The 57,671-nt window shown below is 66.7% G+C and carries 47 protein-coding genes (1 of these 47 running past the window's edge); 10 read left to right on the top strand and 37 right to left on the bottom strand.

Annotated elements, in window-relative coordinates; genetic code table 11:
- Nucleotides 1-622: 622 nt before the first annotated feature.
- Both V9K93_RS18610 and V9K93_RS18615 read left to right on the top strand, forming a co-directional pair.
- The gene (locus V9K93_RS18610) at nt 623-3,700 is read left to right on the top strand and encodes a TonB-dependent receptor (protein ID WP_337303000.1); all 3,078 of its coding nucleotides are present in this window, start codon (nt 623-625) and stop codon (nt 3,698-3,700) included.
- Nucleotides 3,701-3,897: 197 nt separating this feature from the next.
- Entirely contained in the window at nt 3,898-4,092 is a 195-nt protein-coding gene (locus V9K93_RS18615) for a heavy-metal-associated domain-containing protein (RefSeq protein WP_012510895.1), read from the top strand.
- Nucleotides 4,093-4,172: 80 nt separating this feature from the next.
- Here the strand turns inward: V9K93_RS18615 and cueR are convergent, their stop codons facing one another.
- The 19 genes from cueR to hisS form a co-directional block, all read right to left on the bottom strand.
- Complete coding sequence (cueR, locus tag V9K93_RS18620) at nt 4,173-4,628, bottom strand: Cu(I)-responsive transcriptional regulator (protein ID WP_197619559.1); 456 nt, start codon at nt 4,626-4,628, stop codon at nt 4,173-4,175.
- Nucleotides 4,629-4,639: 11 nt separating this feature from the next.
- Nucleotides 4,640-7,141 carry a heavy metal translocating P-type ATPase gene (locus tag V9K93_RS18625; protein WP_295379086.1) on the bottom strand — a complete coding sequence of 834 codons (2,502 nt, stop codon included), beginning with the start codon at nt 7,139-7,141 and terminating at the stop codon, nt 4,640-4,642.
- A 173-nt stretch (nt 7,142-7,314) separates the two neighbouring features.
- A complete protein-coding gene (locus V9K93_RS18630; RefSeq protein WP_295379083.1) occupies nt 7,315-10,272 on the bottom strand; it encodes a TonB-dependent receptor plug domain-containing protein in 2,958 nt (985 codons plus the stop codon).
- A gap of 395 nt (nt 10,273-10,667) precedes the next feature.
- Nucleotides 10,668-11,405, bottom strand: coding sequence for a copper homeostasis protein CutC (locus tag V9K93_RS18635; RefSeq protein ID WP_136639910.1), 738 nt, complete (start codon nt 11,403-11,405; stop codon nt 10,668-10,670).
- A complete protein-coding gene (locus V9K93_RS18640; protein ID WP_046985965.1) occupies nt 11,402-12,400 on the bottom strand; it encodes a glycosylasparaginase in 999 nt (332 codons plus the stop codon). The genes V9K93_RS18635 and V9K93_RS18640 overlap by 4 nt, the downstream gene beginning before the upstream one ends.
- Nucleotides 12,401-12,451: 51 nt before the next feature.
- Nucleotides 12,452-13,474: a glucokinase gene (locus tag V9K93_RS18645; protein WP_337303001.1), complete on the bottom strand. Its 1,023-nt coding sequence runs from the start codon at nt 13,472-13,474 to the stop codon at nt 12,452-12,454.
- An 84-nt stretch (nt 13,475-13,558) separates the two neighbouring features.
- Nucleotides 13,559-13,843 (bottom strand): hypothetical protein, encoded by a 285-nt coding sequence (locus tag V9K93_RS18650; RefSeq protein WP_005409434.1) that lies wholly within the window; start codon nt 13,841-13,843, stop codon nt 13,559-13,561.
- A gap of 36 nt (nt 13,844-13,879) precedes the next feature.
- Nucleotides 13,880-15,469, bottom strand: coding sequence for a calcineurin-like phosphoesterase C-terminal domain-containing protein (locus V9K93_RS18655; RefSeq protein ID WP_337303002.1), 1,590 nt, complete (start codon nt 15,467-15,469; stop codon nt 13,880-13,882).
- Between the two features lie 156 nt (nt 15,470-15,625).
- Nucleotides 15,626-16,246 (bottom strand): bifunctional phosphoribosyl-AMP cyclohydrolase/phosphoribosyl-ATP diphosphatase HisIE, encoded by a 621-nt coding sequence (hisIE, locus tag V9K93_RS18660; protein WP_295379073.1) that lies wholly within the window; start codon nt 16,244-16,246, stop codon nt 15,626-15,628.
- Nucleotides 16,236-17,012, bottom strand: coding sequence for an imidazole glycerol phosphate synthase subunit HisF (gene hisF / locus V9K93_RS18665; protein WP_140226584.1), 777 nt, complete (start codon nt 17,010-17,012; stop codon nt 16,236-16,238). Before hisF ends, hisIE begins: the two co-directional genes overlap by 11 nt.
- The gene (gene hisA, locus V9K93_RS18670) at nt 17,006-17,740 is read right to left on the bottom strand and encodes a 1-(5-phosphoribosyl)-5-[(5-phosphoribosylamino)methylideneamino]imidazole-4-carboxamide isomerase (RefSeq protein WP_295379064.1); all 735 of its coding nucleotides are present in this window, start codon (nt 17,738-17,740) and stop codon (nt 17,006-17,008) included. The genes hisF and hisA overlap by 7 nt, the downstream gene beginning before the upstream one ends.
- Nucleotides 17,737-18,339, bottom strand: a complete 603-nt coding sequence (hisH, locus tag V9K93_RS18675; RefSeq protein ID WP_313283540.1) for an imidazole glycerol phosphate synthase subunit HisH — start codon at nt 18,337-18,339, stop codon at nt 17,737-17,739. The genes hisA and hisH overlap by 4 nt, the downstream gene beginning before the upstream one ends.
- The gene (hisB, locus tag V9K93_RS18680) at nt 18,336-19,409 is read right to left on the bottom strand and encodes a bifunctional histidinol-phosphatase/imidazoleglycerol-phosphate dehydratase HisB (protein ID WP_025874831.1); all 1,074 of its coding nucleotides are present in this window, start codon (nt 19,407-19,409) and stop codon (nt 18,336-18,338) included. The genes hisH and hisB overlap by 4 nt, the downstream gene beginning before the upstream one ends.
- A complete protein-coding gene (hisC, locus tag V9K93_RS18685; protein ID WP_337303003.1) occupies nt 19,406-20,500 on the bottom strand; it encodes a histidinol-phosphate transaminase in 1,095 nt (364 codons plus the stop codon). Before hisC ends, hisB begins: the two co-directional genes overlap by 4 nt.
- The gene (gene hisD / locus V9K93_RS18690) at nt 20,497-21,792 is read right to left on the bottom strand and encodes a histidinol dehydrogenase (RefSeq protein WP_337303004.1); all 1,296 of its coding nucleotides are present in this window, start codon (nt 21,790-21,792) and stop codon (nt 20,497-20,499) included. Before hisD ends, hisC begins: the two co-directional genes overlap by 4 nt.
- Nucleotides 21,789-22,700 carry an ATP phosphoribosyltransferase gene (hisG, locus tag V9K93_RS18695; RefSeq protein ID WP_033830971.1) on the bottom strand — a complete coding sequence of 304 codons (912 nt, stop codon included), beginning with the start codon at nt 22,698-22,700 and terminating at the stop codon, nt 21,789-21,791. Before hisG ends, hisD begins: the two co-directional genes overlap by 4 nt.
- Nucleotides 22,701-22,734: 34 nt before the next feature.
- Nucleotides 22,735-23,043: a YerC/YecD family TrpR-related protein gene (locus tag V9K93_RS18700; RefSeq protein ID WP_025874839.1), complete on the bottom strand. Its 309-nt coding sequence runs from the start codon at nt 23,041-23,043 to the stop codon at nt 22,735-22,737.
- A gap of 163 nt (nt 23,044-23,206) precedes the next feature.
- A complete protein-coding gene (locus tag V9K93_RS18705; protein ID WP_059064072.1) occupies nt 23,207-23,476 on the bottom strand; it encodes a hypothetical protein in 270 nt (89 codons plus the stop codon).
- A 23-nt stretch (nt 23,477-23,499) separates the two neighbouring features.
- Nucleotides 23,500-24,897 carry a histidine--tRNA ligase gene (gene hisS / locus V9K93_RS18710; RefSeq protein ID WP_337303005.1) on the bottom strand — a complete coding sequence of 466 codons (1,398 nt, stop codon included), beginning with the start codon at nt 24,895-24,897 and terminating at the stop codon, nt 23,500-23,502.
- A 126-nt stretch (nt 24,898-25,023) separates the two neighbouring features.
- Here hisS and V9K93_RS18715 point away from each other — a divergent pair, with 126 nt between their 5' ends.
- Nucleotides 25,024-25,776: a Crp/Fnr family transcriptional regulator gene (locus V9K93_RS18715; RefSeq protein ID WP_337303006.1), complete on the top strand. Its 753-nt coding sequence runs from the start codon at nt 25,024-25,026 to the stop codon at nt 25,774-25,776.
- Nucleotides 25,777-25,864: 88 nt separating this feature from the next.
- Here V9K93_RS18715 and thrC read toward each other — a convergent pair whose 3' ends face one another.
- The 3 genes from thrC to thrA are packed head-to-tail and all read right to left on the bottom strand — an operon-like array spanning nt 25,865 to nt 30,596.
- Nucleotides 25,865-27,151, bottom strand: coding sequence for a threonine synthase (thrC, locus tag V9K93_RS18720; protein ID WP_136638741.1), 1,287 nt, complete (start codon nt 27,149-27,151; stop codon nt 25,865-25,867).
- Nucleotides 27,152-27,180: 29 nt separating this feature from the next.
- Nucleotides 27,181-28,095: a homoserine kinase gene (locus tag V9K93_RS18725; protein ID WP_136638740.1), complete on the bottom strand. Its 915-nt coding sequence runs from the start codon at nt 28,093-28,095 to the stop codon at nt 27,181-27,183.
- Nucleotides 28,092-30,596, bottom strand: a complete 2,505-nt coding sequence (thrA, locus tag V9K93_RS18730; protein WP_136638739.1) for a bifunctional aspartate kinase/homoserine dehydrogenase I — start codon at nt 30,594-30,596, stop codon at nt 28,092-28,094. Before thrA ends, V9K93_RS18725 begins: the two co-directional genes overlap by 4 nt.
- A gap of 27 nt (nt 30,597-30,623) precedes the next feature.
- Between thrA and V9K93_RS18735 the strand changes: the two genes are divergently transcribed.
- Nucleotides 30,624-30,914 (top strand): hypothetical protein, encoded by a 291-nt coding sequence (locus V9K93_RS18735; RefSeq protein ID WP_337303007.1) that lies wholly within the window; start codon nt 30,624-30,626, stop codon nt 30,912-30,914.
- Between the two features lie 33 nt (nt 30,915-30,947).
- Here the strand turns inward: V9K93_RS18735 and V9K93_RS18740 are convergent, their stop codons facing one another.
- A complete protein-coding gene (locus tag V9K93_RS18740) occupies nt 30,948-31,898 on the bottom strand; it encodes a DMT family transporter (protein ID WP_295378754.1) in 951 nt (316 codons plus the stop codon).
- Nucleotides 31,899-32,055: 157 nt separating this feature from the next.
- Complete coding sequence (locus tag V9K93_RS18745) at nt 32,056-32,754, bottom strand: helix-turn-helix domain-containing protein (RefSeq protein WP_295378757.1); 699 nt, start codon at nt 32,752-32,754, stop codon at nt 32,056-32,058.
- 82 nt (nt 32,755-32,836) lie between these two features.
- Between V9K93_RS18745 and V9K93_RS18750 the strand changes: the two genes are divergently transcribed.
- Nucleotides 32,837-33,616 carry a DUF6491 family protein gene (locus tag V9K93_RS18750; protein WP_295378760.1) on the top strand — a complete coding sequence of 260 codons (780 nt, stop codon included), beginning with the start codon at nt 32,837-32,839 and terminating at the stop codon, nt 33,614-33,616.
- Here V9K93_RS18750 and V9K93_RS18755 read toward each other — a convergent pair.
- The 3 genes from V9K93_RS18755 to V9K93_RS18765 all read right to left on the bottom strand — a co-directional run bounded on the left by V9K93_RS18755 (nt 33,613) and on the right by V9K93_RS18765 (nt 35,580).
- Entirely contained in the window at nt 33,613-34,665 is a 1,053-nt protein-coding gene (locus V9K93_RS18755) for a linear amide C-N hydrolase (RefSeq protein ID WP_337303008.1), read from the bottom strand. The two genes, V9K93_RS18750 and V9K93_RS18755, sit on opposite strands and share 4 nt — an antisense overlap.
- Before the next feature lie 67 nt (nt 34,666-34,732).
- Nucleotides 34,733-35,146, bottom strand: coding sequence for a DUF6691 family protein (locus V9K93_RS18760; RefSeq protein ID WP_046984723.1), 414 nt, complete (start codon nt 35,144-35,146; stop codon nt 34,733-34,735).
- Nucleotides 35,143-35,580, bottom strand: a complete 438-nt coding sequence (locus V9K93_RS18765; protein WP_337303009.1) for a YeeE/YedE family protein — start codon at nt 35,578-35,580, stop codon at nt 35,143-35,145. Before V9K93_RS18765 ends, V9K93_RS18760 begins: the two co-directional genes overlap by 4 nt.
- Before the next feature lie 86 nt (nt 35,581-35,666).
- Between V9K93_RS18765 and V9K93_RS18770 the strand changes: the two genes are divergently transcribed.
- Nucleotides 35,667-35,987: an ArsR/SmtB family transcription factor gene (locus V9K93_RS18770; RefSeq protein ID WP_046984721.1), complete on the top strand. Its 321-nt coding sequence runs from the start codon at nt 35,667-35,669 to the stop codon at nt 35,985-35,987.
- Between the two features lie 14 nt (nt 35,988-36,001).
- Here the strand turns inward: V9K93_RS18770 and V9K93_RS18775 are convergent, their stop codons facing one another.
- From V9K93_RS18775 to V9K93_RS18795, 5 genes are all read right to left on the bottom strand, one after another.
- Nucleotides 36,002-36,430: a BLUF domain-containing protein gene (locus tag V9K93_RS18775; RefSeq protein ID WP_046984720.1), complete on the bottom strand. Its 429-nt coding sequence runs from the start codon at nt 36,428-36,430 to the stop codon at nt 36,002-36,004.
- An 83-nt stretch (nt 36,431-36,513) separates the two neighbouring features.
- Nucleotides 36,514-37,647: a hybrid sensor histidine kinase/response regulator gene (locus V9K93_RS18780; RefSeq protein ID WP_337303010.1), complete on the bottom strand. Its 1,134-nt coding sequence runs from the start codon at nt 37,645-37,647 to the stop codon at nt 36,514-36,516.
- The gene (locus V9K93_RS18785; protein WP_046984718.1) at nt 37,644-38,219 is read right to left on the bottom strand and encodes a chemotaxis protein CheB; all 576 of its coding nucleotides are present in this window, start codon (nt 38,217-38,219) and stop codon (nt 37,644-37,646) included. The genes V9K93_RS18780 and V9K93_RS18785 overlap by 4 nt, the downstream gene beginning before the upstream one ends.
- Nucleotides 38,219-39,043 (bottom strand): CheR family methyltransferase, encoded by an 825-nt coding sequence (locus V9K93_RS18790; protein ID WP_046984717.1) that lies wholly within the window; start codon nt 39,041-39,043, stop codon nt 38,219-38,221. Before V9K93_RS18790 ends, V9K93_RS18785 begins: the two co-directional genes overlap by 1 nt.
- Nucleotides 39,040-42,171 carry a response regulator gene (locus V9K93_RS18795; RefSeq protein WP_337303011.1) on the bottom strand — a complete coding sequence of 1,044 codons (3,132 nt, stop codon included), beginning with the start codon at nt 42,169-42,171 and terminating at the stop codon, nt 39,040-39,042. The genes V9K93_RS18790 and V9K93_RS18795 overlap by 4 nt, the downstream gene beginning before the upstream one ends.
- Before the next feature lie 152 nt (nt 42,172-42,323).
- Here V9K93_RS18795 and V9K93_RS18800 point away from each other — a divergent pair, with 152 nt between their 5' ends.
- Nucleotides 42,324-43,487, top strand: coding sequence for a two-component system sensor histidine kinase NtrB (locus V9K93_RS18800; RefSeq protein WP_430543756.1), 1,164 nt, complete (start codon nt 42,324-42,326; stop codon nt 43,485-43,487).
- Entirely contained in the window at nt 43,477-43,836 is a 360-nt protein-coding gene (locus V9K93_RS18805) for a response regulator (protein ID WP_006362973.1), read from the top strand. The genes V9K93_RS18800 and V9K93_RS18805 overlap by 11 nt, the downstream gene beginning before the upstream one ends.
- Nucleotides 43,837-43,901: 65 nt before the next feature.
- Here V9K93_RS18805 and V9K93_RS18810 read toward each other — a convergent pair whose 3' ends face one another.
- The 3 genes from V9K93_RS18810 to V9K93_RS18820 form a co-directional block, all read right to left on the bottom strand.
- A complete protein-coding gene (locus tag V9K93_RS18810) occupies nt 43,902-47,591 on the bottom strand; it encodes a TonB-dependent receptor (RefSeq protein ID WP_337303012.1) in 3,690 nt (1,229 codons plus the stop codon).
- A complete protein-coding gene (locus tag V9K93_RS18815) occupies nt 47,588-53,761 on the bottom strand; it encodes a CshA/CshB family fibrillar adhesin-related protein (RefSeq protein ID WP_337303013.1) in 6,174 nt (2,057 codons plus the stop codon). Before V9K93_RS18815 ends, V9K93_RS18810 begins: the two co-directional genes overlap by 4 nt.
- 373 nt (nt 53,762-54,134) lie before the next feature.
- Nucleotides 54,135-54,701, bottom strand: coding sequence for a TetR/AcrR family transcriptional regulator (locus V9K93_RS18820; RefSeq protein WP_046984713.1), 567 nt, complete (start codon nt 54,699-54,701; stop codon nt 54,135-54,137).
- Between the two features lie 170 nt (nt 54,702-54,871).
- Here V9K93_RS18820 and V9K93_RS18825 point away from each other — a divergent pair, with 170 nt between their 5' ends.
- Nucleotides 54,872-55,702 (top strand): universal stress protein, encoded by an 831-nt coding sequence (locus V9K93_RS18825; protein ID WP_253079299.1) that lies wholly within the window; start codon nt 54,872-54,874, stop codon nt 55,700-55,702.
- Here V9K93_RS18825 and V9K93_RS18830 read toward each other — a convergent pair.
- Entirely contained in the window at nt 55,650-56,543 is an 894-nt protein-coding gene (locus tag V9K93_RS18830; protein WP_337303014.1) for an AraC family transcriptional regulator, read from the bottom strand. The two genes, V9K93_RS18825 and V9K93_RS18830, sit on opposite strands and share 53 nt — an antisense overlap.
- 146 nt (nt 56,544-56,689) lie before the next feature.
- On the opposite strand from V9K93_RS18830, the gene V9K93_RS18835 reads away from it, so the two are divergent.
- Nucleotides 56,690-57,247 (top strand): GNAT family N-acetyltransferase, encoded by a 558-nt coding sequence (locus tag V9K93_RS18835; RefSeq protein WP_295378266.1) that lies wholly within the window; start codon nt 56,690-56,692, stop codon nt 57,245-57,247.
- A gap of 7 nt (nt 57,248-57,254) precedes the next feature.
- Here V9K93_RS18835 and V9K93_RS18840 read toward each other — a convergent pair whose 3' ends face one another.
- Nucleotides 57,255-57,671, bottom strand: partial view of a GNAT family N-acetyltransferase gene (locus tag V9K93_RS18840; protein ID WP_337303015.1) — the 3' portion only. The gene runs 48 nt beyond the window's last position; the window shows 417 of its 465 coding nt (coding positions 49-465); its start codon lies beyond the right edge, outside the window — the gene reads right to left on this strand; it ends in the stop codon at nt 57,255-57,257.

The following is a 57,671-nucleotide window of genomic DNA, read 5'->3' on the forward strand; positions in this document are numbered from 1 at the left end:
TCCAACCACACCACAAACCAACACCCCCCCTGGCGCCCCCCCCCCCCCCCCCACCCCCCCCCCCCCCCCCCCCCCACGACCCCATGTCGTTCCAGGATCAATCCAACCGTCACCGGGAAACTGTCCAAGGCGGGCGGTGTCGGATTGCGGGGTGTCCGCGGCATGGATGCCGCGGCCAAGCCCCCATGGACGGGTTTACGGCGTCCCCGCAATCCGACACCGCCCCGCCCAACACACAGACAACCCAGAGCCGCTTTGGCTTTGGCTGTTGCCCTGGCTCACAGCAGGTGCAGGGCGCAGCCCTGCCGACCCACCCTCTCCTGCGCACGAAAACGATTTCACTGTTTTCAGCAAACCGTCATCCCTTCGCCACGCCAGTACCATATTGCGGAGCAGCATGCGCCCGCGGGCGACCCATGCTAAAAATCGCCCGCCCATCGCTTAGATCGATCCAAGAACGACACTGCGATGGCCGGGAGTTGGGGGAGCAGCAACAGGACGTACCAGGCCACGCGCACGGTGCTACTGCCACTGCATGGCAATAGCGACAATGTCACTTCAAATTAGATCGATTCAAGTTGTCCGTGCCACGTCACCGGATCAATCCAGGAGAGAGGGAGAGATGGGAATGAAGCATTCAACACGTACGCATGGTCAGGACGCACTGGCGTTGGCCATCGCGCTGGCCTTGGCCGCCGCCGTCATTCCGGCTGGCGCCGCCGCGCAGCAGGCCACTTCCACCGGCTCGCAGGAGGCCACCAACCTGGACAGCGTCCAGGTCACCGGCTACCGCTACGCCATCGAGAAGAGCCTGTCACAGAAGCGCGACGCCAACGCCGTGGTCGAAGTGATCACCGCAGAAGATGTCGGCAAGTTCCCCGACAAGAACGTCGCCGACGCGTTGCAGCGCGTGCCCGGCGTAGTCATCACCCGCAGCGGTGGCGAAGGCAAGAGCGTCAGCGTGCGCGGCCTTGCGCCGGACCTGACCCTGACCCAGTTGAACGGCAACTACGTGGCCACGTCGGAAACCAACGACGAAGCCACCCGTTCGTTCAACTACACCCTGCTGCCGTCGAACATGCTGTCCAGTGCAGAACTGTTCAAGTCGCCGGAAGCCCGCATCGACGAAGGCGGCATCGGCGGCACAGTCATCCTGCACACGCGGCGTCCGCTGGACATGGAATCCAACTCGGGCTTCGTCACGCTCGAGGGCACCTCCTCCGATACCCACCACGATATCGACCCGCAGGCCTCAGCCCTGTATTCGTGGCACAGCAAGGACGAGCGTTTCGGCGTGCTGATCGGCGTGACGCAGCAGAAGCGCACCACCCGCACCATGGAAGCCAGCACCGAGGACTACCAGTGGTATGGCGCCGGCAAGGCGCGCGATGCCTATGGCAACGTGCAGGCGCAGGATGGCATCCACTACTGGTGGGGCAAGTCCGGTTTCAACAACCAGACCGGCGGCAACTACAGCGACTTCTTCATGCCGACCTCGGTCAACTTCGCCGTGAAGGAAGAAAAGCGCGAGCGCAAGGGCGGCCAGCTGACCTTCCAGTTCAAGCCGGTGGACAACGTCACGATGACGGCCAACTACTTCCGCTTCGAGCTGCAGGGTGATTACACCCAGAACATGCTGAAGATCCCGGAATGGAGCATGGCCCGCTTCAACGGTGATGGAAACTGGGCCGGCGGCCGCCTGCTCAACGGCCTGGATTTCGATCCCAGCGGAAACACCGTCACCGGCGCCCAGTTCGAAAAGCTGGCTGGAAAGACCTACTACTGCAGCGAAGACCAGGCCAAGGCCGCTGGCCTGAAGCCCGGCGGCTGGGGCCCGGACGACTGCACGGTTCCGACGCCGCAGCTGACCGGTGGCTACAGCAAGGAAAAGGCGCTGTCGCAGACCGCTGACCTGACCATCGACTGGGATATCAGCCCGCTGTGGAAGGCCTCGTTCACCGGCGGCCGTACCTGGTCCGAAGGTGGTCCGTCGATGAACTTCCGCATGTCGGCCAAGCCGCGGCGCAAGGTCGGCAACGATTACCTGTCGGGCAACCTGTACAGCGCATGGGACCTGACCGGCACGCCGTCGGCCACCTTCTCGCCCGACCTGCAGCAGCAGCTGATGAACGGCATCGCCGAAGTCGACACCGGCTCGACCGATTCGTCGTGGAAGCGCACCGAGGTCAAGCAGAACTACTTCCAGGCTGACGTGACCAAGCTGTTCGAGTCGGGCTGGCTGGACTCGATCCAGTTCGGTGCCAAATACCGTGACGGCAAGGTCCATCGCAATACCGGCAACACCTACTGGGTGTGCCCCGGCCGCGACCCGGCCGACTATGACAACAGCCGCTACCAGAGTGGCTGCGATCCGACTGCCGGCGACGCGCAGCCCGGCTTCTTCCTGTCCAATCCGATCAGCAACATTGCCGGCGGCTTCAATGCCAACGTGTTCCCGGGCATCAACTACCCGGCCTACATCGACTACCTGAACAAGACCTACGGCGGTTCGCACAACCGTACCGAGGAAGACTTCGTCTACAACGTCAACGAGAAGATCTACTCGGGCTACTTCCAGGCCAACTTCCGTACCGAACGCCTGCGCGGCAATGTCGGCGTGCGCGTGGTGCGCACCAAGCAGTTCGCGCAGTCCTCCGACTCGATCGAGAAGTTCAACGACTACTTCCTGGACAACGCATCCGGCGCACCGATGGCGTGCACCGATCCGGCCGCTGCGGCCTACCCGACCTACAGCTGCGAGAGCGGCTTCGTGCGCCTGCCGCACGACCTCGCGCAGAGCAAGACGTACGACCTGATCGGCGTGGACCGTACCTACACCGACGTACTGCCGAGCTTCAATATCGCCTGGGACATCACCGACACGCTGGTGCTGCGTGGTGCCGCGTCGAAGGTGATCGCCCGCCCCGGCTACACCGACATCGCAGCTCCGGGCGCACTGAGCTATTACAGCGAAGAGTATGTCAATGATCGCCGCGTTGCCGGTGGCGCATCGACCGCAGGCTGGGTCGGCAAGGGCAGCAACAAGCAGCTGGAACCGTTCAAGGCCACCCAGTTCGACCTGGGCCTGGAGTGGTACTTCCAGCCGGGCGCGGTCGCCGGCGTCGGCCTGTTCCGCAAGAACGTGGACAACTTCACCCTGCCGGTGGTGCGCGACACGCCGATGGTCATCGGCGGTGAAGCGGTGAACGTGCAGCGCTATGAAACCCAGGCCAATGGCCGCGATGGTGTCTCGCAGGGCGTCGAGCTGTATGGCCAGTACACCTTCGATTTCGGCTTCGGCGTGCAGGCCAACTACACCTACAACGACACCAACCTGGCTTCCATTGTGTTGGACGGGCAGGAAATCGGCTCCTCGCCGCTGGTCGGCAGCGCCAAGAACCAGGCCAACGTGACGGTCTTCTACGAGAACGAGAAGTTCCTCGCGCGCGCCTCGTTCAACCGTCGCGGTCAGGTGGTCGGTGGGCTCAACAACGGCCTCACCATTTACACCGAGCCGTATGACCAGCTGGACCTGAACGTTGCCTACAACCTGACCCCGGACTGGACGCTGACCGCCTCGGTGATCAATGCCACCAAGTCCGAGCAGCGCGTGCACCTGGGCAATGACACCAAGGCACGTCTCTTCTCCAACACCTACGCAGGCCGCCAGCTGTACTTCGGCGCCACCTGGAAGTTCTGAGGCACCACCGGTTGCCCGGGCCCACCCGGCGCAACCCACGCCCCGCCCTGGCGGGGACGTTCCTCCACGGCAGCCGCGCTGGTACAGGTGGCTGCCGTTTTTGCTGGCGCTTTTCTTCGGTTCAGCCCTGCGCTTGACCCTGCCAATGTTGGAAGGTGCACACTGACTCCACCCCAAGAGCACCGAAGGAGCTACAGATGGAATTCCACGTTGAAGGCATGACCTGCGGCGGCTGCGCACGCAGCGTGACCAAGGCGATCGAGCTGGTCGATCCGCAGGCCAGCGTGCAGGCAGATCCGGCCAGCCGTCGCGTGCAGGTGCAGACCTCGGCCAGCGAATCACAGATCGTGGCGGCACTGACCGATGCCGGCTTCCCGCCGCGCACGGCCTGATTCCCTACCCTGCGCCTGCAACGAAAAACCCGCCCGGTGCAGCTGCACCGGGCGGGTTTTTTCATGCATGCAACGCCAGGTCAGTGCTTGTGCGTGCGGCGCCGTACCGCACCGGTCTTCGCGGTCTCCGGCGGTGTCAGGGTCTCTTCGTCCTCGCCCAGCCGCTGCAGGATCGGGCATTCCGGGCGCTCATCGCCCGCACAGCAGCTGATCAACGACTTCAGCGTGTCGGCCATCTGCCGCATGCTTTCGATACGCTGTTCCAGGTCGGCGATGTGCTGTTCGGCAAGATGCTTGACGTCGGCACTGTGCCGCGAGGTGTCGTTCCACAGGCCCAGCAGGTCGGTGATCTCGGCGACCTGGAAGCCGAGATCGCGCGCGCGGCGAATGAAACGCAGGCGGTGGATGTCCGCCTGCGAATACGCCCGGTAGCCGGACTCGGTGCGATCTGCCGCGGGAATCAGGCCGATCTGTTCGTAGTAGCGGATCATCTTCGCCGAAACGCTGGAGGCCTTGGCGGCTTCACCGATGTTCATGCGGTTCTCCTTCAATGACTCGCGGCAGGTACATCCGCCATCGGCGGCTGGAAGCGGCGCAGGCGCAGCGCATTGCCCAGCACGAACACGCTGGACAACGCCATCGCACCGGCGGCGAACACCGGCGACAGCAGCACACCCCAGACCGGGTACAGCACGCCGGCCGCCACCGGAATCAATGCGGTGTTGTAGGCAAAGGCCCAGAACAGGTTCTGTCGGATGTTGCCCAGCGTTGCCTTCGAAAGCGCGATGGCATTCGGCACGCCCTGCAGGTTGCCCGACATCAGCACCACATCGGCCGACTCCACCGCGATATCGGTGCCGGTCCCGATGGCCAGGCCGACATCGGCCTCGGCCAGCGCCGGCGCATCGTTGATGCCGTCACCAACAAAGGCAACATGGCCATGAGTGGCCTTCAGGCGGCGCACCGCCTCGACCTTGCCTTCCGGCAGCACTTCGGCCACCACTTCATCGATACCCAGCTGGCGCGCGATCGCCTGCGCGGTACCGGCATTGTCACCGGTGATCATCGCCACCTTCAGGCCAAGCTGATGCAGCGCCGCGATCGCGGCCGGCGTGCTCGGCTTGATCGGATCGGATACTGCGATGATCGCTGCCAGGCGTCCATCGATGGCCGCGTACAACGGCGACTTGCCCTGCGCGCCGAGTTCGGCCGCCAGCGCCGCAAACGCAGTGATATCCACGCCAAGATCGCGCATGAAGCGATCGGCGCCGACCTCTACCCGTGCGCCCTCTACGCTGGCGCGCACGCCCATGCCGGTGACCGAATCGAAATCGACCATCGATGGCAGCGCGAGGCCCTGCTCGGTGGCTGCATCGACAATGGCGCGGGCGATCGGATGCTCCGAACGTGATTCCACGGTGGCGACCGCGGCCAGCACTGTGGCGCGATCAAAGCCGTCGGCGATCTCCAGATCGGTCAGGCGCGGCCGGCCTTCGGTCAGCGTGCCGGTCTTGTCCACCGCCACTACCTGCGCGTCCTTCAGCAACTGCAGTGCTTCACCCTTGCGGAACAGCACGCCCATCTCGGCGCCGCGGCCGGTACCGACCATGATCGACGTCGGCGTGGCCAGGCCCATTGCACACGGGCAGGCAATGATCAATACCGCCACCGCATTGACCAGCGCGAAGCTCAGCGCCGGCGATGGGCCGAAGATCAACCAGACCGCGAAGGTCGCCAGTGCGGCCAGCATCACCGCCGGCACGAACCACAGGGTGACCTTGTCGACCACCGCCTGGATCGGCAGCTTCGAGCCCTGTGCCTGTTCGACCATGCGGATGATCTGCGCCAGCATGGTCTGCGCGCCCACCGCCGTGGCACGCACGGTCAGTGCACCTTTCTGGTTGACCGTGCCGCCCACCACGCTGCTGCCCGGCTGCTTCTCGACCGGAATCGGTTCGCCACTGATCATCGACTCGTCGATGTAGCTACGGCCCTCGATCACCTCGCCATCGACCGGCACGCGCTCGCCCGGGCGCACTTCCACCACATCGCCGCTCAGAACCTCGTTGACCGGAATCTCGATCGTGCGGCCGTCACGGATCACATGCGCGACCTTGGCCTGCAGGTTGACCAGGCGCTTGATCGCCTCGGAGGTACGGCCCTTCGCGCGCGCCTCAAGGAAGCGGCCGAGCAGGATCAGCGCGACGATCACCGCCGCTGCTTCGTAGTAGACGTTCACCGTGCCCGGCGGCAACAACCGCGGTGCAAAGGTCGCCACCACCGAGTAACCGAACGCTGCGGTGGTACCCACCGCCACCAGCGAGTTCATGTCGGGTGCCAGCCGCAGCAGTGCCGGGAAACCCTTCTGGTAGAAGCGGCGGCCGGGAATGGCCAGCACCAGCAGGGTCAGTACGAACTGCAGGTACCAGCTGGTCTGCATGCCGATGGTGGCCATCACCCATTCGTGCATGCCGGGAATCAGGTGCGAGCCCATTTCCAGCACGAACACCGGCAACGCAAGCGCGCTCGCCACGATCAGGTCGCGCTTCAGTTCGGCGCGCTCGGCATCCTTCTTTTCGGCGGCCTCATCATCGGACTGCACGCCGGCCTCGATCAGGCGTGCGGCGTAGCCGACCTTGTCGATGGCCGCCACCAGCGCGTCCGCGGCTGCCACGCCGCGCACCGTGGCGCGTTCAGTGGCCAGGTTGACGCTGGCCTGGCTGACGCCCGGTACCGCCAGCAGCGCGCGCTCGACGCGACCGACGCAGGAGGCACATGTCATGCCCTCCACCGCCAGCTCGACGGTGGCGGCCGGCACGTCGTAGCCCACCCGCTCCACCGCCTGGATCAGCGCGGCACGATCGACCGGTCCGGACGCGCGGATATCCGCCCGCTCGGTGGCCAGGTTCACCGAGACACTGCCCACGCCTTCAACCTTGGACAGTGCCGCTTCGACACGGCCGACGCAGCTGGCGCAGGTCATGCCCTCGATGGGCAGGCTGATGGTGGCCGAGCTGGCGGGGACTGCAGTGGCGCGGGGCGTGGTCATGATCGGATTCCCGGGGTTCCTTCTGGATGCGGACAGGCTAAACCTTGCCATCGTGGGAAGGTCAAATCCAGCCACCCCGGGGTTCATGAAGGGGTCCATCCACGCATGGCGTGGATCTACCGAGCGGACGGGGACGCCTTGCGGATCAAGGCCCGACGCCCCCGCTGTCCACCTCAGAAGGTGAACACGTACTCCAGCGCGAACTCGCGGCCAACCGCGCCGAGCAGGCGGGTCGGGGCGAAGTCATAGTCCAGCTTGTACGGATCCTTATGGTTCCAGCTGGCCGAATTGAACACGTTGTTGACGTAGACATTGACCTTGGCGCGTTCGGTCACCTGGTAGCCCATGTTGAAGTTCCAGGTGATGAACGGCCCGACCCGCCCGTAGTAGCGCGTGGTCTGCTGGCCGGCGTTCGGGTTCGGATTGGGCGAGCCATCCGGACGCGTCGCCGGCTCCAGGCAGTTCAACGACGGGCTGTCGCTGGGCACGTAACCGTCGGCGAACGGCAGGCAACCACCAGGATTGTTCAGGCGATCGGTGCCCCAGTGATAGCGAACGCCCGGCACCGAACCGATGCGATCGGCATAGACGTTGGCATTCCAGTTGCCACGCTGCCAGGCCAGGCTCGCGCGCAGCTTGCTGCGCAGGTCACGGTCACGACGCTCCGGGTTCGGATCGTTGGCGTAACGCTGTTCCTTGGTTGAGATCTGGTTGGTGTAGTTCAGGCCGAGCTGGAAGCTGCCCCACTGCGCGGTTTCCAAGCGATAGCGCGCGGTCAGGTCGATGCCGCGCACTTCGCGGCTGGCCAGGTTGAACGGGCCACGTTCAATCGATACCAGGCGACCATTGCTGTCACGGTTCACCCGGGCCAGGATGCCGGCGCAGTATTCACCACCGGCCGGATTGGCCCACGGCGTACCGTCCATGTTCTTGCCGGTCAGGCAGCCCGCCTCGCTGGCCAGCACCTCGTCGGCGCCCACGTCGACGATCATGTCTTCCAGCTTGATTGCCCAGTAATCGGCACTGACCGACAGATTCGGCAGCACATCCCAGACGAAACCGACCGTCCACGAATCACCGGTCTCCGAACGCAGCAGCGGCGTGCCACGCCGGTTCACGTCGAACGTGTACCAGACATCGGTATTGCCCACGCCACAGTTGTTGACCAGGTACGCGCCACTCTGGATGCAGCGCAGGCGGTCATAGGTCTGCACCTCGGAGCTGCTCGGCTGGCCGAGCAGGTAGTGCATGTCCGGCGCATGGAAGCTGGTGGCGTAGGAGCCACGCACCAGCAACGACTCCACCGGGCGCCATTCCAGGCCGACATTCCAGGTGGTCTCCTTCTGGCTGCCGATGTCCAGCGCTTCACCGCTGTTGTCAGCCTTGTAGCTGCCATAGCGGTCATAGCGCGCGGCCGCAGTGGCGGTCACGCTTTCCAGCAGCGGAATCTTGAACTCGACGCCGGCCGAATAGCGGGTGCGCTCGCCGCCACCGCGATCGACGTTCTGCAGGTCGAAGTCGATGCCGGCGCGCGGGTCCGGACTGAGGTGGTAGCCCTGCTGCGCGACTTCGGCCACCGCCGCGAACGAGATCGGGCCGGCCCAGCCCTGGAACAGTTCGCCGGTGATATCCGCCGAAGCCTGGTTGACCCATGAGGACGCACGATTCTTCGCGACCGTGCCCATCTGCCAGTACTGGTCCGGCGTCAGCGGGTTCCACCAGCGCGATTCGTTCAGTGCGTAGATCGCCTCGCCGTCGGCGGTGGTGCCCAGCTTCGGGCCGAGGAAATAGTCGTACGACTTCTGCTTGTCGACCACGTTCTGCCGCTCTTCAACGCGGTAGTAGGAACGGCCCACCGTGGCGCTCCAGTCGAAGCGATCGGCCAGGCGACCACGCAGGCCCGCACTCCAGTCCCAGGACAGTTCGCGGTTGGTGTTACGCAGCGTATCCAGGCCGCCCACCTCGTTCGGAGTGAACTGGCGCACGCCGAGGATCGGGCGGTTGCGGTTGGCATCCCAGTAGTAGCCGTTGTCATCGTCGATCAGCGACACGCTGGGCGGATTGGTGCCCCATATCGCTTCGGAGCGGTATACCGCCAGGTTGGTCCAGACCTGCAGGTCGTTGCTGAAATCGAAGGTGGCATACAGGTTGCCGGACACGTTCTCGGCACCACCGGTGAGCAGCCAGTTGGCGTAGTCGGCGCTCATGCCGCACAGGCGGCCGGTGTTGGTGATGGTGTTGGCGGCGTAGTTGTAGACCAATCGATCGGCGGTGTAGTACTCGCCGTCGAATTTCTCGCAGGTGCCGGCGGGCGGCGCCAGGCGTTGGCCGGTGGTGGGATCGATCAGCGCCAGCCCTGCGGTGGGACGGAAGCCGACCTTGCGCTGTTCCATGTTCCAGGACGGATACGGCGCATCGTCGGCATCGTCCATCTGCGGGCGGTCACGCCCGAACAGCGGATCGCGCTTGGTGTACTGCAGTGCGTAGGTCACGCTCCAGTTGTCGCCGGTCCTGCCACCGGCCCAGGACAGGTCCCAGGTATCGCGGCCGCCTTCGGTGGAGGTACCACCGCGCACGCGCACTTCGTCGCCGTCGTAGTTGGTCTTCAGGATGACGTTGACCACACCGGCGATCGCATCCGAACCGTAGATGGCCGAGGCACCACCGGTCAGCACTTCAATGCGCTCCACCGCAGCAGCGGGAATGTTGCCGTAGTTGGAGAAGTTGGTTTCGCCACCGTAGGGCAACGGGTAGTCGGCCACGCGGCGACCGTTGACCAGCAGCAGCGAGCGGTTCGGGCCCATCCCGCGCAGGTTCAGGCCGCTGGCATTGGGCGTATGCGATCCCCACTGCGAGGCGGCTTCAACGGTGCCGGTGGCTTCAGTGAGCGTCTTCAGCGCGTCGTACACGCTGACGAAGCCTTCCTTCTGGATCTGTGCGGCGGTGATCACGTTGACCGGTGCCGGGCCCTCAACGCTGGCGCGCTTGATGCGCGAACCGGTGACGGTGACCGCGTCGAGATCCTTGGTGGACGAACTGGCGGCCTCCTGCGCGCTGGCCGCCAGGGGCAACAGGGCCAGGATCAACGCCTGGGACAGCAGGTGACGACGCTTGCGAACGGACTGAGCCATGGGTGGTTGCTCTTCGAAAGTGTGGACGCACGGACGGTTGGTGGCGCGGCTCTACGGCTGATCCGGGCGCCTGGATCGGTTCAAGACCGATACGGCGCCCTCCCCTGTGGATCGATCCAAACTAAAGCACAGCTGAACCACGCCGGGCATGCGGCGACGCAGCAAGACGCGGCGCAATGCCGTTATCGGCTGCAGGTATCCAAGACAATCAAAGGGTTGCGAAACATCGCTGAGAAAACGGCGCACACGTCAATGACACGATCGCGACAATCGTGCGCGGAACGGATTTGTCCGCGTACGGCAGCGGGTCGTTGTAGAGCCGAGCCTGCGCTCGGCTGCTGTTGTTCGTCGCGAAGAGCAGCCGAGCGTAGGCTCGGCTCTACACAAGAAGCGGGTTACTGCGCGCCGTCCAGCGCCTGCCGCAGCGCGGCCACAGTGGCAGTGGCGGTCTGGCTCCAGTCCGGATCCAACCCTCGCAAAGCCGGGTTCTGGAACTGCATGGCCGAGCGCCGCAGGCCCTTGGCCGAGGCGTGCAGTTCGGTACAACCGGTCTGCCGTGCAACGGCTGCGATGTTGCCCGGGGCCAGTCCGGCGCCGGCCATCACCGTGATGCGGCCCGCTGCCTGGGTAACGAGGCCTGCCAGCACATCGGCACCGGCCTCGGCACTGACCTGACCGCCCGAGGTCAGCACGCGCTGGCAACCCAACCCGATCACCTGCTCCAGCGCGGCGGGCAGGTCCCGGGCAGCATCAAAGGCGCGGTGGAAGGTCACCTGCAGCGGCCCGGCAGCCTGCACCAGTTCACGGCACAACGGCACGTCGATGCCGCCCTGCGCATCCAGCGCACCGATCACCACGCCATCGCAGCCCAGCGCGCGGCACTGCGCGATGTCACGCAGCATCAGCTCGGTTTCCAACCCGTCGTAGTGGAAGTCGCCCGGGCGTGGCCGCACCAGCACGAAGAACGGAATCGACAGGCGTTCGCGGGCGATCGCGATACTGGCGAACGACGGCGTGGTACCGCCCTCGGCCAGGTTATCGAACAGCTCGATGCGGTCGGCGCCGCCGGCCTGCGCGGCCAGCGCCGATGCCAGCGAATTGCTGGCGATCTCCAGGGTCAGCCGCGTGCTCACGCCTGGGTGCTCGTGTAGATCGACGGCGAATCACGCAGATCGTCCTGGCGCTGCGCATCGCACACCGCATAGACGAAACCACGATGCAGCGCGTAAGCGCCCACCTCACCCTGCTTGTTCATGGCCAGGAAGCACACCTGCAGTGTCTTGCTCGCTTCCGGGCGCTTGCGCACCACGCGGTCGATCGCTTCGCGGCAGGCCTGCGCGGGAGAACGTCCCTGGCGCATCAGCTCGACCACCAGGAACGAAGCGGCATTGCGGATCATCTCCTCACCCACGCCCGAGGCGGTGGCCGCACCCACGTCGTTGTCGACGTACAGGCCGGCACCGATGATCGGGCTGTCGCCGACGCGGCCGTGCAGTTTCCAGGCCATGCCGCTGGTGGTGCACGCACCGGCCAGGTGGCCCTTGGCATCCAGTGCCAGCATGCCGATGGTGTCGTGGTTGTCGCTGTTGCCGGGAATGCCGCGGCGCTCGGCGTTGATCTGCGGCTGGTACTTCTCGGTTTTCAACCACTCGCGCCAGGCGGCTTCGGCCTGCGGCGTCAGCAGGTGCTTGCGTTCGAAGCCCTGCTGCATCGCGAACTGCTGCGCGCCCTCGCCCACCAGCAACACATGTGGGCTGTTTTCCATCACTTTGCGGGCGACCGACACCGGATGCAGGATGTCGACCAGCGCCGCCACCGCACCACAGCGACCATCGCCGTCCATGATGCTCGCGTCCAGGCTCAGCACGCCATCGCGATCCGGATTGCCGCAATGGCCAACGGTGGGGTTGCACAGCTCGCTCTCGGCCCAGCGTGCGCCTGCTTCCACCGCATCCAGCGCGCTGCCACCCTGCGCCAGCACCTTCCATGCGGCCTGGTTGGCCGGTACGCCGAAGTCCCAGGTGGAGACCACCCGGGCCCCACCCTGCGTGCGCGCCTGCACGCCCGGCAATGCCGCCATGCCTGCGGCCAGTGCACCGGCCTGCAGGAACTGCCTGCGATCCACCATCGTCCCCTCCCAGTCTGCAATGCACGGCCGGCCCGATGCCGGCCCTGCTGATCAGTCGTGAATGGGCTGCCGCGCGGCGTGCCAGACCGCTGCACCGAGCACACCCAGCTGGCCGTGCTCCACCCGCCAAACCGGTACCTGGCGCAGCACCTCGGTCAGCACGCCCTTGTTGAGGAAGCGCTCACGGAAGCGGCCATCGGCCAGGAAATCCTGCACATGCGCGGAAATGCCCCCGGCCAGGTACACCGAGCGCGCGCCGACGGCGATCGCCGCGTCGCCCGCCAGGCTGCCCAGCCAGGCACAGAACACCTGCAGCGTTTCCACCGCCAGTGCATCCTCGCCGCTGCGCGCGGCACCGATCAGCGCCTCGGTACTGGTCCACACAGGGGTGACGCCGCGCAGTTCGCACAGGCACGGATACAGGTTCATCAGGCCGCTGCCGGACAGCACGCGTTCGTTGTCCACGTGCGGCCAGCGCTGCAGCAGCTTGCCCAGCACCTGCAGCTCCAGTGTGTTGCCGGCACCGAGCGCGGCATGGCCGATCTCGCTGGCCAGCACCGGGCGCTCGCCATCGGCAAAACGCAGTGCCGCGCCCAGGCCGGTACCCGCGCCCAGCACCAGCGCCGGGAAGGCCTGCGCCGGATCGGCGTCGCCGTTCAGAGGCACCAGGGTTTCCGGCTGCAGGTACGGGATCGCCAGCGCCACCGCTTCGAAATCATTGATGAGCTGCAGTTCGCGCAGGCCAGACTGTTCGCGCGTGGTCGACAGCGAGACCGTCCACGGCAGGTTGGCATTGATCAGCACATCGCCATCGAGCAGACCGGCGATGGCCACCACTGCGGTCTGCACCGGCTGGCCGAGACCAGCGGTGAAATCGGCCAGGATCGCAGCCAGGCTGGGGTGCTCGGCGCAGGCATAGGTGCGATGGCTGCCCAGCAGCGGCGCCTGGCCGGGTTGGGTCGCAGCCAAGGCCAGACGGGCGAAGGTGCCGCCGACATCGGCGACGACGAGACTGCGCGGAAGACCGCCGCGGGCGGAGTCGGTGGAAACCGGGGACGCTGCTGCGATGGTCACGCTGGCCTGCTTGGATCGATTGAATCGCCCCGATTCTCAGGCATCGGGGCGGCTTTGCCTAGCACGCCGATGGTTCAGGTTGGCCTACATGCCTTCCTGTTCGGCCACCTGCACGCCGTCCACCAGCACGCGCAGGCGCTGCGGGCGGAAGCCGGCAAACAACAGTGGCCGGGTGCGCTCGACCAGCACTTCGTGGCCGGCGATGTGGCGCAACCACGACTGTACCAGCGAGAACGAGAAGTGGGTGCCCGGGTGCAGCGGATGCTGCACCCAGACCTTCTCGGTAGCGCTCTGCAGCAGCATCGCACCGGTGAACCAGTGGCGGCTCAGCGTCACCGGCGTGGTGCCGGCCATGAAGCGGATATCCATGCGGGGTCCTTTCGCGTTGGGCAGCGGCGCCCTGGATCAGGGCTGGGCAGTCTGCAGGCTGTAGCTGGTGGTGGCGGTGAAAACCGCGCCATCGGGCTGGGTCGAACGCACTTCAACCTTGTGGCTGCCCACCGCCAGATCGGTCGGCAACGCGCCGCGCCACAGGTGCGGCGATGCGGTGGCCTCCGGCGAGCGATCGTAGCCACGCAGGTTGTTTGCAAGATCGTCGGCCACGTTCTCCACCATCAGGCGCGGATCGGGCTGGCTGACCTGCTTCATCGGCTGCCAGGCGCCGCCATCCACGCGGTACTCGACCACGCTGGCATCCTCACCCATGTAGACATTGGCGTAGACACCCCACGCCGGGTAGGCGCCCTGGCGCAGCACCTTGGGGGCATGCAGGCCGATCTGCTCGCTGGCCGGTTGGCCGGCCACGCGATACTGCAGCTTGTAGCTGCCATTGCCAGCCACGTCGAGCAGCGCATAACCCTTCGGCGTGCCATCGCTCATGGTGCTGTCCGGCACGCCGGCGGCGTCCTTCACCCCCGACCAGAACGCACCGCAGTTGGCACCGACGTTGTACTCGTGCAGCGGCTTGTCGCCGTTCCAGCCCTCGGCCTTGCCGTGGTAGACGTGCTGCTGGGTGTGGCTGTGGCCGCTGAGCACCAGCACGTTGCGGAAATCCTTCAGCAGGTCGAACAGGCGCTGGCGGTCGGCGTGGCGGAAGGTCTCGCGCCCCGGCGCGGCGTCGAACAACGGGATGTGCATGCCCAGCACCAGCAGGCGGTCCTTGTGCAGGCCCTTCAGGTAACTGGCAAGGAAGGCGAACTGGTCTTCGCGCAGGCCGCCGACGTACTTCGGCTTGGCCTTGGGGTCGTAGACCACGTCGTCCAGGAACACGAAGCTGGCGCCGCCCTCTTCCACCGCGTAGGTGTCCGGGCCATAGATGTTGCGCCAGCTGTCCAGCGAATGTTCGTCGCTGCCCGCATCGAAGTCGAGGTCGTGGTTGCCCGGCACATGGAACCACGGCACGCCAAGTTCGGTGGTGACCTTGTTGATCGCCGGATACAGAGTCAGGTCATCGTTGACGATGTCACCCAGGGTGGTGCCCATGCGCGCCCTGGTCTGGCCGACCAGCGGTGCCACGATCGACTGCTGGTAGTAGCCGATGTCCTTCAGGCTGGCGGTCTGCGAATCGGTGAACACCAGCATCTGGAAACCACGGCGGCTGTCGTGGCGGTCCGACTGCAGCGCGAAATCCCAGTTGCGGGTGACATCGCTGGTGGCGGCGATACCACCGTACTTCAGTGCCGGTGAACCGTTCGGGCGGTAGTGGCGCCAGAACGACGGCAGGCCGTCGGTGGCCTTCGGGAAAGCGTAGGCATCGGGCTTGATCACGAACACGGTCTGGCCGTCGCGCACCGGCAGGCTGTAGCTGCCATCGGCGGCAGTCTTGACGATGGCTTCGCCGTTGGAGACCTGCACCCCGGCCAGGCCCGGATCGGTCGCACCGCGACCCGGCCGGCCATCGCGCTCCAGATAGACCTTGCCGCTGACCACGGTGTCCGCGGCCCAGGCCGGCGAGGTCAGCAACAGGCAGCACAGCCAGGTGGCAGGCAGTTTCATGGGCGGTCCGGGGAAAAAGAAGACCGCCTATTGTAGATTCCGTTGATGACATCGCGCACGCGGTGGCGCATTGCCGGTAGTGCCGGCAGCTGGCCGGCAACCTCATGATCGTCGGGCATCTGGTGGTTGCCGGCCAGCGGCCGGCACTACCGCAGCTCAACGATGGCGTTTTTCCAGTACTGCCCGCGCATCATCCAGCGACAAGCCGCGCGCGCGCAGCAGCACAAGCAGGTGATACAGCAGGTCCGAGGCCTCGCCCAGCAGCGCCTCGTCGTCCTGTGCCACCGCCGCCAGAGCCGTCTCCACGCCCTCCTCGCCCACCTTCTGTGCGATGCGGCGGATGCCGCCCTCGAACAGGCTGGTGGTGTAGCTGCCTGGCGGCCGCTGCGCCTCGCGCATCGCCACCAGCTGGCCCAGCCCACCCAGGAAGTCCTTCGGTGCCCCGTCGAAACAACTCTCGGCGCCGGTGTGGCAGGTCGGCCCGGCCGGGCGCGCCAGCACCAGCAGCGTATCGGCATCGCAATCGACGCTGATCGACTGCACCGCCAGCACATTGCCGGACTGCTCGCCCTTGGTCCAAAGACGCTGCTTGCTGCGGCTGAAGAAGGTCATGTGGCCGATGGCCAGCGTCGCTGCCAGCGACTCGGCGCTGACGTAACCCAGCATCAGCACCTGCAGGGTGTCGGCGTCCTGCACAACGGCCGGCAGCAGCCCATCGCCCTTGTCCCAGTCCAGCGTTTCCAGCGCCTGCGGCGACGGCCGCACATCAATAGACATCCCGCACCTCGATCTGCTGCTCGCGCAGGTAGCGCTTCAAGTCGGCAATGGCGATGGCGCCACTGTGGAATACGCTGGCCGCCAGCGCACCGTCAACGTCGGCCTGGTCAAAGGCCTGGGCGAAGTGCTCCATCGTACCCGCACCGCCCGATGCGATGAGGGGCACCTGGCACAGCGCACGTGCCTGGCGCAGCTGCTCGACGTCATAGCCACGGCGCACGCCATCGCTGTCCATGCAGTTCAGCACGATCTCGCCGGCACCCCGGCGCTGCGCCTCGACGATCCAGTCCAGCGTGCGCAGCGGCACTGCCTGGGTTTTGTCCGGGTCGCCGCTGAAACGGCGCACGCGCCACTGGCCGTCGTCCTCGCGTACCGAGTCGACACCGACCACCACGCACTGCACGCCGAATTCTTCGGCCAGTTCGGTGATCAGTTCCGGGCGGCCCAGCGCGGGTGAGTTGATCGAGATCTTGTCCGCACCGGCGAACAGCACGCGACGCGCGGTCTCTACGCTGTCGATGCCGCCGGCCACGCAGAACGGGATATCGATCAGGCGCGCGATGCGCTCGATCCAGTCCACGTCCACCGACCGTGCCTCCGGGCTGGCGCCGATGTCATAGAACACCAGCTCGTCGGCGCCCTGGTCGCGATAGCGCTGCGCCAGTTCGGCGATGTCCCCCATGTCGACGTGATCGCGGAAACGCACGCCCTTGACCACGCGGCCATCGCGCACGTCCAGGCACGGAATGATGCGGCGGCTCAGCATGCCAGCGCCTCCGCCAGGTCCATGCGCTGTTCCAGCAACGCCTTGCCGAGGATCGCGCCACCACAACCGGCGGCCTGTGCCGCAGCCACGTCGGCCACATCGCGGATACCGCCTGACGCCTGTACCGCCACGCCCGGCAGCAACGCTGCGAGGTGCCGGTACAGGCTGATGTTGGGCCCGGCCAGCATGCCATCGCGGGCGATGTCGGTGCACAACAGGTGACGCATGCCGGCCTGTGCATAGCGTTCGGCCAGCGCATCCAGGGTCACCCCCGCGTTCTCGGTCCAGCCATGCACCGGCAGCTGCCATTGCCCCTGCGCGTCCTGCCGTGCATCGAGGGCGATGGTCAGCCGCTCCGGGCCGAACTCGCCCAGCCAGCCGATCACCTGCGCCGGCTCGCGCACCGCCAGTGACCCGATCACCACGCGGCTGGCACCCGCATCGAGGATGCGTGCCACGTCGTCACGGCCACGCACGCCGCCACCGGTCTGCACCTGCAGCGGGGTCTGCGCACGGATCACGGTCAACAGCGGCGCCAACGTGTAGCCACCGGCACGTGCGGCATCCAGATCGACCAGGTGCATCCACTGTGCGCCCTGCGTGGCGAACGCCTGCGCACGCGGCAGCGGGTCGTCGCCATAGTGGGTTTCCTGCGCGTAGTCGCCCTGGCGCAGCCGCACGACGCGGCCATCGCGGATATCCAGTGCGGGGTAGACGATGAAACTCATGCAGCGGTGCCCTCGAGGAAATTGCGCAGCATCAGCGAACCGGTATCGCCGGACCGCTCGGGATGGAACTGGGCGCCGAAGTAGCGGCCCTGCTCGACCACGGCGGTGAACAGGCCGCCGTGATCACAGGCGGCGACGGTATGGTTGTTCAGCGGTGCAGCGTAGCTGTGCACGAAGTACGCGCTGGCGCGCTCGGGCACCCCCTGCAGCAGCAGCGACGGGCGCAGCGGCAGCAGCCGGTTCCAGCCCATGTGCGGCACGCGGATGCCACAGGCCGGCACCAGCTTGCGCACCACGCCGGGGATCAATCCCAGCGTATCCACGCCGGCCTCTTCGGAGCGATCAAACAACAGCTGCATGCCCAGGCAGATGCCCATCAAGGGCACCTGCAGCTGGCGCAGCGGCTCGACCAGGCCCTGCGCATGCAGGCGCTGCATGCCGGGGCCGGCCGCGCCGACGCCGGGCAGGATCACCCGTTGCGCGCCGGCCAGGCCTTCAGCATCGCGGACCAGCTTCACCGTCGCACCGAGCCGTTCCAATGCGTAGCGCACCGAACCCAGGTTGGCACCGCCGGCATCGATCAGCACGACCTCGCTCACAGCGCCCCCTTGGTGGTCGGCAAGGCGGTGCCCTGCCGCGCCAGTGCCGGCCGCAGTGCACGTGCCAGGGCCTTGAAGCAGGCTTCAACCTTGTGGTGGTCGTTGTCGCCACGCACCTGCAGGTTGAGGTTCAGCCCGCTGGCGTCGCACAGCGAACGGAAGAAGTGCGGGACCAGCTCGGTCGGCATGTCGCCCACGCGCTCGCGCTTGAACTCGCCTTCAAACACGAAATACGGGCGGCCACTGAAATCCAGCGCAGCGCTGGCCAGGGTTTCATCCATCGGCAGAGTGAAGCCGTAACGGCCGATGCCGCGCTTGTCGCCCAGTGCCTCGCGCAGGGCCTGGCCCAGCGCAAGGCCGGTGTCTTCGATGGTGTGGTGTTCGTCGATGTGCAGGTCGCCCTCGGCGCGGATGTCCAGGGCGAAACCGCCGTGCTTGCCGATCTGCTCCAGCATGTGGTCGAAGAACGGCAGGCCGGTGTGGATGTGCGCATCGCCGGCACGATCCAGATCCAGCTCGACGCGGATCTTCGTCTCCTTGGTATTGCGCTGGACCACTGCCGTGCGTGGTGCATCGGCCAGTGCGTGGGCGATGCCGGGCCAGTCCCACTCGCCGCCGAACTGTTCGGTGCGCAGCTGGAAACCACGGATGTTGAGGTTGTCGGCGAACTGCAGGTCGGTGATGCGGTCGCCCACCATGCCCGAGCGCGCCCAGTCGATGCTGCGGTCCTGCAGGTAGGCCGTCATCAGGCCGATGCCCGGCTTGCGCGTCGGCGCGTTGTCGTGCGGCCAGCTGCAGTCGACCAGCACGTCACGGAAAACGATGCCCTGGCTTTCGAAGATCTGCAGCATCAGGTCATTCGGGCCATCGAAGCTGGCGCGCGGGTAGCTCTCGCTGCCGAGGCCATCCTGGTTAGTGACGATCACGAACTGGTAGCCGGCATCGCGCAGCTTCAGTAGCGCCGGGATCACCTGCGGCACGAAGCGCAGCTTCTCGTAGGCGTCGATCTGGAAATCCGCTGGCTCCTCGATGAGGGTGCCGTCGCGGTCGATGAACAGGATCGGCGTCATGCCTCGGCCCTCCGTGCCGACAGGGCCGCAAGCACGCGGTCGTTCTCTTCGGGGCTGCCGATGCTGATACGCAGTGCATCGCCCAGCTGCGGTGCGGCGCGCTGGTCGCGCACCACCACGCCGGCAGCGAGCAGCGCGTCGAACGCCGCCTGCGCATCGGCAAAGCGGACCAGCAGGTAGTTGCCGGCCGAGGCGTATACCCGGCCGATGCCAGGCAGGCCCTGCAGGCCGTGGTGCAGGCGCTCGCGCTCGGTGATGACCGTGGCTACCCGCTCAGCGGTGCGCGCAAGCGCGGCCGGCTGCAGCGCCTGCACGGCCAGCTCGGCGCACGGCGTCGGCACCGGGTACGGCGCCTGGCAGCGGCGCAGCACGGCAATCAGTTCCGGCGCGGCGATCAAGGTGCCGATACGTGCGGCGGCAAGTGCGTGCGCCTTGGACAACGTACGCAGCACCGCCAGGTTGGCGTGCGCGGCAAGCAGCGTGGTCGCCGAAGCGCGCTGCGCGTACTCGACATAGGCCTCGTCCACCACCACCAGCGCCTGCCCGCGCAGGGCAAGGGCCACGCGCTCGATCTCCGCCAGCGGGATATCGCTGCCGGCAGGATTGGACGGCGCGCACAGGAAAACGAGCTTGGCGCCCTGCCCCTTCGCAGTGGCAATAACCGCATCCAGGTCCGTGCGCAGGCCCTCACCATCGTCAATCAGCGGCACCTCGATCAACGGCGCACCCTGCAACCGCGCACAGACTGCGTACATGCCGAATACCGGCGGCGTCACCAGCACGCCATCGCGGCCCGGCACGCACAGGGCGCGCACCAGCAGATCGATCGCCTCGTCGCTGCCACGGCCTACCAGCAGCTGTTGCGGCTGCACGCCGTACAGCGACGCCAGCGCATCACACAGCGCAGCCGGCTGCGGCTCCGGGTAGCGGCGGCTGCCCCCGGCGGCGTCTGCCGGATTGGCCCACGCCGATTCGTTCGCGTTCAACCACACCTCGCCCTGCACAGCGCTGCTGCGCGCCGAACTGTAGCCGGCAAAGGCCTGCAGGTCCGGCCGTACAAGTGCCAGCACGCCGTCGATGTCCGCGCTCATGCGGCCACCTCCATGCGCAGTGCCACCGCACGTTCGTGCGCATCCAGCCCTTCGGCGCTGGCGATGATGCGCGCGCAGCCACCGATCGCGGCCAGGCCAGCGGCGGTCGCGCTCTGTACGCTGATCAGGTTCTGGAAGCTGGCCACGCTGACGCCACTGTAGGCGCGCGCGGCACCGGCGGTGGGCAGCACGTGGTTGGTGCCGCTGCAGTAGTCACCCAGTGCTTCCGGCGTGTAGTCGCCGAGGAACACCGAACCGGCTGCCTGCACCTGGTCCAGCCACACGCGCGGTTCGCGCAGGGCCAGGATCAGGTGTTCGGGGGCGTAGCGGTTGCTGATCGCAAACGCATCGGCCAGCGATTCCACCTGGATCAACTGCGATGCCGACAGCGCCTGGCGGGCGATGTCCTGCCGCGGCAGCAGGGCCACCTGGCGCTCAACTTCGGCCTCGACGGCGGCCAGCATCGCCGCGTCATCGGTCAGCAGCAGCACCTGTGAATCCGGGCCGTGCTCGGCCTGCGACAGCAGGTCGGCGGCAACGAATGCAGGGTTGGCACCGGCATCGGCGATCACCAGCACTTCCGAGGGACCGGCCGGCATGTCGATGGCGGCGGCACCGTCCTGTGCCACCTGCTGCTTGGCTTCGGTGACGAAACTGTTGCCCGGCCCGAACAGCTTGTCGCTGGCCGGGATGCTTTCGGTGCCATAGGCCATCGCCGCGATCGCCTGCGCACCACCCAGCTTGAACACGCGTTGCACACCGGTCAGGCGCGCGGCCACCAGCACCGCAGGATCGGCCGTACCGTCGGCACGCGGCGGGGTGCACAGCACCACCTGTGGGCAAGCGGCCAACTGCGCCGGCACGCCCAGCATCAGCGCGGTGGACGGCAGTGGCGCACTACCGGCCGGCACGTACAGCCCAACCCGGCCGATCGGCCGCAGCATGCGCTCGCAGACCACACCCGGCGCGGTTTCCACCGTATAGCCCTGGCCCATGCCGGCCGCGTGGAAGCGGGTGATGCGTTCGGCCGCTTCCACCATGGCCTGGCGCAGCTCGGCCGGCACCACGGCATCGGCAGCTGCGAACTCGGCTGCGGAAACTTCGAAATCCTGCAGATCCACGCCATCGAAGCGCGCGGTGATCGCGCGCAGCGCGGCGTCGCCCTGCGTGCGCACCTGCGCGATCAGCGCGGCCACCGCATCACGGGTCTGCTGCGCCACGGTCTGCACCGGGCGGGTCAGCGCCGCGCTGCGTGCGGCCTCGTCAAGTTGCGACCAGATCAGACGATTCATGCCAGCGACCGCTCCACGCTCAGTACCATCAGGCCCTGGGCGCCGGCGCGCTCCAGTTCTTCCATGCGCTGCCAGGTCAATGGACCGGGGCACATGGTCTGCAGGCGCAATGCACCGCCATCGGCAGGCAAACGCACCAACGGTTCGGCATCGGCCAGCAGCTGCGACAACGCGTCGACGCGGTCCTCGCTGGCGCGGAACATCAGCAGCTTGCGGTCCTGCCGCTGCACCACACCGTCCAGGCGGCGCAGCAGCATGCTGCGCAGCGCGCCGCGCGCATCATCGGGAACGCGTACCGCACCGGCCAGCACGGCTTCGCTGTCGAGCAGGTTGTGCACCGGGGTAAGCTGGTTGGCACGCAGCGTGGCGCCGCTGGAGACCAGGTCGCAGATCAGGTCGGCGGTGCCCAGGCGCGGCGCGATCTCCACCGAGCCGGACAGTTCCACCACCTGTGCATCCACGCCCTGTGCGGCCAGCCACTGCTTGAGGATGGCCGGGTAGCTGGTGGCGATGCGGGTACCGGCCAGTTGTGCCGGCCCCTGCCATTGCCAGTCTTCCGGCACCGCCAGCATCAAGCGGCACTGGCCAAAGCCCAGCCCCCGCAATGCCTGGTAGGCATCGGCCAGCCCGATCTGGCGACGCGCGGCCGCCTGTTCGTCCAGTTCATTGCGGCCGACGATGCCCAGGTCGCAGACGCCATCGGCGATCAGGCCGGGAATGTCGTCGTCGCGCACCAGCAGCAGGTCCACCGGCAGCGATTCGCCGTAGCAGAACAACTTGTCGCGGCTCTCGCGCCAGCTCAGGCCACAGGCACTGAGCAGGTTGCGGGCGGGCTCGGCCAGCCGGCCACTCTTCTGGATGGCGATACGCAGCCGGTCTCGCGCCGGCGCTGCCTGGGTTGCACTCATGGGGGAGGTCTCGAAGTCTGGAACGGGGCGCGGATCAGCGCGAAGCAAGGCGGTCGACAGCGGCGGCATAGCCTCGATGGCCATGCTCGAGCGTGCGTGCCACCCGTCCGGTGGTGGTCACGCTGACGCCGGTGCGCTCGTGGATCTCGCGGTAGGGCACGCCCTGCTGCAGCAGCGGCACCACCTTCCAGCGGTCGGCCATGGCTTCCAGCTCGGCTGGCGTGCACAGGTCACGCAGGAAGGCGACCACCTGCTCCGGCTCGCGCAGCGCGGCAAAGGCCTGGGCCAGGGCGTCCAGATCGGCTTGCGGGTCTTTGGCGGCGATGTCGGGGCGGGCTTTCACGGGCGGGGCTCTTGCATCAATGTAATAGCGTGTTAGTACATTAACGCATTCTTGCACGCCACGTCAAAGCCCGGCCAGGTTCCGCCAGGCCCGTTCAGGCAGCGGAAACGAAAACGCCCACCGGGCGGTGGGCGTTCGGATGCGGCAATGGACAGGGCTTCGATCAGGGCAGGCAGCGGACCTCTGCCTGCAGCGCGCCGCGCCGCAGGCATTCACCGAACAGGCTGCCCTGCCGGCTTGGACGGGACTGCAGGTTCTGCAGCGTTCCTGCCCGGCCCGGGCACGCCCGCTCGGCAAGGGCCTGCAGATCCTGCTCAAGCTGCGCTCGATCCATCACATGGCAGCGATCAGCCACCAGCTGGTAATTCGCAGGGCCGATCCGGGTGCTGCGCAACGCCGGATCGCTCTGGCATGCCGCCAGCAGGAACAGCATCAGTGTTCCTGCAGCGGCACGCGTCACGGCATGACCCGCGACTGCTCCAGTTCCACCTGCAGGGTGCTGGCCAGTTCATCACGGGAGACTTCGAACTGCTGCTCGCGCAGCAGGTCCTTCACCGCCACCACGCCGCGCGCCAGCTCGTCTTCGCCAGCCAGCACCACGAAACGGATACCGGCCTTGGCCGCGTACTGGAACTGCTTGCCGATCTTCTTCGGCTCCATCTGCACTTCGGTGTTGATGCCACCGGCGCGCAGGCGGCGGGCGATGTCCAGCGACTGCGGCATGCCCTGCTCGTCCATCAGCGCCACCAGCGCCTGCACGCTGCTGGCCTCGATGCCCTCGATCAGGCCAGCTTCGCGCAGCTGCCAGAACAGGCGCGACAGGCCGATGGAAATGCCCACGCCCGGCAGCTTGGACTTGCTGTAGTGGCTGGCCAGGTCTTCATAACGGCCACCGGAACAGATCGACCCGATCTGCGGGTGGTCGGTCAGCGTGGTCTCGTACACCGTGCCGGTGTAGTAATCCAGGCCACGTGCAATGGAGAAGTTCAGGCAGTAGGCGCTTTCCGGCACGCCCAGTGCCTGCACCAGCTGCAGTACTTCGCGCAGCTCGGCCACGCCGGCACGCAGGATCTCCGAGGAACCCGCGCCGTCTTCCAGCGCTGCCAGCTGTGCCAGCGCATCGGCATGACCCTGCGAACGCACGGCGACGAAGGCCAGGATCTTCTCGACCTGTTCGGCCGGAATGGCAAAGCCCTCGCCCACCAGCGTCTCGCGCACGTAGTCGGGGCCACGCTTGTCCAGCTTGTCCACTTCGCGCAGCACTGCCAGCTGGCGTTCACCCTCGGCCACGCCCAGGCTTTCGAAGAAGCCGCGCAGCAGCTTGCGGTTGTTCAACTGGATGCTGAAGTCGCCGATGCGCAGTTCCGAGAACACTGCGTGGATGACCGCCAGCACTTCGGCGTCATAGCGAACGCTCAGGCTGTCCTTGCCGATCACGTCGATGTCGCACTGGTAGAACTCGCGGAAACGGCCGCGCTGCGCACGCTCGCCGCGGTAGACGCGCTGCATCTGGTAGCGGCGGAACGGGAAGGTCAGTTCATGCTCGTGCTCGGCCACGTAGCGCGCCAGCGGCACGGTCAGGTCGAAGCGCAGCGCCATTTCCGGCAGTGAACGGTCGCCCGATTCGGCGGCATTGGCCAGCGCGCCGGTGGACTGCACGAAATACACCTGGCGCTCGGTCTCGCCGCCGGACTTGGTCAGCAGCACATCGGACAGCTCGAACACCGGCGTCTCCACCGGCAGGAACCCGAAGCGCTCGTAATTGCGGCGGATCACGTCCAGCATGCGCTGGAATGCGATCTGCTCGCGCGGCAGCAGTTCAAGGGTGCCGGGCGGGGTACGGGGCTTGATCACGGGCGGAACTCCTGCTGGAACGGGACGTGGGAGGGGGCGACATTCTAGCGCCCCCGCCTCGGGCAGGGTCGAACGGCCGCTTGAAGTATCATAAGGCCCTCCCCGCCCGCGATACGCCCCCGCAACATGTCACGGCCTTCCGGCGCTCCGCCCGCCACCAATGACTCCGCCTCGCCGTCCTGCGGCACGCAGGACTGCCTGCACTGCTCGGTTCGCCACCTTGCGGTGTGCTCGGCGCTGTCGCCCGATGAAGTGCAGGCACTGGAACAGGTCACCGTTTCCCAGCAGGTCAGCATGGGCAGTACCCTGGCCCGCACCGGCGAAGAGCGCGACCATGTCTATACATTGACCGGCGGCGCGCTGCGCCTGGTACGCACCCTGGCCGATGGCCGCCGCCAGATCAACGGTTTCGTGCTGCCCGGCGATTACCTGGGCCTGAGCGGCAGCGACCACCACCGCTACGATATCGAAGCCATCGCCGACAGCCGCGTGTGCCGCGTCGCGCTGCCGCAGATGAAGGCGCTGCGCAGCCGCTTCCCGCACCTGGAACGCAAGCTGCTGCAACGCGCCTGCCAGGAGCTGGACGCCGCGCAGGACGCCGCGTTGGCACTGGCGCGGCTGCAGCCGGCCGAGAAGCTGGCCGATTTCCTGCTGCGCCTGGCCGCACGCGAGGCCAAGCTGGGTGGCGATGGCCTGCGCGTGTCGCTGCCGATGGGCCGCGGCGACATCGCCGACCATCTGGGCCTGACCATGGAAACAGTCAGCCGCACCTTCACCAAGCTGCGCCAGCAGGAGATGATCGCCCTGCCCCACCTGAACGTGGTGGAGATCCTCGACGAGGATGGGCTGCGCACGCTGGCCGGTGAAGGGTTGATCTGACCGCATCGCGGTTCATGGGGTTGCCGGCCAGCGTGTTGCATCCACCCGGTAGTGCCGGCCGCTGGCCGGCAACCGCGTCCATCTCCGATCAGCGCAGCAACACCTCGCGCAACGCCGCATAGTCGGCGGCCAACGGGTCGGCATGCGCCGGTCGCTGCAGCAATGCCTCCAGCGCCGGCGGCACCGCTACTGCTTCGCCGATGAGCGGCTCGACCACGGCTTCGAACTTGGCCGGATGCGCGGTGGCCACCACCGCCCAGTCCCCCTTGGCACCGCCACTGCGCAGATCCTGCAGCACCTTCACTGCGGTGGCCGTATGTGGGCAGAACAGCTCGCCACGGCTGGCATGCTCAGCCGCAATCGTGGCGCGGATGGTCACGTCATCCACCGCGAACGCACGGAACGCTGCACGCAGTTCCGCGTCATCGCCGTGGTAGAGCCAGCGCAGGCGCTCGAAGTTGCTGGGCGCCCCCACGTCCATCGCGTTGGCAACGGTGGCAACACTGGCCTGCGGCTGATAGTCGTCGCCATTGAAGTAGGCCGGCAGTACGGCATTGGCATTGGTGGCCAGCACAATCTGCCCGATCGGCACACCCAGCGCGCGCGCCAGCACTGCCGCCATTGCGTTGCCGAGGTTGCCGGTGGGCACCACCAGGTTGAGCCGGCGTCGATGTGCGGCATGATGGCTCAACGCCGCATGCGCGTAGTAGCTCATCTGCGGCAGCAGGCGGCCCAGGCTGATGCTGTTGGCCGAACTCAACGGCACCTGTGCCTGCAGCTCGCGGTCGGCCAGCGCCTGCTTGACCATGGTCTGGCAGTCATCGAACGAACCGGCCACGCGCAGCGCCCGGATGTTGTCACCGAAGCAACCGAGCTGATGCGCCTGTCGCGGCGACACGCGGCCGTCGGGATACAGCACCACCACACGCACGCCGGGCTGGCGATGGAAGGCTGCGGCCACTGCTGCGCCGGTATCGCCGGAGGTGGCGACGACAATCGTCAGATCGCGGTCCTTGCCGGCCTGCAACTGCGACAGCGTACCGGCCAGGAATCGCGCGCCGATGTCCTTGAACGCCGCGGTCGGCCCATGGAACAGTTCCAGCACGTGGTCACCATCGCCGAGAGAGCGCAGCGGGACCGGGAAGTCGAATGCCTCATGGCAGATCGACGGCAGCGCGCCTTCCAGCGCATCGCCGGCAAAGAACGGTGCCAGCAGATCAGCGGCGGTATCGGCCAGGGTTGCACCGGCCTGCAATTCACGAGGTGCAGGCAGAACCTCGGGAACATACAGTCCGCCATCGGGCGCCAATCCTGCGGCGATTGCCGCACTGAGGCCGACAGCAGGTGACTGGCCACGGGTCGAAACGAAATGCATGGGCAAGGTATCCAGTAGAGGGGAAGGATTCAGCACAGCCGCGCTCCCGGCGCGTCCAGCGGCGACACCCAGGCATCGCTGTCAAAGCCGGCCGCTGCAAATGCTGCGCGCACCGGTGCCGCTGCGGCATGGGCCTGGTCGGCATCCTCGAACCAGGCGAACACGCTGGGTCCTGCGCCTGAGATGCCCGCGCCCATCGCATGGGCCGACAGCGCTGCGTCGCGTGCTGCTTCGAAACCGACAATCAGTCCGGCGCGACGCGGCTCCACCAGCACGTCGCGCAGGCCAGCGCGCACCAGCGAGGCATCGCTGCGATGGCAGCCACTCAGGACCAGCGCAAGATTGGCACTCTGTGCGACGAATTCACCCAGCGCATAGCTGCCCTGCAGCGCCTGGCGTGCACGGCGCGTTTCCAGCACCGCATGCGGATGCACCAACAGGCTGTGCCAGCTGGCCGGAACCGGAATCGGCAGCAGGCGATCAGCGGTGCACAACGCCAAGCCGCCCAGCAGCAGCGGGCCGACGTTGTCACCGTGGCGGCCGCCACTGGCCACCGCCTCGCCATCCAGCGCAAACGGGTACAACGCCTCGCGCGGCAGCGGTGCGCCCAGCAGTGCATTGGCAGCGACCAGTGCTGCAACGCTCGACGCCGCCGAACCGCCCATGCCGGAGCCGAACGGAATGCCCTTGTCGATCTCGACCGCGAAGCCGAAGTCCAGACCCAGCCCTTCACGCAACGACATGAGTGCGGCCCCTGCGGTATTGCCAGCAGCGTCCAGCGGCAGCTCGACCGCACTGCCACGGATTGCCTCGATCCGCACCACCGGTTCATCGATGCGACGCACGCTCACGGTATCGCCGACACCGGCAATGGCATGGCCGAGAATATCGAAGCCCACCGCCACGTTGGCCACCGAGGCCGGTGCGAACGCACGTGCGATCACAGCCGCGCTCCTTCGCCGGCGGCCACCCGCAGCAGGTCGGCGAACACGCCTGCGGCCGTGACTTCCGGGCCGGCGCCTGGTCCCTGCACCACCAGCGGGTTGTCGCAGTAACGGCGGGTACGGAACTGGACCACGTTGTCGGTCAGCCGCAGATTGGCGAACGCATGCTCGATGGGTAGTTCCTGCAGTCCGACCGAGGCACCGTCGGCACCCAGCCGCGCCACGTAGCGCAACACCGCACCGCGCTGCCGTGCGTCCTGCAGGCGCTGCAACAGGCTGGCATCGCTCTCGCCCAGGCGCGCCATGAAATCGTCCACGCCACCCTCGCGCAGCAACGCTGGCACCAGGCTTTCCACCTGGACCTGTTCCAGGCTGAGCGGATGACCGGCTTCGCGGGCCAGGATCACCAGCTTGCGCGCGACATCGATGCCGGACAGATCGTCACGCGGATCCGGCTCGGTGTAACCCATCGAGCGCGCCTGCGCGACCAGTGCCGAGAATGGCTGGCTGCCGTCGTAACGGTTGAACAGCCAGGCCAGCGTGCCGGAGAAGATGCCTTCGATGGCCAGCACCTCGTCACCGGTATCGACCAGGTCGCGCAGCGTGGTGATCACCGGCAGCCCAGCACCCACCGTGGCTTCATAGCGGAAACGCGCGCCGCTGGCAGCGGCAGCAGCGCGGATGCGCTGATAGCGCGCCAACGGACCGGCACCGGCCTGTTTGTTCGGAGTGACCACGTGGATGCCGGCGGCCAGCCACCCCTCGTAGCGCTCGGCCACCTCGGCACTGCCACTGCAATCGATCACCACCGCGTGGGGCAGGTGCGCGGCCAGCAGGTGCTCGGTGAAACGGTCCAGGTCACTGGCCTCACCCGCCTGCTGCAGCGCCTGCCGCCAATCGGCATGCAGGCCATCAGCCTCCAGCCGCATGCGCGTACGCGAGGCCAGCGCGCGCAGGCGCAGGTCGACATTGGCCTTGGCCAGCAGCTGTGGGCGCGCCGCCAGCAACTGGTCCAGCAGTGCGGCGCCGACATTGCCCGGCCCGATCACACCTACCGCAAACGTCTGCGGCGACAGCCAGAAGCCGGCATGTGCAGCGCGCAGCGCACGGGTGGCATCGGCACTGTCCACCGCCACCGAGATGTTGCGTTCCGACGAGCCCTGCGCGATCGCCAGGATGTTCACCTGCGCCCGGCCGAGGGCCTCGAACAGGCGCGCGGCGACGCCGGGCTGGCCCGCCATGCCGTCGCCGACCGCCGCCAGCACGCTGACACCGTCGCCGACCTGCACGCGCTGCACGTGGCCTACCGACAGTTCATGCGCAAATGCCTGCAGCAGCGCCTCGCGGCCACGCGCGGCCTCGGCCGCACGCACCACGCAGCAGATCGAATGCTCTGACGACCCCTGCGAGATCATCACCACCGAAACCTGCGCCTGGCGCAATGCCGCGAACACGCGTTCAGCGGTGCCGGGTACGCCGATCAGTCCAGTACCCTCCAGGTTGAGCAGGGCCAGTCCGGGACTCAGGGTCAGGCCTTTCACCGGCCCGCGCGGCGAGCGCTCGGCACTGATGCGCGTACCCGGATGCGCCGGGTGGAAGGTGTTGCGGATGAAGATCGGCAGGCCAAGGCGGATCGCCGGCGACATCGTCTGCGGATGCACCACCTTGGCGCCGAAATAGGCAAGCTCGCAGGCTTCGTCGTAGCTCAGTGATTCCAGCTGCACCGCTTCCGGGACCAGCCTCGGGTCCGCCGACAGCACGCCGTCGACGTCGGTCCAGATGTGCAGTTGGTCGGCGTTGAACAGTGCCGCGAAGATCGCGCCGGAGTAGTCGCTGCCATTGCGACCGAGCGTGGTGATGCGATCGTGGCGGTCGCGGGCAACGAAACCGGTGGCGACCAGGCGCGACTGCGGATGCTGCAGGCGCCACCTGGCCAGGCGGTCGGCGCTGGCTTCCCAGTCCACGTCCACACCCAACTCGCCGTGCGCGACCACCAGCACGTCGCGTGCATCGAGCACGGCGCAGTCCTCACCCAGCGCGCGCAGGTGGGTACCGAGCAGCTGCGCGGAGAACACTTCGCCCAGACCCTGCACGCGATCGAGCACCTCGCGCGGCAGTTCGCCGATCACCGCCAGTGCCGCCAGCACTTCGGCCAGCTGATCGAAACGCACGTCAATCCATTCCACGGTCTCGCCCACCTGCTCGCCGAGCAGGGCCACCGCCGCGCCGCGGTGGCGGGCGCGCAGTGCATGCCAGGCCTCGCGCCAGCCTTCGTCACCCTTTGCTGCCATCTGGGCCAGTTCGATCAGCGCGTCGGTGACGCCCTTCATTGCCGAGACAACGGTGACCTGCAGCGATTCGGGGCGGGCCAGCAGCAGGCCGGCGACATGGCGGTAGCGCTCGGCGTCGGCCACCGAGGTGCCACCGAACTTGTGCACGACGGTGGACGGCGCAGCCAGATCGGCCGGTGCAACGGGTTGGGCGGGGGCGTGGGAAGACATGCAGACCTCGGTAGGAGGCCCCGTCGCATGCAGGTGTCGAGTTTCCCCGCCACCTGTATGGTGCGGGGCCGTGGTTTTCGGGAGTTACACGAAGACGACGGGCCGCACCAGGGCAGTGGTGACGGTGGTGGTGGTAATGGTGGCGACCGGCGCAGTCGAACGGCCCGCGGTGGCGGGGGCGATCAGGCTGGCGTGGGCGGCATCAAGGACCATGACGCACAGAAAACACCGGCCGCCGGGGTGCTGTCAAGTGCTGCGATGCAAAAAATCGCTGCGGCGATCATCGGTCATCGTGTCGCCATTTGGTTGCATCTGTGACAAAACCGGCATCAGCGCGCTTGACGACGGCATTCAGCCGGCATGTTCGGCGATCGCCCGTGGCGTGCGGTGGGCGTGTGCGCACAGCATCACGCCCGCCACCAGGAACACGATCGCCAGGGCTTCGAGCAGCGAGGGCCAGCGCTGCTGCCAGGCGAATGCGTAGAGCAGCGCGAACAGGGTTTCGAACACGATCATCTGCCCGGTCAGGGTCAACGGCAGCAGGCGGCTGGCGCGGTTCCAGAACGCATTGCCGAGGATCGAGGCCACCACCGCCACGCCGGCACTGATCGCCCAGAAACCACTCCATTGCGCTGACGTGTGGCTGCCGGCGTGGCCGATGAACGCCATCGGCACCAGCAGCAGGGCCAGCCCGCCGGTGGTGACGCCGGTCAGCAGTGACCAGTCGTGGCTGGACAGATCGGAACGGCGTGCCAGCCAGCGGCTGTTGCCGATCGAGTACAGCGCCCACGAGAACAGCGCACCAAACGCACACAGCAGGCCGATCAGGCGCTGCCGCCAGGGCGTTGCCAGATGCTCGGACATCAGTGCTTCCCAGCCAACCAGCGCCACGCCGAGCACGCACAGGCCCAGTGCCGGCAACAGCTGCTTCAACGGCACCGCGCCCTGCTCGCGCACACCAACCAGCGTCACAACCACCGGAATCAGGCCGACGATCAACGACGCCGCCGCACCTCCGGCCCACTGCACGGCCGTGGCCAGCAGCAGGAAGTACACCAGGTTGCCAGCCAGGCTCAGCCACAGCAGACCGATCCACTCGGCACGACCAAGCCGCGGGGCCAATCGCTTCCAACGCGGCAGAAGCAGCACCACGGCGATCAGGCCGTAGACCAGGTAGCGGCCAGCAGAGAGTTGCAAGGCATTGAACGACTGCAGCACGGCGGGCGCGAGGAAGACCACGCCCCACAGCGCGCCTGCGGCAACGCCATTGGCGATGCCCAGGGCCATCGGGTTGTTGCGCATTTCGGGTTCTTGGGGGGAGAACAGGCTGCGCAGTGTAAGCGGAGGCCAGCGGGGAGCTCTTGACCGAGGCTACTGCCCTGCCGCCGTTGTAGAGCCGAGCCGTGCTCGACTACTTTTGCACGACCCCTCGCGAACGGCAGTCGAGCACGGCTCGACTCTACAATCCGGCGGCCCTGCGCCAGGCGGCCGGGGTCTGCCCACACTCACGCCGCAGCGCGCGGGTCAGTGCGCTCTGCTCGGAATAGCCTGCGGCCAGCGCGATATCGCTGATCGGCGCGGCGCTCGTACGCAGCTGGTGCTTGGCCCAGCGCAGCCGGCACGTACTGAGCCAGGCCTGCGGGCTGAGCCCGAATTCTCGCCGGAACAAGGCATGCAGACGGCTCTCGCTGACGCCCACGAATGCCGACATGCGTGCCACCGGCCACGATAGTCCCGGGTCGGCCTGCACCGCCGCGCACAGCCCCTGCATCCGCGCACCGCTACCAGCCGGTGCGAACACCTGCAGCAGCTGCGGAAGCAGGGCCGGCATCGGCTGGCCGCCCTGCACACCCGCCAGGCGGTGTCGCAGCGCCAGCGGCAGGTGCAGCCAGCGCTGCCGGCACAGGTGCTCCTGCGTACCGTCATCGAGCACGCCCGGGGGGCAATCGACAATCACGAAACCATTGGGGCCATCGGCCATCTGGTCATGTGCTTCACCAGCAGCCACGAAAGCGCCCTGCAGCAGGTCCAGGCGACCGCCGCGGCCTTCCATCTCGAACTGCAGTTCACCCTGCAGTGGCAGCACCCATTGCGCATAGTCATGACGGTCCAGGCCGGTGGCCTGTCCGTAGTGCCGCAGATGGAAGATGGCGCCCATCCTGACAGTGTGCGCGTGTAACAACGGCCGTGCAAACCGCTGCTAATAGTCGGGCCGTCATCAAACGCAGGGAGTGCAGGTCATGACCCATCAACACGTGTTTGTGGTGCTGGCCGCAAGTCTCGGCCTGGCAGTCGCCAGCTCGGCATCGGCACAGGAACGCACCCCGCCCGCTCCGCACTGCATGGATGCGGTCGGCGTGCAGGAAGTGGAGCAGGCATCACCGCGCTCGATTGCATTGCGCGCCGCCTCCGGCCAGGCCTATCGCATCGATTTCAACGAAGACTGCCCCGGTGTCCGCGGTGCCACCACGCTGAAACTGGAAGCACCGGCCGGCTGGGCCTGTGGTCGTCCCAGCGAACGCGTCGTGGTCGTCGGCCGCAGCTGCGCCGTCAGCGCGGTTACCCCGGTACAGGATCGCGACTACGCCAGCGTCGCCCGTGACAGCGATCGCCTGCGCACGGCCACCCTGCCCGCCGTGACCATCCGCGAGCGCAAGGAAATCCGCCGCAGCTTCGGCGGCTCACCGTCCTACTGCTTCGCCACCCGCAACGTCCGTGCCTGGTCATCCGACCCGCAGGGCATGCTGGTGGAGACCAACCCGCGTCGCAATGGTGGTCACCGCTACTACCGCGTCGAACTCGGCGGCCACTGCCGTCAGCTCGACCGCGCGCCGCAGCTCAGCTTCCGCTCCGGCATGCAGAACGGGCTGATCTGTGGCAATGCCGGCGATCGCATCCTCACCGCCGATTTCGAGAATGGCGACCTGCGCAACGATGCGCTGGCGCCGCTGCCGCAGTACACCCGCGGCAGCTGTACGATCCAGGCCGTCTACCCGGCATCCAGCCAGGCGTCGAACTAACTTTCGACGCCGAGGAAGGTGAACGGCGCGCTGGGCACGAAGTGGCCCAGTGCGTCGCCGGCGAACGTGTTGCGCTGGTCCTTGCCGAGCTCGAGCTTGAGCACCTGGCCACCGAAATCGACCTTGTTCAGATCGACCCAGAAGGTATTCGGGGTCAACGCCGATTCGAAGAAGTACAACCGCCGCTTGTGGTCGGCCACGGTGCGCCAGCGTGTGGACGAGATGTTCGGCTCGCCCGGCGTGGTGATGCCGTACGGCACCGACGCGTTGCGGATCACGCTGAACACACTGGCCAGGGCCTCCACCGGATCCTCGGCCTTGGGAATGGCATTGATGTAGAACGAAGCCCGCGCGAAGCGGTCGGATGAGCGGTTGGTACCCGGCAGCATCACCGTGCCACCGATCTGCTGCCAGTAGCTGTTGAGTGCCAGCTGCTGCTCGAAGATCGGCGAGTTGGTCATCACCTGGTAGCGGCGGTCGTGATGGATCACCTGGCGGCCGCCGATGTATTCGACAATGGCGCTGTCGCCGGTGGCATCGGACAGTGACAGGTGCAGCGTCGCCTGGCGGTCTTCGCCGGGAACCTTGTCGGTGACGATCGAGTACGGCTCGCGCTTCAGCGCCGCCACCGCCTCTTCCACCGTTGCGAAATTGTCGAGTACGTACTGCGCCCACAGCGAGATGGCCAGTCCCGGCTTGTTGCCGCGCTGCTGCGGGTACTCCGACTCCACCAGCCACAGCAGGTTGGCGACCAGGCCCTTCTCGTTCATGCCATCGGTGGTCGACACGTCGTAGCCGGTGGCCACCACGCTGCCGTAGCGCGCGGTCCACGCCAGCGACTTCGGACCCGCCTGGCCGGTGCGCGCAATGCCGCGCGGCAGGACGTAGAGATTGGTCGCTACGTCGACCTTCCAGTCCATCGAACGTGCGGTGATCACATCACCGTTGTCACCCAGGTACACCGCGCGCGTACAAGCCAGTGCCGGTGTGATCGCGGCGGCCAGCGCCACGGCCAGCATCGCCCTACCCTTCCACTTCATCCGTGCCATATCAGTACGCTCCTTTCCCCGTGGTCCGTGGATCTGACCCGATCCATCGTGACACAGCGGTGAAACCTCAGCGTAAGAAGCGGTCGTGCAGCCAGAAGCCCAGCAGCATCGCGGGTACGAACCACAGCGCTTCGCGAGATGCCACCGCCAGGCCGGCAATGGCCGGACCGGGGCAATAGCCTGCCCAGCCCCAGCCTATGCCGAACAGTGCGGCGCCCAGCAGCAGACGCGCATCGATATCACGTACGGTGGGCAGCTGGAAGCGGGCCGCACACCAGGGGCGCGTGCGTCGCAGCACCCAGCGCTGCCCGACCGCACTGACCAGCATCGCCGAGGCCAGCACCCACATCAACGTGGGATCAAAATCACCGGCCACATCGAGGAAGCCGAGCACACGACGCGCGTCGGTCATCCCGGAAAGCGCCAGCCCAGCGCCAAACAGCGCACCGGCCACAGCGGCGGCCCATAATGCGCGACTCATGCCAGACCTCCGCCGTGCCGGATCAGGAAGGTGGTCAGCATTGCGCAGGCCATGAACACCAGCACTGCCAGCAGCGAACGCTTCGAGCCGCGGGCCATGCCACAGACGCCGTGGCCACTGGTGCAGCCGCTACCCAACCGGGTACCAAAGCCCACCAGCAGGCCGGCGCCGACCAGCTGCCAGGCCGGCAACGCATCACGCAGCAGTACCTGCGGCGATGCCTCCGGCACCGATTGCCACAGCAACACCAACCCCGCCGCAGTGAGCAGTCCGAGCAAGAACGCCCAACGCCAGCCGCGCTCCCATTTTGCTGCGCGCAGGCTGCCCGCAGCGATTCCGCTGATGCCGGCCACACGCCCGAGGGTGGCGAGTAACAGCACCGCGGCGGCGCCGATCAGCGCCCCGCCAGCCACTGCACTCCATGGCAGGTTCACGCCCTGCCCCTGTCGATTCCGTTCATCGGCTTGCCTTTTTATTTAGATTTTTCTAAATTAGCTTCTTCTAAACAAAAAGGTCAACCATGGCCCACATCGAGCTCGACAGCGCAGCAATGGCCGAGCACGCCACGCAGGCCGCCGCTCTGCTCAAGCGCCTGGCCCATCCTGCGCGGTTGCGCGTGTTGTGCCGGCTGGTGGAAGGCGAAGCGCCGGTGCCGGAGCTGCAGGCGCTGACCGGGCTCAGTGCATCGGCGCTGTCACAGCACCTGGCGGTGCTGCGCGAACTGGATATCGTTGCGACCCGACGCCAGGCGCAGGCCATCCACTACCGCGTGGTCGATGGCCCGGCGCTGGGTGTGCTGAAAGCGTTGCATGCCGCCTACTGTGGTGGCGACCCGCACTGAGCGGGGATGCGGGCTCAGCCGACGTGCAGGACCGGCTGCACCACCCTGTCGAGCAGATCCACCGGCGTCGGCGCGGAACGGTCGCCCTGCAGTGCGCGGGTGAAGCCCGACCAGTCACTGGAAGACAGCTGGCGCAGCAGCGCAGCATCCACCGGCAGCGCGCGCATCGACCAGTACGGGAACTGGCGCTGGCCCAGCCGGCCGCGTGCCAGCTCGACGATGTCGATATGGCTGCCAGCCTGCAGGATGCGCTCATACACCGAATCGATGCCGTCCGGTGGGCCCTCGATGTACTGCAGGAAACGGTCGCCGTCATGCAGCAGCACGCCGGTCACCCCGGCCAGCTTGTTGAAGCGTGCCGCGTCCTCGACCAATACATGCAGGCGTTCGGCGGAAAGATCCGGCAGCACCTTGCTGACGTAGGCGATGGCACGCAATGGCATGGAGCTTCCTTGGCAACGTGAGTCGCCACGGTAGCAGTTGCGGACGAGCCCGTCTCAGTATCGGGAAACGTTTGCTGAAGAATTCAGCTTGCGGCCGCCAGCGCTCCGTCACTGCGCCTCGGCAACAACGCCTCGAACACCACCTGCCCTGCTTCGCTGCGGGCACCGATACGACCGCCATGCGCCCGCACGAACTGATCGACGATGTACAGGCCGAGGCCAAGTCCGTTGCTCTGGTGGAAGCTGGCCTTGAACGGTTCGAACAGGCGCGGCAGCAGCGCCGCATCGATCTCCCCGGCATTGCGCACCCGCAACAACACGTTGCGCGGGTCACGGCCATCCACCTCGACCTGTGCCTCGTTGCCATGCGTCAGCGCATTGCCGATCAGGTTTGCTGCAACCTGTCCCAGTCGATCCAGGTCGCCCTGAAGCTGCGTGTCGCCGTGTGTATCCAGTCGGATCCGGCCCGCACCATGCGCACTCCCCACCTCCGCCACCACCGCCCGGGTGACCTCGGCCAGATCGCAGGTACTGGCCTGCAGGCGCAGGCCGCCGCTGCGGATCCGCGAGAAGTCCAGCAGCTGCTCCACCATCCGCGCCATGCGCAGGGTGCTGGCCTCCAGGTACTGCAGCGTCTGCTGCGCACCCGCGTTGCCTTGCGGAAGGTCCAGCGCCAGCTTGTCGGCGCACAGCAGGATCGCCGACAGCGGCGTACGCAGGTCGTGGGTCAGTACCGCAGCCATCGTCTCGTTGAGCTTGAGCGCACGCTCCAGCGCTTCGTTGCGCGCCTTCAGCAACTGCCGTTGCTGGTACAGCTCGATGAAGACGTTGACCTTGCTCAGGATCACCTGCGGCGCCACCGGCTTGTGCAGGAAATCCACCGCGCCGGTTTCGTAGCCCTTGAACGCGCGCACCGGATCATCCGGCGAGGCGGTCAGGAAAATGATCGGTACCGTGCGGCTGCGATGCGAACCGCGCATCAGCTCAGCCAGGGTGAAGCCATCGATTTCCGGCATGTGCACGTCCAGCAGGGCCAGCGCGACCTCATGCTCCAGCAGCAGCTCCAGCGCCTGCGCACCGGAGCTGGCCAGCAACAGATTGACGCCCTCGCGCTGCAGCAGCGCCTGCATGGCCACCAGGTTCTGCGGCACGTCATCGACGATCAGCAGGTTGACCGGGGACTGCGACTGCGCAGGGTCCGGTGGCAGCAGGTTCATGCAAACAACTCCTTCAGGCGACGACACATCAGTTCAAGGGGCAGCACGGCATCGGCGCCGGCATGCTGCAGGGCGGAAGCCGGCATCATCGATGCCTCGGCCTCCTCGGGGCATTGCAGCCAGGCGCGGCCTCCGGCGGCGCGTACAGCGGCTACGCCTTCGCTGCCATCGCTGCTGGCACCGGTCAGCAGCAGCGCCAGCACCTGCGGACCAAACACCGCAGCGGCCGATTCAAACAGCGGGTCGATGGCCGGGCGCGAGAACAGCACTGGCGCGTCCACCGACAACGCCACCGCGCCGGCATCCTCCACCAGCAGGTGGTAGTCCGGCGGGGCGAACGTCACCGTTCCGGGCTGCAGCGGCTGCTTGTCCTCCGCCTCGCGCACCTGCAGCGCGCAGTACGGCGCCAGCACTTCGGCAATGCGGCTGGAGCGGTCGCGCGGGAGGTGCAACACGGCCAGCACCGGCGCCGGCAGCCTGGCCGGAAGCGCACCCAGCACAGCCTGCAGCGCCGCGACGCCTCCTGCGGAGGCACCGACCACCAGCACCGCTGGGCGAACCTGCACCGCCATCAGGCCACCTTCCGGTACAGGCGATGCTCGCGCGAACAGACCTCGAAGGCATCGTGGTGGCGCCCGAACTGCAGCGACTCCTTGCTGCCCAGGCCGAGGAATCCCCGGTGCACCAGCGCCTCGCGGAACAGTCCCACGGCCCGGTCCTGGAGATCACGGTTGAAATAGATCAATACGTTGCGGCACGACACCAGATGCACTTCGGAGAACACGGTATCGGTGGCCAGGCTGTGGTCGGCGAACACCACGTTGCGACGCAGCTGGCGGTCGAACACGGCGCCATCGTAGGCCGTGGCGTAATAGTTGGACAGCGACGCGGTGCCACCGGCAGCCAGGTAGTTACGGCTGAACTGGGCCATCCGGTCGATGCCATAGGCGCCCGCCTCGGCCGTGGCCAGCGCGGCCGGATTGATATCGGTGGCATAGACGATGCTGCGCTCGAGCAGCCCTTCTTCATGCAGCAGGATCGCCAGCGACCACACTTCCTCCCCGGTGCTGCAACCGGCCACCCACAGCTTCACCGACGGATAGGTGCGCAGCACCGGCACCACCTGTTCGCGCAGCTCACGGAAATAGGCGGGGTCCCGGAACATCTCCGAGACCTGCACGGTGAAGAACTGCATGGCCTGGGCGAACAGCTCCGGCTCGTGCAGCAGGCGATGCTGCAGGTCCGCCAGGCGCTCGCACTCATAACGCTGCATGGCCTGGCGGATACGCCGGCGCAGCGACGACACCGCATAGCTGCGGAAGTCATAGTGGTAGCGCTGGTACAACGCCTCCAGCAACACCTTCAGTTCCAGATCGAACAGCGCCTGCTCGTTCATTGCCGCGAGCACCAGACCCGGCACAGCGAGACCAGCTTGTCGACATCGATCGGCTTGGCGATGTAGTCATTGGCACCGGCCTGCAGGCAACGTTCGCGGTCGTCCGGCATGGCCTTGGCGGTCAACGCGATGATCGGCAGGTCCTGCAGGTGGCGCTGCGCGCGGATCTCGCGCATCGCGGCCAGGCCATCCTTCTCCGGCATCATGATGTCCATCAGCACCAGGTCGACCTCACGCTCGGCCAGGCGGTCAACCGCCTCCTGGCCGTTGCGCGCGATCTCCAGGGTCACGCCAAGCGGTTCGAGCACGCTGGACAGCGCGAAGATGTTGCGCACGTCGTCCTCGGCCAGCAATACGGTGCGGCCGTCGAGCACGGTGTCACGGCGGCGCGCCTCCCGCAGCAGACGCTGCTGGTCGCTGGGCAGACTGGCCTCGACGCTGTGCAGGAACAGGGTCACTTCGTCCAGCAGGCGCTCCGGCGAACGCGCGCCCTTGATGATGATGCTCTTCGAGTAACGGCGCAGGCGCTGCTCTTCTTCGCGGCTGAGTGCCCGGCCGGTGTAGACGATCACCGGCGGGAAGCCGACGTCATCGTTGTTGGCCATGTGCTCGAGCAGGTCGTAACCGCTGCCATCCGGCAACGACAGGTCCATCACCATGCAATCGAAGGTAACCGTGCTGAGCTGTTCCAGCGCGCCGGCAAGTGTACCGACGGCGACAATCTGCAGTTGCTCGCGGCCCAGCAGCAGCTCCAGGTTGCGGCGCAGCTCGCTGTCGTCCTCGACGATCAGCAGGCGCCGTACATCGCGCCGGCTGGTCTGTTCCAGCTGCTCGATGGCCGCTGCCAGACGCTCACGTGTGGTCGGTTTGATCGCGAAGCCGATCGCGCCCAACTCGCGCGCCACCTGGCTGCGGTCCATCGCCGAAACCACATGCACCGGGATGTGGCGCGTGTCCGGATTGCGCTTCAGCCGCTCCAGCACGCTCAGACCGGAAACGTCGGGCAGGCCGATATCGAGCAGGATGCCGTTCGGGCGCAACTCGGCAGCCAGCGCCAGCGTTTCTTCGGCCGTGCTGGCTACCACGCAGTCGAAGTCCAGCTCATGGGCCAATGCCACAAGCGCCTCGGCGAAGGTGGTGTCATCCTCCACCGCCAGGATCAGCCGACCGGCGCGCTGGCGCCGGCCCCGGTCATCCGCCACGCTCGCAGTTGCCATCGACACAGCGGCCGGGGGCACAGCCGCAGGCGCAGCCACAACACGAGCGGCTGCCGGTGCCGGTGCCGCCGCTGGCAACAGGACAGTTTCCGTCGCCGTCCCCGTCCCCGTCGCCGGGAGAGCTTCGGACGCCGGCGCACCCTGCAGCGGCAGCTCAAGGATGAAGCAACTGCCGCGTCCCGGCTCGCTGTCGACCTGGATGCTGCCGCCCATGCGCTCGGCCAGGTCGCGCGAGATCGACAGGCCCAGACCGGTGCCGCCGTAGCGGCGACGCGTGCTGCCATCGGCCTGGCGGAACGCCTCGAAGATGACCGGCAGCTGCTCGCGGGCGATGCCGATGCCGGTATCGCAGACATCGAAACGCACGCGTCCACTGCCGCCAGCGCGCACGTGCAGGCTGACCTTGCCGTGCTCGGTGAACTTCAGGGCATTGGCCAACAGGTTCTTCAGGATCTGCTGCAGGCGCTGGTTGTCGGCCATCAGCTGGGTCGGTGCCAGTGCATCGGCCTCGATCTCCAGCGCCAGCCCCTTTTGCCGCGCCATCGGCTCGAAGGTCTCGCGCAGGCGTTGCAGCACACTGTCGACCACCACCACTTCATCGGCCAGCTCAACGTGGCCGGCCTCGATGCGGGACAGATCGAGGATGTCGTTGATCAACGCCAGCAGGTCATTGTTGGACGACAGGATCGCACGGGCATACTTCACCTGCTCCTCGGTCAGCGTGCCGTCCTTGTTGTCGGCCAGCAGCTTGGCCAGGATCAGCGAGCTGTTCAGTGGCGTGCGCAGTTCGTGCGACATGTTGGCGAGGAACTCGGACTTGTAACGCGAGGTGGCAGCCAGCTCATTGCTGTTGCGGACCAACTGCCCCTGCGCAACCAGCAGCGCCTGCTTCTGCGCCTCCAGTTCATGGGTGCGCTCTTCCAGCTGGACATTGCTCTGCTCCAGCTCGGCCTGCTGCTCTTCCAGATGGCTCTGTGACTGCAACAGGCTGCGGCTCTGCTCTTCCAGCTCCTCGTTGGCCACACGCAGCTCTTCCTGCTGGGCCTGCAGTTCTTCGCCCTGACGCTGCGATTCTTCCAGCAGGACCACCAGCTGCGCCCTCAGCAATGACGCACGAAGGGCCATGCCGATGGTCTCGGCGCAGCGCTCCAGCAGTTCGTCGTCCAGGCCCTGCTGGTCACCGAGGCGCGCCCGGCCCAGCTCAATGACACCCACCACGCTGCCATCGCTGTTGATCGGCGCAAGGATGCGTTCGCGCACCGGCAACCGGCCCAGGCTGGTCTGCAGTTCGAGCACGGCTGCCTCGTCGCCGTGCAGGTGACGGATGCGTTCATCACGCGCGACCTGCCCGGCCAGTCCTTCCTGCAACGACAACGAGGCGGGTGTGCCTGAGGGCAGCGCCATGCCACCGGTCAACTGCAGCCGTCCGCCCTCCAGCCGATAGACCGCCCCCACGTCGGCGCGAAGCTGCTCCGCCAGACGGGTCACTGCCGCATCGGCGATCTGCTCCGGCCCCAGGTCGCCGCGCAGGCTCATCGCCACTGCGTTCTCCGCCTCCTGCAGCCACAACGCGCGCATCGCCTGGCGCCGGGCCTGGATCGCACGGGAAACAATCAGCGCGATCATCAGGAATGCGCCGCCGCCGATGCTGCGATTGACGAACGAGAATGCCGAGTTCGAGCTGGCCGGTGCGATGTTGTAGCCGACAATCAGCAGGATGCAGGCAAGCACTGCCACAACGAACGGTGCCCGTGCGCTGCGCTGGAACACCGTCACGCCCACGGCAAGGAAGTAGGCCAGCCATACCGCATAGCCCAGCGGCACCACCAGCTCCAGCGCGATGGTTGCGGCCAGCAGCACAGCGGAGGTCATCCAGATCCAGCGGTCACGCGTGGTCGCACCAGGACGCATGCGGGTCGGCTCCAGTAGACAAAAAGGTGGGTGATGGTACTCCGTGTCGCATTCAGCCGCACAGGACCATTGGCACGCGTCTCGCCTGCACGCATCCTTCACACTTCAATGCCTAGCTTTTCGTCCCTCACAGGGGTAATGCTCATTTCAACGTGGACGCAGCAGCTTCTACGGCGTCCGTGCTGACGGACCCTTCCCGACAACTGCGATTGCTGATCGACAGCGTGCGCGACCATGCGCTGTATCTGCTTGATCCCGATGGCAGGGTATGCAGCTGGAACCCGGGTGCCGAGCGCATCAAGGGCTATTCAGCCGACGAGGTCATCGGTACCCATTTCGGTCGTTTCTATCTGCCTGCCGATCGCGAGGCGGGTGAACCGCAGCGCCTGCTCCGCCTTGCAGCGCAGCACGGCCATCATGCAAGCGAGGGCTGGCGGGTCCGCCGTGACGGCTCTTCATTCCGCGCCAGCATCGTGATCGAACCGGTCTCCGAAGCCGGCGAACTGCTCGGCTTCGTCAAGATCACCCGTGATATCACCGAGCAATGGCAGGCACAGCGGCTGCTGCGCGATGCCCAGCGGGCACTGCGCCATACCCAGCAGTTCGAAACCGTCGGCCGACTCAGCCGCGGGCTGTCGCATGAGTTCAACAATCTGCTGACCACCATCGGCAACGCGCTGGACCTGCTGTCCCTGCGCGTCAGCGGTGACGACGTACGCGCCGCCGAACTACTGGATGCTGCGCAGACCGCCACCGACCGCGGCGCCCTGCTGACCCGCCAGCTGCTGGCCTTCAGCACCGGCCAGACGCTGATCCGGGAAGCAGTGGACATCAATGCGCTGGTGCAGCAGTGGCTGCCCGACCTGCAGCGTGCCTGCCCTCCTTCGGTCGTGCTCGATGCCCGCTTCACGCCGGATCTGCCACCGGTCAGCACCGATGCGATGCAGCTGCAGACCGCACTGGCCAACCTGGTGGCCAATGCCGTGGAGGCGACCCTCGACGGTGGTCGCATCCTGGTCGGTACCGCGCTGGAACATCGCCTCGACCCGGATGCGGACACCACGTTGCAACGTGGCTACGTCACCCTCAGTGTCTGCGACGAGGGCCATGGCATGGCCGCTGAAATCGCCGAACGGGCAACCGAACCGTTCTTCACCACCAAGGACATCGGCAAAGGCAGCGGCCTGGGCCTGAGCCAGGTGTTCGGATTCACTACCCAGAGCGGCGGCTTCGTCGACGTGTCCACCACGCCCGGTGTCGGCACCACGGTCAGCCTGCTGCTTCCCGCAATGGAGGAACCTGCCCATGACCGATGACCCGATCCGTGTATTGATGGTGGAGGACCAGACCGATCTTCGCGAGATGATCGGCCTGGCCCTGCGCGATTTCGGCATCGACGTGGCGACGACCGCCGATGCACACGAAGCGGCCGCCCTGTTGAAGGGTGAAGCACGCTTCGACGTGGTGTTCAGCGACATCAGCATGCCCAACGGCATGTCCGGCATCGAACTCAGCGAACATGTGGCGCGCGATCAGCCGCAGGCGCGGATGATCCTGTCATCCGGCTACGCCCGCTCGCAGCTGCCGCCGCTGCCCGAGCAGGTCGAGTTCCTGCCCAAGCCCTATCGCCTGCGCCAGCTGGTGGAGCTGTTGAAGCAGGCGTGAGGCCTGCCCGGGCAATGCCCGGCACGTCCGCGCCGTAGAGCCGAGCCCACGCTCGGCTGCCTTCCTCAATAGCGTCCTACGAGGTTCAGATACCAGCCGCGGTGGATGTAGTCGAACTTCGTCAGGTCATCGCTGAAGTCGGTGAAGTTGTAGCCGACGCCGACGCGGAAGTTGCGGCCGATATCGCGATCGACACCGGCCAACCACCCCTGACGGCGGCCGCCGTCACGCACATCCAGCAGGCGGTATTCCAGCAGGCCATGCCATTGGTAGTACAGGTCGTAGCGCAGCTGTCCCGAGGCAAAGCTGGTGGCTGAATCTAACCACGGGCCGGTGCCACGCCCGTAGCGCACCTCGCCTTCGCGGCGGGCGGCCTTCGCCGCCACTTCCCAGCGCTGATCGATGCGGTAGACCCCTTCCAGCGACAGCACCTGGGTGCGCTGGTCGTAGTCCACGCCGTTGACCTGGCCCATCGTCGACAGGTCATACAGGTAGCTGTAGCGACCGAACAACGCCCAACGGTCGTTGTCCCACGGGCGGTAGGCGAAGCCGAGGTTGCCTTCGATGAAGCGCGCGCCCGCGACCGGATTGATCGCATCATCGGTATCGGCGTAGTTGAAGCGCGCCGCAATGCGCCAGCTGTCGTTGAGGCGATGGCTCAGCCGGTTGGTGCTGACCCACTGCGTGCGCCGCTCCGCGCCGGTATCGCGGCGCCACTCCAGCTTGCTCTGCCACTCGGTGCCCGGCGAGGTACGCCCGCCGGACAGGCTCACCGCCTTGCGGTCGACCTGGCCAGTGCTGGCGTCGAGCTTGCCGTTGCTCAGCGTGAAGCCCGCATTCCAGCCCACCGCTGGATAGAAATCCATGCCGAAGGTGTGCGCCAGCCCGGACTCCTGCCCGGATTTCAAGAACTGGCTTTCGTTGAACACGTTGACCTGGTCGGACAGCCGCCAGCGCTGGCCCAGGGTCCATCCATCCTGCGCATTGGGGCTGAACAACGGGTCGTACTCGCTGCGGTCGGTCGACTGGGTAAACGCACCGTAGAAGCTGTGCTGCGGGGTCAGCCGGTACTCGGCGTTGATCTGCGCCGCGGTTCCGCGATCGCCATCGCTGACTTCAGCGCCGACGGTGGACAGGTTGGCAAAGGTCCAGGTGCCGCCAGCCACCACCGCATCGTTGTCGGCATAACGGCCGTGGTCGTCGTCCACGGTCAACTGGCCACCGCCATACACATCCAGCGAGGTGCCGATGCGATGGGTGTAGCGTGCGGCCGCCAGCACGCCGGCCACGTTGCCGCCACTGCCGCGATCCTCCTGCACCCGGCGCAGCTCGGCCGACAGTCGATCGTTGTCGCCGATCCGCCATTCGGCGGTTGCCTGCGCCTGGATCAGCGACTGCGCGCCACGACGTGCCTCGCTGTAGCGCGCGTACAGGCTGAAGTCGTCGGTCACATAGCCGAGCAGCTCAGCGCCCTGCTCGCGCACGCGCTGGCCGGTGTCGAAGCGCCCAACCGAGTAACCTCCGTCCACCTGCCGCCACCAGGCACCGGCGCTCCAGTCGCGCTGGGTCCAACCCAGCTCGCGCAGGTTGATGCGGGCCTCGACCGCCGTCGCCTCACCTTCGCGCGGCCCCTCTGGATTGAGCCGGCTGAAGCTGAGTCCGCCGTTGTCGGAGAAGAACACCGGCGCACTGGTCGCCTCGCTGCGGCTGTGCTCCACCCTCAGGTAGGTACCGCGGCCTGCCTGCAGAGTCAGGTCCGCACCCTTCAGCGAGTAGTCCTGACCGGCGCGCTGTTCGTCCACATAGGTGGCGCCCACCGCCACGTGATCGCCGAACCAGTGCTTGCCACGAACGCCGGCGGTGATGTCATCACTGTCAAAGCCGGTCGGCACCCATTCGTAGTCGACAATCAGGCGCTGTTCGTAGCCGTCCAGCGGTACGTCGCGACTGATCCGGCGCAGGTTCTCGCGGCTGACCTGGGCCAGCGGCCGGGTCAGCAGGATGCGGCCCTGCAGGGCATCGATCTCGTAGTCGGCGCCGCGCACCATCGGCACGCGTTGCTCGACACGGCCGGTGGTACGGTCGCGGATCTCCAGCACCACCTGGTCCGAGCCACTGAGGATGCTGGCATGGCGCAGGTAGTACAGGCTGCCGCCGGTACCGATGAACTCGCTGTGGCCGGGCGCGGTTTCGGCCTGCGACCCGAACAGGCGCAGTTCGCTGCGCGCATCGCCCCAGGCATTGGCACCACGGGATCGCCACGACAACGCCGCACCGTACAGAGAGCGCACATACTGCGCGTACTCGGTGCCGGTCAGCCCGGTGTTGTAGTTGCCCCACAACGCCTGGTTCTTGTCCCAGTCCAGGCGCAGGTAGAAGCGCCCCATGCTGTCCACATCGCGCTGGGTCAGCGAATCATCGCCGTAGGTCGGGTAGTACAGGTCGGGGTCGAGGCTGCGGAACAGGTCGCGCGGATCGGCGGTGGTGAAGCCGGTGAACAGCTCGTCGAGCGGACGGTTCTGGGTGTCGGCCTGCGCAGTCAGAAGGTAGCGGCCACGGGTCTTGGCCTTCAGGTAGAAGGCCAGACGACCATCGCTGAGCACGTCATCGTTACGCTCGCCGCGGGCAAGGTCCTGCCCCGCCCCGCTGGCCTTGTTCTGGTACACGGTGATGTCGGCCAGGCCGACACCGAACAGGTACCGGCCACTGACATCGACCTCCAGCGTGCGTGCGATGGCCGGCGCATCCGGCCGTTCGACGCGCACGTCGAAGGCGTGGTGGCCGATCGGCATCAGGTACTCGGCAGCGAACTTGCGGTCCTGGTCCAGCGGATAGCTGTCGCCGTTGATCTTCAGCGCGGCGCCGAGCGGCAGGTCACGGCCACGCAGGCGGACCCGCGAGCCGTACACCGGGATGTTCTGCTGGCGCAGGCCGTTGCTGTCGAACACCTGCTGCAGCAGCGACAACGACGCTGCCTGGTTGGAATCCACCGCAGTCCCGCGGCGGTCCTCCAGCGCGTCACGCAACTGCTGGTTGCCACGCTCGAACTCCGCCGGGGTCACCAGCTGCATGGACTGCGCGGTGGTCTCATCCACATTGCCCTCGGCATCGAAGGCACGCAGCACATAGACCAGGCGGTCGCCACGACGCAGCGGTGTCGAGGCCGGCAGCGTGCCATCCCAGCTGCCCTGTGCGACGGCGGCCACCGGCAGTTCGAACTGCGCCAGCGGTGCAACGCGGTCGGTGTCGCTGCCGCGATAGAGGCTCACTTCCAACCGCTGGATGAAGGCGGTGTAGTTGCCACGCACATAGAACTCGACCGGTCGCACGATGCGACCTTCGTCGAAAGCGACCATGCCCGGTGCCGACACCGACAGTTCTGGCTGGCCCATGGCCGGGTCTTCGGTGGCCCAGATCGCGCCCCCTTCCGGAAGGCGGATCATGAACTCGCCCCGGACCGTCGCTTTGCCTGGTTCATCGATCGCCACGCTGACCCGGCGATCCGGCTGCAGCGCCTGCGAGCTGGAACGCGTCGAGGTGCCTTCGGTCACCGGCTCGTCATAGCTGCGCGAGCGCAGGCTGAACAGCAGTTCGCCCTCGGCATTGCACTGGTTGCCGTCGCAACGGATCGGTGTTGGCTCGGCGGCGGGCGGCGCCGCCTGGACGGCACCGGCCAGCCCGAGCAGCATCGCCTGGTACAGAACGGCGCGCTGCAGGTGGGCCGCGCGACGCGCGGTAGAGTGATGCGCGCTCATCGGCGTGCCTCCTGTTGGCGGGCGGCCGCGCGGGTGGCGGCGCTCTCCTCGTTGCGCACGCGCAGGCGCTGCTGCACGGCTGGGCTGAGCTGGCTGCGCAGCGCCTCGAACACGGCATTGGCACGACGCAGGCCCAGCGCCTGGTTATAGGCATGGCTGCCGCGCACATCGGTGTGCCCGACCAGGCTGACCTGACCACCCCCCATCTTCTCCAGGCGCGCGGCGATGGCCGCCAGCAGCGGCTTGAACTCCTCGCGAACGACCGCCTTGTCGGTGTCGAACAATACGTTGCCCAGCAGCGCGCCAGCGGCATCGACACCGGCCAGCAGCGAGTGCGGATCCTGCACGTCGGTACGCAGCTGCACGGTCAGGCCTGCGCGCGCACTCTCTGCCACTTCGGCCTGCAGCGCATCGCGCACCACCGCCGCACGGGCGAATGCCAGCGCCTGGCTTTCGCCATTGGCCGCGATCACCACGTCCCCACCCTGGTAGCGGTCCACCACCTCGGCCATCTTCGCCAGCACGGGGTGATAGCTGGCACGCAGTTCGCTGCTACCCGGAGCGAACAGAACTTCGCCGAGGGCGAGCTCCATGCGTTCGGTCGCAGCCTGCGGCGACGGTGGCAGGCGCACGCCGAAGCTGAAGCGCGTCGGCACGCCTTGGGTGACCCGTCGCAGCAGCGGATTCTCGGTGGTCAGCTCGGCTCCGGCCGGTATCGTGGCCGGGTCCAGCTTGATGATGAAGTTGCGCCCCAGGCGTGCATCACCGCCGTGGACATCGGCCAGGTGGTAGCGCCCGAACGGATCGGTCTCAACCAGCAGGCCTTCCACCGTGGCCAGGCGCACGCCAGGAATGCCCTGCTCCTGGATGCCCTCGTTGCCGATCACATAGGCCACTTCGTAGCCATCGGCCACGCGTGCGATCTCACGGCGGACGCTCGGCGCGGCGGCGGTCAGGCCCTTGCCGGCATCGCCACTGAGCTGCACGCTCGTGCCCCCCTGCGCATCCATCCGCAAGCGATGCCCCTGTTCGCTCTCCAGCACGAAGTCATCGCTGAAGGCCAACTCGCGCAGGCGCTGGCGCAGCACCACCTGATGCACCTCGACGGTATCGGAGGTCGACGCACGTCCATGCACCACGCCGATCTGCACGCCGTGCAGCAGGGGCGCACTGGCATCGGCCAGCGGTTGCGGGCCGTCGCCCCGATCCAGCGTGGTCGAGCCGGCCACATAGGCCGAGGCCGCAAAGCCGCCCTGTACACGCACACCGGTCAGCTCGGCACTGTCCTGCCAACCGTCGCCGTCGCGATCGTCGAACACGGTGCCGAACACCAGGCTGTCTTCCAGCAGCGGGTCCGCATCCATCGCCACTTCAGCAGTGGCCACGTTCGACAACGGACTGCCGTCATCGGCAGTCGCTACCGCCTGATTCACGTGGGTACCGCTGCGCACACCGGCGCCCACCCGCAGCAGATAGGTGATGGTGGCACTGCGACCCACCGCGATGTCCACCGCACCGATGCGCAGCGGCGACTGGCTGCTGGCCAGCGCGAATGCACCGTCATCGTCGGCCACGCGCATCGAGCCATCCACGTAGCTGAAGCCCGGCGGTGGTGTATCGACCACCACGCCATCGCGCCAGTGGCTGCCTCCCACGTTCTCCACCACCAGCTGGTAGCGCACCAGGTCGCCCACTTTCACCCGACGCGGGTTGGCGGTCTTGGTGATGCGCAGCGAGAAATCAGAGATCACCTTGTGATGCGTCTCGCAGGTCGTGCACTCCGGGGGCGGCGAGCCATCCGGGTACTGCCCGCGCAGACGATTCAGCACCTGGGTCCGCGCTTCCTGGTTGACGATCGCCTGGTAGACGTATTCGTGGCGACCAACCGGTGTACCGCTCGGCACCGTGCAGACGATGTCCGCGCCCTGCTGCGCACATCCAGCGGGCAGGCTTTCGATGCTCAACCCTGCATCAGGTGTATCGACCAGCTGCAGCGGCTGGCGCAGGGCAGCGCGCTCAACGGTGGCAACCAGGGTGTAGCTCAGGCGGTCACCTGGGCGAACATCGGTGCCGCTGGCCGGGCCGGACTGCTTCTCCAGTACCACACGCGGGTCGGCCAACGCATGTTCGGTACTGCAGTCGCCGCTGCAGGTGGGCGTATCACCGCCACCGCCGAGCACCGCATTGCGTACGCTGCCGGTGGCCTGCGCATTGACCCGCGCGCGATAGCCCAGTGTGTAGGTGCCCGGCGCGGTCCCGGCCGGCAGCGCGCACACCAGTGGGTTGCTGCTGTTGCAGGTGAACGGACCGGGCTGGGTGACCGACTGCAGGTCCAGGCCGCGGCCCAGCGTATCGGTCAGGGTCACCACATCCAGCGTCTGCGAATTGGCGACCGTCACCTCGACGCTGTAGTCCACCGCATCGCCGATATCGATCGGCGCCACCGTGCTCGATTGCTTGCGGTAGGTCACCACCGCCGACAGCACCGGCGTGGTGGTGCCGCAGTTGCTGGTACAGGTATTGGTGCCGGTGCCACTGCCCAGCACCGCATTGCTGACGCTGCCCTTGGCCTGCGCGTTCACCTTTGCGGTGTAATCCACCGTATAGGTGCCCGGCGCGGTACCGGCCGGCAGCGTGCACACCAGCGGATTGCTGGCGTTGCAGCTGAAGCCCTGGCTGGCGGTGACCGCGCCGAAATCGAGACCCGGGCCCATGGTGTCGGTCAGGGTGAACAAGGACGTGGTACGCGAACGGCTGACCACGGCGGTGAGCGTGTAGGCGATGCTGTCGCCCACTTTCACCGCACCTGCAGCGGCCGAGGTCTTGCGGTAATCGATCTCGCTGCCTGCCACGGGCGTGGTGGTATCGCAGTTGGCCGTGCACGACGGATTGTCGCCACCACTACCCAGCACCGCGTTGGTGACCTGGCCGCTGGCCTGCGCATTCACTACGGCGGTGTAGGACAGGCTGTAGCTGCCCGGCACGGTACCGGCCGGCAGCGCGCACACCAGCGGATTGGCGGCATTGCAGCCGTAGGCGCCTGTGCTGGTCACGGAACCGAAGTCCAGACCGGTGCCCAGGGTGTCGGTCAGGGTCACCACAGCGGTGGTACGAGAGTTGGTCACCACCGTGGTCAGTGTGTAGGTCAGGCGATCGCCCACCGACACCGGACCGGTGCTGTTCACCGACTTGGCGTAGCTCACGCCCGGCGTTGCCACCGGCGTGGTGGTGTCGCAGTTCACGCTGCACGACGGCGTGTCGGTGCCGCTGCCGAGCACGGCATTGCGCACGCTGCCGCTGGCCTGTGCGTTGACGGTCGCGCCGTACGTAAGGCTGTAGGTGCCAGGCACGATGCCCGCCGGCAGTGTGCAGACCAGCGGATTGGCGGCATTGCAGGTGAAGGCTCCCGCACTGCTCACGCCTGCGAAGTCGAGGCCGTTGCCGAGGGTATCGGTGAGGGTGAGCACACCCGTCGTGCGTGCACGAGTCACGGTCACGCTCAGCGTGTAGTCGATGCGGTCACCGACGCGCACCGGGCCGCCGGTGGATGCCTGCTTGGCGTACACCACCTGCGGACTGGCCATCGGCGTGGTGGTATCGCAGCTGCCCACGCAGGACGGGTTGTCGGTGCCGCTCGGCACCACCGCATTGCGCACCTGGCCGCTGGCCTGCGCGTTGACGATGCCGGTATAGGAGAACGCGTAGCTGCCCGGCACGGTGCCAGCCGGCAGCGTGCACACCAGTGGGTTGCCCGGCACGCAGCTGAAACCGCCGGCATTGGTCAGACTGCCGAAGTCCAGGCCGGTACCCAGCGTATCGGTCAGCGTGGCCGCCGCCGTGGTACGCGCATCAGCCACCACCACGGTGACTGTGTAGGCGACGCTGTCGCCCACCGCGACCGGACCGGTCGTACCACTGGCCTTGGAGACCGAGATCTTCGGTGCCGCCACCGGGGTGGTGGTGGTGCAGTTGCTGCTGCAGGTCGGCGTATCTGTGCCGGTGCCGACCACGGTGTTGACCACCTGGCCGCTGGCCTGCGCGTTGACGGTGGCGGTGTAGCTCAGGCTGTAGGTGCCCGGTACCGTGCCGGCCGGCAGCGTGCACACCAACGGATTGGCCGCATTGCAGGTGAACGAGCCGGCATTGCTGACACTGCCGAAATCCAGGCCGGTGCCCAGCGTGTCGGTCAGGGTCAACACATCGCGGGTATTGCCATCGGCCACGGTGACGTCGACGGTGTAGCTCACCGTCGCACCCACCGCGACCGGGCCGGCCGTGTTGGAACGCTTGGCATAGCTGACGCGCGTCACCGGCACGGTCACATCGCTGCGCGTGCAGTGGTCGGCGTCGGTGCAGCTGCTGCCCGGCGTTGGCGGCGTACCGTTGTTGAACGGATCGTGGCCACCGCCCACGCTGGCGTGGTTGGTCAGCACACCAGTCGCTGCGGCGGTGACCGTCACCGGCAGGGTGAACGCTGACGTTGATCCAGCGCTGCCCGCTGCGGAGAGAACCTGGTTGCTGGTGCAGGTGACATCCTGGCCGCTGGCGGTGCAGCTCCAGTTGCCGCTCACATGCACGCCCGCCCAGTTCGCGACGATGCCGGCAGGCAGCTGGTCGCGCACGGTGATCACACCCGCAGGCACGTTCGGCGGGTTGCCGGTCGGCACGTCGCTGGTATTGCTCACCGTCAGCGTGTACTGGGTTCCGGCCTGGCCGTAGTTCCAGATGCCACCGGTAGCGTTGTTGCTCTTCACCACCTTCAGCGATGGCGCGGTGATGGTGATCCGGTGATCTTCCACCTCGCCGTCATCGGCCACGCCGGTCGGGTTCTGGATCTGTGCCGCGTTGGTGGCATAGCGCAGGCGCACATAGCTGGTGCCGGCACTCACTGTGTTCGGGACACTCCAGCTGAGGTTGGCCTGCCCGCCGCTGCACGCCGCGATAGTGCTGCGCTCATTGGCATCGAAGCTGCCATTGCGGTTGAAGTCGATCCAGCCGGCCACACTGCCACTACCCACGCAAGCCACCGTCTGGTTGTTCTGCGTGCCGGCCTGCATCACGGTCAAGCGGTAGCTGCTCGGCCACGCATCTTCTTCGCGGCTGCCAGCAACGGGCGAGTTATCGTCACCCAGCGCATCCAGGCTATAGCTGCTCTGCTGTTCGGTATCCGGGCCGAGGCTGCCGAGGAAGTCGGTCAACGGCGGCGCCAGGCCGCCCGGTGTGTACGCCGCGGTGTTGATATTGAAGTTGCTGCTGCCCTGCGGAATGCCATCGGAGCGGAACTGCAGGTCATCCACCACGTGCATCGCATCGCCGTAGCTCTGCGGCGCATCGCCGAAGTCGGCGTAGGGCACCAGCAGGCCGATGGCGATGGCGGTGGTCCCGCTGCCACGCATCGAGAAACCCATGTTCACGGCCAGGTTGCCAGGCGCATGCGCAGCGTTGTCGAAGCTGAGGAAGGTGACCGCCGCCGTGTTGTCGTCGTTGCCGGGGCCGAAGCGGATCACCTGGTTGGCGCCGCTGGTCGACTTGTTGACCAGATACGGCGTGCTGTTGGCCAGGTTCTTGCGGACCTCGACCACGTTCCAGGTGCCCTGCGCGCTGGCTTCAACGAACTCGCCACTGTTGTTGATCGACTCGGCGTCGGCCATCACCACGCCACGCAGGCGATAAGGCGCCCCCCCCACGGTCGAGGTGCAGGTGATGCTGAAGCTGGATGTACCACCGGCACGCGCAATGCCGGCAATCAGCTGGTTGCTGCTGCCGGTACCGCCGATGTTGTACAGATCGTCGAGGCTGTCACCGCCAAAGTTGCCGGGACGATAGCTGCGCAGCACGTTGGTCTCGGCCGTGTTCAACCGGCAGTCGACGCGCAGGTTGATGCCCGATGCGATGGGCAGGTCGATCGATGACGTCGCACCATCGTTGAGTACGACGTTGTTCACTCCGTTGGCACCGCCGCCCCAGGTCAACCACAACACCGTGTTGCGATACGGGCTGCTGCCGCCGGTCGCATACGCGGCCGCCCACCCCAACGACGGCACTGCCATCGACAGCAGCAACAGCAGGCCGCGGGTGATCCAGCGCCCGGGTTTTGAGCACTGCTGGGTTTTCTTGGGATGAACGCATCCACCGCCCGCGCGAATGCGCGACGTCGTCGACTGCCACATGGTGATTTCCCCGGTCGGCTCGCGTGGAGCCGCTGTTCAGTGGGTCGCGTGGGACGAGCTCATGGGCCTGGCCACACGCGCGGACGCACGTTCTGCCGGCTCCATGGCCACTACAACCGTCCCTGGACCCCGTTGGTCAGGTATGAAGTTCTGCAACTACGATACCGCACCGCAACAAAAGTGTGATGAACGTCTCATTTAAATTTACCGCTTCCGGCGTTATTCGACGACCACAGTTGTAGCAACCCGGAAGTGCGACACCGTGCACGATTCCGGCAGTGCGAACGCCCTTTCCGGCAAGACGTCACGCGAATTCGGCGCGAGTTGCACGCCGCAGCACATCGCGGCGCATTGCGCGCCGCGGACACCCCTATCAGGCCGTCCTAGCACCATGACGGAACGATGCGAGCAGCGTGGAAGCTGCAGATGCCGGTGCCATGCGGCCACGCGCAAGCGACCAGGTAATGCCGTAGAAGCAGGTCCAGTAGAAGTCCGCCAGCCACACCGCGCTGAATTCGACGTTGAACTCGCCTGTCTTCTGACCACCCAGGAAAAAGGCTTCGAATCGATCGCCTATCGGTGCCCAGCGTTCTGGCAGCAGATGCAGGTCACCCTGCCGCTGCTGCTCTTCCATCATCCGCGCGAACACCAGGGTCACCAGCTCCCAATCGGCGAGCAGCGTGGTGGTGACCTGCTCCAGCACATGCTGTGCATCCGCGCCATCGTCGAACCAACTGGCCGCTGCCTCCAAGCGCTCGAAGCCTGCGGCGAACAACGCCTCGTCGATCGCCTCGCGGGTCGGCGCGAATCGGTACAGGGTGGCGCGACTGATGCCGGCACCCCGCGCCAGCTCACTGAGCGTGCAGCGCGGATGACTGACCAGGGTGGCCGCCAGGGCGTGGTGCAGGTCGCGGCGTGGGCGGGCGGTGGCGGGTCGCATGAAAGGGTCGGAAACAGGGGGTACGAACACGCTAGCATGAATCATCAATTAATAAACTGAATCACAATTGATTCACTCGAATCACAGATGCGCTACAACGGAGCTGCGTCCGGTGCACCCGGGTCGGTGCATGGCAGGGAACGCGTCACAGGCATCGAAGGAGAAAGGCCATGCTGCATCCACTGCGCGATATCGCTGTGCTGTTCGATGCCAGCGACACCGGACAACGCGTACTGAACATCGCCTCCCACCTGGCACAGGCACAGCAGGCACATCTGGTCGCAGTGTCCACTGCCCAGCATCCCACCGACATCGCCAACGGCTTCGCGCGTGGCGCCGGCATCGCCGCCGCGCTCGATCATGAAGCGCGCGCCGACGCGGCCTGTACCGCACAGTTGATGCAGAACCTGCGCGCACTGTCCGAACCACTGCAGATCAGCACCGAGCTACGCATCGTTTCGGATTATCTGGGCGGAGCCGACCTGGCCCTGCAATCGCTGTACTGCGACCTGATCATCGCCGGCTATCCGCATACACCCGGGGCCCCCAGCGGCTGGCGGCCCCTGGGCACACTGCGCCAGACCGGCGTGCCGATGCTGCTGGTGCCGCCGCACTGGCAAGGCGATCAGGTCGGCCGCCGCATCGTGGTGGCCTGGAATGCCAGCAAACAGGCGCGTCGCGCAGTGGCCGATGCGCTGCCGCTGCTCGCCCGTGCGCAGGCCGTGCACCTGCTGATGGTCGACACGCCCAAGACCGAAGGCGCACCCGGTACCGAGATGGCCCAGCATCTGGCGCGGCACGGCGTTGAAGTGGAAATACAGGCGATCAACTCGAGCCAGGGCGGCATCGCCGCGACCATCCGCCAACACGTGCTGGACGCCGAAGCCGATCTGCTGGTTCTGGGCCCCTACAGCCGCAGCCGGGTGGTGGAGCGCGTGCTTGGCGGGGTCACCGAGGACCTGCTTGCCGAAGTGCCGGCGCCGCTGTTCGTATCGCACTAGTCCCACCCTGCCCCGCTCGGCGGTAGCCGGTCAGCGATTGACCGGTATGCCGCCGGAAATACCGGCACAGGTACGACGCATCCTCGAAACACAGGCGATCGGCAATGCGTCCGATCGGCAACTCGCTGTACGTGAGCAGCGCCTTGATCTCCAGCACCACCTGGCGGTCGATCAACGCCTTCGGCGTTTCATCGAAGCATTCGCGGGTGAGCTGCGAGAGATAGAACGGGGTGATGCACAGCGCCTCCGCATAGGACTGCACGTCACGCTGGCGCGTGCTGCGCTGGCCCACCAGCTCCCAGAAGTTCCAAGCCAGGCGTTCTCGCCGGCTGACCTGCGCGGGTACCTTCTTCTGCTTCGGCAGCAACGTGGCCATCTTCAGGAAGAAGCTCTGAAGCAGATTGCGCAGCATCACATGGCGGTGCCGTCCACCGTTGTGCTGCGCGTCCATCATCAGCTGCAGCCACCCCTGCAGCAACGGCACATCCAGCCGTGATGGCCTGCAGTGCGGCTGCTCGTGCAGGAACTGGAACAGCGCATTGGGCAACACATAGGCCACCTCCGATGCCAGCGCCTTGGGCATCAGACAGACCATCGCAAGGAAGCCGCGCGAGCGTTGCCGCAGCAGTGCCAGTGTGTCCTCTGCCAGCACCAGCGCATCATGACGCTGCACCGCTACCTCGCGGAAGTTCAGTGCAAAGCGTGCGCGTCCCGAGACGCATACCAGCACCGCCAGATAGGCGTGTCCGAACGACAGCGGGACGCCCTGCCCTTCGGCCAGCGTGCTGACCTCCAGGCGCATGGATTCGTCCTGGTCCAGAAGCTGGGGTACGCGGTCCATGGGCCGATCCGGCTGTAATCCGGGCCCCAGCATACCCGGGCTCGACCGCCAGTTGTGAAAAGTACCGAAATCATCAAGGTCCGGCCCTGTGCCCGCGATGCGCCGGAACCTAGCCTGTGCACTCTCTTTCCGTATCTGGAACTGCCATGCAGCTACACACCGAACGCCTGATCCTGCGCCCCTGGCGCGACACCGATGCCGCCGATCTGTACGAGTACGCCCGCGACCCGCGCGTGGGCCCCATCGCCGGCTGGCCGGTGCACACCAGCGTCGAGGAAAGTACCGAAATCATCCGCACCGTCTTCAACCAGGCGGAGGTCTACGCACTGCAGAGCCGCGAGGACGGCCACGCGATCGGCTGTGTCGGCATCCTGATCGGCGCTGACAGCAATTTCGAGATCAGCGACCGCGAAGGCGAGATCGCCTACTGGATCGGCGTGCCGTACTGGGGACGCGGGCTGGTGCCCGAAGCAGTGCGTGAAGTGATGCGGCACGCCTTCATGGATCTGGAGCTGGATGCGCTGTGGTGCGGCTACTTCGCCGACAACCTGCAGTCGCTGGCCGCGCAGAGCAAATGCGGTTTCCAGCATCATCATACCGAGGTGGACAAGTTCAACAGCTTCCTCGGCGACTACCGCACCGAGCACATCAGCCGCATCACCCGCGAGCAATGGTTTGCCTTGCAGGCCACCTTGCCGGCATGAGCGGAGTTCAGGCCGACGTGCGCTGCATGAGAAGAAGTTCTGGTGTTGATGACGCTTCAACCTGCTGGAAACCGAGATCGCGGTACAGGGCCAGGGCGGCCGTGTTGTCACGATAGACGCGCAGGGTGAGCCGCTCGATACCGTCTTCGCGCATGGCCTGTGCACTCATGGCCTGCATGAGCAGCCGGCCAAGGCCGCGCCCGCGTGCCAGTGGGGAAACAATGATGCGGCCCAGGTGCGCAGTGCCGGCGTCGGTTATCCAGTACTGGCCAAAGCCCAGGCACCGGCCCAGCTCGTCCAGCAGCGCCCAGCCCGGCCGCGACCCGAGTTCGAGCACCTGCGCGAACCCTTCCGGCGGCAAAGGAAACGGCACGCCGGGGCCAGCCCAGCGCTGGGTGGCCTCGGCGGAATCAAGCCAGCCGGC

It is taken from the genome of Stenotrophomonas sp. CCNWLW162 (assembly GCF_037203745.1).
Lineage (GTDB): Bacteria > Pseudomonadota > Gammaproteobacteria > Xanthomonadales > Xanthomonadaceae > Stenotrophomonas > Stenotrophomonas maltophilia_AQ.

Coding starts and splice junctions, on each gene's coding strand:
- hisF (WP_140226584.1), bottom strand. CDS start 17,012: ATGCTGAGCCGCCGCATCATTCCGTGCCTGGACGTGCGCGATGGCCGC.
- V9K93_RS18640 (WP_046985965.1), bottom strand. CDS start 12,400: ATGGTGGATCGCAGGCAGTTCCTGCAGGCCGGTGCACTGGCCGCAGGC.
- V9K93_RS18830 (WP_337303014.1), bottom strand. CDS start 56,543: ATGGACCGCGTACCCCAGCTTCTGGACCAGGACGAATCCATGCGCCTG.
- V9K93_RS18795 (WP_337303011.1), bottom strand. CDS start 42,171: ATGCGTCCTGGTGCGACCACGCGTGACCGCTGGATCTGGATGACCTCC.
- V9K93_RS18655 (WP_337303002.1), bottom strand. CDS start 15,469: ATGAAACTGCCTGCCACCTGGCTGTGCTGCCTGTTGCTGACCTCGCCG.
- hisB (WP_025874831.1), bottom strand. CDS start 19,409: ATGACGCCGATCCTGTTCATCGACCGCGACGGCACCCTCATCGAGGAG.
- V9K93_RS18625 (WP_295379086.1), bottom strand. CDS start 7,141: ATGACCACGCCCCGCGCCACTGCAGTCCCCGCCAGCTCGGCCACCATC.
- V9K93_RS18785 (WP_046984718.1), bottom strand. CDS start 38,219: ATGGCGGTGCAGGTTCGCCCAGCGGTGCTGGTGGTCGGTGCCTCCGCA.
- thrA (WP_136638739.1), bottom strand. CDS start 30,596: ATGTCTTCCCACGCCCCCGCCCAACCCGTTGCACCGGCCGATCTGGCT.
- V9K93_RS18755 (WP_337303008.1), bottom strand. CDS start 34,665: ATGGCACGGATGAAGTGGAAGGGTAGGGCGATGCTGGCCGTGGCGCTG.
- V9K93_RS18810 (WP_337303012.1), bottom strand. CDS start 47,591: ATGAGCGCGCATCACTCTACCGCGCGTCGCGCGGCCCACCTGCAGCGC.
- V9K93_RS18780 (WP_337303010.1), bottom strand. CDS start 37,647: ATGAACCTGCTGCCACCGGACCCTGCGCAGTCGCAGTCCCCGGTCAAC.
- V9K93_RS18745 (WP_295378757.1), bottom strand. CDS start 32,754: ATGGGCGCCATCTTCCATCTGCGGCACTACGGACAGGCCACCGGCCTG.
- V9K93_RS18825 (WP_253079299.1), top strand. CDS start 54,872: ATGCTGCATCCACTGCGCGATATCGCTGTGCTGTTCGATGCCAGCGAC.
- V9K93_RS18735 (WP_337303007.1), top strand. CDS start 30,624: ATGCAGGTGTCGAGTTTCCCCGCCACCTGTATGGTGCGGGGCCGTGGT.
- V9K93_RS18705 (WP_059064072.1), bottom strand. CDS start 23,476: ATGCTGTTCCTGCTGGCGGCATGCCAGAGCGATCCGGCGTTGCGCAGC.
- thrC (WP_136638741.1), bottom strand. CDS start 27,151: ATGCATTTCGTTTCGACCCGTGGCCAGTCACCTGCTGTCGGCCTCAGT.
- hisD (WP_337303004.1), bottom strand. CDS start 21,792: ATGAATCGTCTGATCTGGTCGCAACTTGACGAGGCCGCACGCAGCGCG.
- hisIE (WP_295379073.1), bottom strand. CDS start 16,246: ATGTCTATTGATGTGCGGCCGTCGCCGCAGGCGCTGGAAACGCTGGAC.
- V9K93_RS18630 (WP_295379083.1), bottom strand. CDS start 10,272: ATGGCTCAGTCCGTTCGCAAGCGTCGTCACCTGCTGTCCCAGGCGTTG.
- V9K93_RS18815 (WP_337303013.1), bottom strand. CDS start 53,761: ATGTGGCAGTCGACGACGTCGCGCATTCGCGCGGGCGGTGGATGCGTT.
- hisA (WP_295379064.1), bottom strand. CDS start 17,740: ATGAGTTTCATCGTCTACCCCGCACTGGATATCCGCGATGGCCGCGTC.
- V9K93_RS18805 (WP_006362973.1), top strand. CDS start 43,477: ATGACCGATGACCCGATCCGTGTATTGATGGTGGAGGACCAGACCGAT.
- V9K93_RS18740 (WP_295378754.1), bottom strand. CDS start 31,898: ATGCGCAACAACCCGATGGCCCTGGGCATCGCCAATGGCGTTGCCGCA.
- V9K93_RS18775 (WP_046984720.1), bottom strand. CDS start 36,430: ATGCCATTGCGTGCCATCGCCTACGTCAGCAAGGTGCTGCCGGATCTT.
- V9K93_RS18790 (WP_046984717.1), bottom strand. CDS start 39,043: ATGAACGAGCAGGCGCTGTTCGATCTGGAACTGAAGGTGTTGCTGGAG.
- cueR (WP_197619559.1), bottom strand. CDS start 4,628: ATGAACATCGGTGAAGCCGCCAAGGCCTCCAGCGTTTCGGCGAAGATG.
- V9K93_RS18820 (WP_046984713.1), bottom strand. CDS start 54,701: ATGCGACCCGCCACCGCCCGCCCACGCCGCGACCTGCACCACGCCCTG.
- hisC (WP_337303003.1), bottom strand. CDS start 20,500: ATGAGCGCGGACATCGACGGCGTGCTGGCACTTGTACGGCCGGACCTG.
- hisG (WP_033830971.1), bottom strand. CDS start 22,700: ATGAGTGCAACCCAGGCAGCGCCGGCGCGAGACCGGCTGCGTATCGCC.
- V9K93_RS18750 (WP_295378760.1), top strand. CDS start 32,837: ATGACCCATCAACACGTGTTTGTGGTGCTGGCCGCAAGTCTCGGCCTG.
- V9K93_RS18650 (WP_005409434.1), bottom strand. CDS start 13,843: ATGGATATCCGCTTCATGGCCGGCACCACGCCGGTGACGCTGAGCCGC.
- V9K93_RS18610 (WP_337303000.1), top strand. CDS start 623: ATGGGAATGAAGCATTCAACACGTACGCATGGTCAGGACGCACTGGCG.
- V9K93_RS18835 (WP_295378266.1), top strand. CDS start 56,690: ATGCAGCTACACACCGAACGCCTGATCCTGCGCCCCTGGCGCGACACC.
- V9K93_RS18715 (WP_337303006.1), top strand. CDS start 25,024: ATGTCACGGCCTTCCGGCGCTCCGCCCGCCACCAATGACTCCGCCTCG.
- V9K93_RS18615 (WP_012510895.1), top strand. CDS start 3,898: ATGGAATTCCACGTTGAAGGCATGACCTGCGGCGGCTGCGCACGCAGC.
- V9K93_RS18760 (WP_046984723.1), bottom strand. CDS start 35,146: ATGAGTCGCGCATTATGGGCCGCCGCTGTGGCCGGTGCGCTGTTTGGC.
- V9K93_RS18770 (WP_046984721.1), top strand. CDS start 35,667: ATGGCCCACATCGAGCTCGACAGCGCAGCAATGGCCGAGCACGCCACG.